The organism is Janthinobacterium sp. ROICE36, assembly GCF_002869965.1.
Classification (GTDB): domain Bacteria; phylum Pseudomonadota; class Gammaproteobacteria; order Burkholderiales; family Burkholderiaceae_D; genus Janthinobacterium.
Window position 1 is genome coordinate 1 of sequence record NZ_PEBS01000024.1, and the last position, 57671, is coordinate 57671.

Sequence of the window (57671 nt, forward strand, 5' to 3'; positions counted from 1 at the left end):
TCAAGCTCACCGCGCGTCAGGGCGGAGAGATCGGGAGGGGTACGTTTTTTTGCCATGACAGCATGATGAGCCGGTTTGAAAAGGTTTACAACTGTTTTTTGAAACACTGCTCATGCTGAACAGTTACATAATTATTTCACAATAGCGTTGTTTACTTGTTGACATGGTCCGAAAAAAAATGGATAGTAAAAAAGAGGTTTAAAAAGTAAAGGAGCCTAGTTCCTCGCTACTGTTTTTATAAAGGGCACGGCTATTTTTTTTGCGCACCCTTCGTTTAAACTAACTTGGCATGATTAATTCATGTGTAGCAGCGACACTGTCCCAGTGTCGCGTCCCTATATACGGTTCACACTGTATTTCATGTTGTATGCTGCACTTTACTACTTTACTATTTCTGGTCGGCTTATCCTGTTTCTTTGATTAAGATCAATGTCGGATATTGAAATTAGGAATTGAAAATGAAAACTAAGATCATGGCTGTTACCTTCGTTCTTGCCGCGTTGACAGTCGCTGGTTCGGCTCACGCTGACGACTACAAGAAAAATTATTGCAGTAACCAGGCTTATGTCGCCGGTGCCTCGAAATATCCGCACTTACATTGCGACAAGGACTTTTTCGTGTATTCATCGTCGTCCAGTAAGCACACGGACATGGCACGAGGCGATGTGCAGTATTGCAGCAACACGCGCGCTGTCCTTGATGAAATCAAGGCCCTGGGGCCGACCAAGATCATCGGCTATAACGATGTCTTGAACGACACGCTGGCATTTGCTCGTGTTTATTGCAAGAAAGAATAATTCCGCTGCCCGCCGCGGACATTCCGGGCCTCCCGCAGGCCGCATCATTCAACGGAGCGATATCATGACTAAACTGTTCAACGATTTAAGCAGCGACCAAAAAGCTAAATTCGAAGCGAAATGCCGTTCATTTGGCATCGACCCGGCCACCGTACCTAAGACGTTGACCACCGAGAATGGCGGTAAAGGCGTGGTGCTCGGACATCCAGCCGCCAATGCGGCGATCGCGCCAGCCAAAATCATCAATGTGGCAAATATCCAAGAATTGAGCAAATATGGCGGCTGCCAGGATGAGGAATATATTCAGGGGCGCGCAAGCGATGCTTTCGTCCGCTATCCGCAGCCGCTGGCGACGTTGTCAGCGCCTAGTCTGACGGAGTGTGGCGGCGATGTCTGCAAACTGAAGGACAGCATGACGCTGGAACACCATGAAGCCGTAAATCAGGCAATGCACGCTTATATGATGGGAAATTCCAGCAAGGTCAAGGATTATGAAGAGCATATCAATGCGATTCATTTCCCTATGCAGATGGCAGTCTATGCGGCGGAAGACAAGATTATCACCAACAATAATCCATTAATTATCGATACGAAAAATGGCGGCCCGACCACGCTGGTTTACGGCACGGTGACAGTGGAAGAGGGCGGCTATATTTTGGTGAAAACACCCCTGTCGCTGGACGCCCAGGCATTCACCAGCCAAAACACATAAGGAGCTGGTATGGCTATTCCGACTATTCAAATCGCCGGCGCCAACGGCGCGGCCGGCACCAATGGCGTCGCCGGTACGCCCGGCAACGCGGGCAATGCCGCCCAGCAGGGCTCGAGTAGTGGCGGCAAGAATCCCACCTGCGTCAATGCGGTCGCCGCCACCGATGGCACCAAAGGTTCGGACGGTGGCACGGGCTCGGCCGGGGCAGACGGCACGATCACGCAAAGCGGTGTGTTTCACCTCGGCGCCGTCAGCGGCGTGGTGCAAGTCGTCTATGGCGGCGGCACTGGCGGCAATGGCGGCAACGGTGCGGCCGGCGGCAATGGCGGCAATGGCGGCGCAGGGGCGGCTGCCGCCAGTCCCTGCGGCGTGCTTCCGGCGGGCACCGGCGGGGCCGGCAGCAATGGCAGCGATGGCCAGAATGGCGGTAAGGGCGGGAACGGCCCGAATATCGTCGTGTATTACACGTCCATGGCTCCCGGCACCACCTTTTCGATGGATACCTCGGTGCTGAGCGGCGGCACCGGTGGCGTGGCGGGCGCCGGCGGCACCGGCGGCACCGGCACCACACCCGGCGCAACCGGCTCGCCAGGCAAGGCTGGCCAGGCGGGCGCCAGCGGCCTGGCCGGCAATCTGTCGGTGCGTTCGGAAGCGGCGCCGCAGTAATCAGGCGCCGCCGTTGCGCCAGCCACTCTACAGGAGCGATCGTGGGAATTCCAGTTATCCAGATTTTCGGCACGAGTGGCGCCGCGGGCACGCATGCGGTTGCCGGCACGGCTGGCGCCACCGGCAGGGACGCGGTCCAGGGGTGCCTGAAAATGATCACGATCACGCTCCCGATTTCGCCGCAGCCCATCACTGTCTCTGCCAAACCGCCGACCTGCGTCAACCAGCAGGCCACCACGAACGGCACCGCCGGCAGCGCGGCGGGCATGGCTTCGGCCGGCCGGGACGGCACGATCACCAGCAGCTGCGTCCTGCACCTGGGGCATGTCAGCGGTTTGGTGCAGGTGAAGTTTTCCGGCGGCACGGGCGGCAATGGAGGTAACGGCGCCAACGGGGGGAACGGCGGCAATGGCGGCATTGGCGTCGCAGCCCTGCCCGACAGTCCCTGCGGCGCGCTGGCCGGCGGCAGCGGCGGCAACGGCGGCAATGGCAGTGACGGCATGAACGGCGGCAAGGGCGCCGACGGGCCGCAAGTCGTGCTCTATTACACGGCGATGGATCCGGGCACGACGTTCTCCATGGATAGCTCGGTCTTGTCTGGCGGCTTGGGCGGCAGCGCCGGCGGTGGCGGCCAGCCAGGTTCGGCAGGCCGGCCCGGCGCCAGCGGCGCACAGGGAAATCTTGCGGTACGGTCGGAAGCGCCGCAGTAGTCACGCGTCGCCGTTGCGCCAACCACTCTACAGGAGCGATCATGGGAATTCCAACTATCCAGATTATTGGCGCGAATGGCGCTGCGGGCATGAATGGGGCCGCCGGCATGGCCGGTGCCACCGGCACGAACGCAGTCCAGGGTTGCCAGAAAATGATCACGATCCCGCCTATTCCGCAGCCCATCTCTTCCCAACCGCCCACCTGCATCAACCAGCAGGCCGCCACGGACGGCAGCGCCGGCAGCCCGGCGGGCAAGGCGTTGCCCGGCTGGGACGGCGCCATCCTCAGCAACTGCGTGGTGCACCTGGGCGATGTCAGGGGTTTGGTGCAGGTGGCACTTTCCGGCGGAACGGGCGGCAACGGCGGTAGCGGCGCCAACGGCGGGAATGGCGGGAATGGCGGCAATGGCGCGGCCGCCATGCCCAACAGCCGCTGCGGCGCGCTGGCCGGCGGCAACGGCGGTAACGGCGGCAATGGCAGTGACGGCATGAGCGGCGGCAAGGGTGCCGATGGGCCGCAAGTTGTGCTGTATTACACGACGATGGCCCCGGGCACGACGTTCTCACTGGCTAACCCGGTCTTGTCCGGCGGCCTGGGCGGCAGCCCCGGCGGCGGTGGACAAGGGGGCGGCGGCGGTGGCGGCGGCGGGACGGCTGGCCAGCCGGGTTCGGCCGGCCAGCCCGGCCCGCCCGGCGCCAGCGGCGCACCGGCAAATCTTATAGTGCGGTCGGAAGGCCAGTGATAAAACTCAGTTTCCATATTCCGCATGTTGTGCAGGCGCGGCGCGGTTGCGCTTGCCCGGCGGCCTTTTATTGATACCAGCCCGCGCCTCCGTGCGCGGGACTTTGAGGGAGTGGTGTATGTCGATACTAGACAATGCAACGATACGTGTGGTCGGCAAGGATGGCGGCAGTCAACCAGCGGCGGCCAGCGGCGCGGCGGGCGCGGTGGGGATGGCCGGGACGCCAGGATCGCTGAAATCGGGCGGCAGCGGCGACTGCCCCAAATGCAATTGCTCCAGCAACGGCCAAAACGGGCAGACGGGCGGCAACGGCGCCAGCGCCTTGCCCGGCTTACCCGCCTATCCGGCACCGGCGGTGGCCCTTAACCTCAATACCATCATCGGCCCGCTGGTGATCGCGTCGCAAGGAGGCGCGGGTGGGACCGGTGGCGCCGGCGGTGCTGGTGGCCCCGGCGGGAATGGCGGCGCGGCGGGGCAGATGACCGGCAATGCCGAAAGCTCGTGCTTTTCCGGTTCTTCCGCACCGTGCCAGACGGCCACCGGCGGCACCGGCGGCGCGGGCGGCAATGGCGGCTTCGGCGGCAACGGGGCCAACGGCGGCGATGGCGGCAACATCACCGTGACCTACCAAAACATGAGCGCCGGCGAGGTGCAACCGCACTCGCTGGGCGGCAGCGGCGGCGCGGCCGGTGCGGGCGGCCTGGCGGGCGCGGGCGGCACCGGCGGCGCCAATGAAGTGGCGCCCCAGGGCGTCGGCAGCAATGCGCCGAACGGCAGCGCGGGCGCGGCCGGCACGCCCGGCAGTCCGGGCAATATCGGCCGCAACGGGGTGATCGTCGTACAGCAGGCGACCGCAACGGAGCCGACATGAGCGGGGCGGACGAAAGGGCCGCCGCGCCAGCCGGCGGCTATGACGCCGCGCTTGCCGCGCAACTGGTCGGCCTGGCGGCGCTGGCGAATCAATCGCTGGAGAATTTATACCTGCCCGGCGACTGGGAAGTGATTTACAGCCACTCGGCAGGCAGCGCGGCCGGCGGCAGCCAATATTATCTGGCCGCCTATCCCAGCTCGCAACCGACCGTCTGCGCCTTGATCGTCGGCGCGCCGTGGAGCGATTTCATTTCCTACTACACGCCCGACGACAATCATTTGCTGACCCAAGTCAGCGCCAATATCGTCGGCAACAACAGCGACGTCCTGCAGGTCGATGCGGGGTTCGTGCAAATGTATGGCGCGATACGTGCCCAGCTGTGCGCCGATATCGCGCGCATCAAGCAAAGCATCCCGGCCTTCGCGATCACCTTGCCGCTGGTCGTGACCGGCCTGGGGCCGGGCGCGCCGGTGGCGCAACTGGCCTCGCTGGATTTGCGGCCGGGTAAAACGGTGTCGCCGTCGCACGTGGCCACGCTGTCCTCGTATGTGTTTTCCTGCCCCCCCGCCGTGGACCCCGCTTTTGCGGCCTTCTTTGCCGCCAACGTGCCGGCCGCCTACCGCGTGCTGGCCGGCGCCGACCAATTCCCATCGCAGCCGCTGCCGGCCAGCGGCTATGTGAACGCCGGCGCGCAGCAAAACCTGCCCTTGCTCATCCCCGTCTACGACAGCCCGTGGGTGGAGCGCGACGGTCCGTATTATCAGCAGCTTTTGACGGGCCAGCCGCCGGCACCCGGCACGCCCGGCAGCGCCAGCGGCGCGGCGGGCTTCGATCCGGTGCTAGCGTTTACGTTGGCTAAACTGTCGGCCGTGGCTTACCAGATGTACCAGCATCCCGGCAGCATGCCGGCGTTTCAATACAGCCCCTATCTATTGAACCAAAACATCAGCATCGGCGGCGCGGTGTGGGCCAGCCTGTTTGAAAGCCCGGACAACCTGGTGGTGGCGCTGCGCGGCACGGTGACCTGGATGGAATTGATACAGCTGGTCAGCAACGCCTTCCCCTCGGCGCCGGCATGGCTCAGCGCGAATTACGGGCAGTATGCCAAGCCGCTGGTCGACCTGTATGCGGCTGGCCGCGACCAGCTCAGCGCGGCGCTGAACGCCGCCGGCAACAAGCCCGTGCTGCTGACGGGGCACGACGTCGGCGGTGCGCTGGCCAACCTTATGGCGGTCGACTTGCTGCAGCACCCGCTGCAGGGCAAGCGTGCCGTGGCGGGCGTGTACACCTTCGGCAGTCCGCCGGCGGCGAACACCGCCTTTGTTAACAGCTATGCCGCCAGCGCCCTGGCCGGCGTGAATTTTCAGGTGGCGCGCCCGATGGACATCGCGCCGGCGCTGCCCTTGCTGGGATTCCTGTCCACGCTGGGCACGCCGGTGACACTGTCGGGGGGCGCGCTCGATCCGTATAACGGCACGACCTGGCACGCGCTGTCGACCTACCTGTCCTTACTGAATCCGGGGGGAGGATGACTGCATTGAAGGGTAGCGCCAGCGCGTACTTCCTGCGCCAGCTGGACTATTACGGCGTGGAGCACGGCCAGCTGGCGCCGCCGGCGCCGCGCGCGCAGGCCGATCCCGACAGCCTGGTATTGGCCTGGGAAGCGCCGCTGTCGGATCTCGCCCCCTTGCGCGTCGAGCGCAACCACATCGCCGTGTTCGCGTTGCGCGAACTGACGCTGGCGCCGGGGCAGCAGTTGCGCGTGCAAGGGCCCTGGCAGGAGCGCGCGTTGCTGTTGATCGAAACGCTGACACTGGCGGCGGGCGCGCGCCTGACGCTGGCGATGCCGACCGAACTGGTGGTGGACAACTGCCTGTGCCAGGACGGCGAAGCGCATTTTCTGCTGGCCGGTCAGGCCGGTGCCCGCGGCCTTGATGGCGTGCCGGGCACCGACGGCGCCGCCGGCGACGGCCCAGGACAGCAAGGCGGCGCCGGCGGCTATGGCGGCAACGCCAACGCCGGCTCGAACGGCAGCGATAGCAGCAGCGCCAGGATTACCATCGCCTGCCTGCACGGCAACGCGCTGTTTGAAATCACGGCGGGCGCCGGCGGCGAGGGCGGCGAGGGCGGCCGCGGCGGCCGGGGCGGCCAGGGTTGGATGGACCCGGCGACCAAAAAAATGACGGTGGGCGGGCGCGGCGGCACGGGCGGCGCGGGCGGGCAGGGCGGCGCGGGCGGCAATGGCGGGCAGATGCAGGTGTGGATCGCCGCGCTGGCGCCTGGCGCTGGCTACAGCACCGTGCTGACAGCGGCGCGCGGCGGCGCCGGTGGCGCGGGCGGGCGCGGCGGCATACCCGGCCTCGGCCATCCCGACGGCGCGCTGGGCTTGCGCGGCATGGACGGCAGCGCGGGCGCGGACGGCGCCCTGGGGCGGGTGGAAGTCCACCTGGTATAGGCGGACAGGGGAACGACGGTCATGGACGCAGCGGCGGCGCGGGCGCAACCGCGCGATGAAGCGAAAGGGGTAGCGATGTCACCCAACAATTCACGCAGTGAGGCTCATCTTGGATAGCCCCGTCATCTTCGATGGAGCGCAACTGGCTCCGACCCTGGTGCAGCTGGGTTTAGCGATCGGCATCCTGCGCCCGGCCCCAGGCGGCGGCAACAGCTACGAACTTAACGCCGCCTGGTTTCAGAATCCGCTGACCGAGACGGGGGGTAACCTGTCCAGCAACGGCGCGCATATCGCGTCGCTGTTTTCCGCCTTGCTGGGCGAAGTCTCGGCCAGCGCGCTGGGCATGCCGGCGCAGGACCTGGGGGCGATGGGCGTCTGGTATCCGATTCCCAACCCCAGCAGCCTGAAGGCCACCGGCTTTTATCTGGTGAACTATCCGCAGGACGCGGCGCTGCCGGACGGCGACCAGATCTTCGGCATCGGCATCCTGCACCAGTGGGCGTTCACGGCCGATGGCGTGGCGGCCGGCGTCAGCGCGATAGACGTGCGGGTCTGGGGCTTGCTGCCGGTGTTGAAGATAGGCGCGGGCGGCATGTCGCTGGTGCTGGGCCAGGCCAATTATCCGCTGAACATGGGTGTGGAATTCGCCGGCGCCGATAAGGCCAGCATCATCGACACTAACGGCTTTTCCTTCAACGGCGTCAAGTTCAGCGCGCTGCTGGACGTGCTGGGCAGTCCCACGGTCGACCTGTCGGTGGTGATCCTGCAGTTGCAGCTGCCCACGGAAACCACGCCGTCCGACCGCAACCTGAGCCAGATCGCGCAAATCACGCCGCAGGAATGGTTGTCCACGGTGGCCACGCTGTTTGTCTCCGCGCTGGAGCAGGTGCTGGGCCAGGACAGCCGCGCCAGCAATCTGCTGCCCATCTTTGGCCTGTCGCCCATCGTGCCGAATTCGGTGGTGCGCCTGCCGCTGCTGGGCTGGGACCAGCTGCTGACCCAGGCGCGCGCAGGCGCGCCGCTCTACACGCCGTTCGTCAACTGGTTCAACAGCCTGCTGGCGCAGGACGATGCCTTCCCCGCGTGGATGGGCGCGATCGCCGCCTTGCTGGGCATCGGCTCGCCCGACGTCAGCGGCAGCGGCACGGCGGCCGCCCCCTACCTGAGCCCGATATTTGACGACCCCGGCTACGGCAAGCTGTCCTTTTCGATGGTCACCCAGGTCGACGAGGCGGGGGTGCGCTATTTGCTGCCGGGCTTGAATTTCAGCGGCGTGGGCATACGGCTGGGCAGCGCGCCGGCACAGATTCTGATGCAGGCCCAACTCGACCTGGCCCAGTTTTCGCTCGCCACGAGCGGGCAGGTCGGCGTCAGCACCCGCTTCCTGAACCTGAACATGGGCATCGCGCTGACCAATACCACCGCCGGCCAACCGCTGTTTGAAGGCCTCGTCGGCACGGCGCAATACGTGTTCGGCAGCGTCAGCGCCGGCGTCGCCGTATTCCAGAGCCCGACCCTGGCGCTGAAAGTCGTGCCGGCATTCCAGCTGACGGGCGTGAGCACGCCGACCGGGACCTACGCCACGATAGACTTGACGCAGCCGGGGCAGTTGGTCGACCAGCTGCTCGATGAATTGTACCAACTGGTGGACGCCGCGTTTGCCGCCGTGTTCGGGCTCAACGACGGCGCCTCCTACGGCCATCAGGCCGCCATCTTGCTGGGCGTGATAGCGCCGGACGTCGTCGCGCCGCTACAGTGGCCGGCGTCGCTGCCGCCGCCGTTCAGCGCCGGCCAGCTGGTGGCCACCTTCCAGAATCCGGTGGTGGCGCTAGCCAACTACTACCACGCGCTGGTGCAGCAAGCGAACCTGATCGGCGTACAGCTGCCGATCTACTACCTGCTGCAAGCGGCGGCGGCCCTGTTCGACAGCGCCGCCGGCGGTGGTGCCAGCGTGGCGGGCACCGGCACGGCGACCGATCCCTGGCTGTTCAGCCTGACCAAGGGCAGCCTGCCGGCGTCGCTGCTGGCCTATGTCGACGGCGACGACGGCGCCGCGAAGAATCTGACGCTGGGCTTGCAGCTGGCGCCGGACGTCAGCTTTGGCGATGCGGTCGAACTCGATATCACGATCAAGGTCTATGCCTTGAGCCTGCAATTGCCGGCCAGCGCGGGCGACACCGCGGTGCAGGCCTGCATCTTCCCCGGCATCGCCGTGGACCTGGGCCTGCCGCAGGATTTCACCACGCCGACCGTGGCCGGCGCCGCGGTGGCGATCGCAGGCGCCAGCTTCAGCGGCTATTGGTCGCCGAACGCCAGCTGGAACTGGAATATGACGGTGGGCCAGCCGGCCGTGATCGTCGACGGCACCCGCTTGCCGGTGGGCGAGTCCATGGTGTTCAGCGACAGCGATGCGCTGGCCCAGTTGGTCAGCAAGCAGGCCGCGACGTTCGCGCCCATCGTGCAGGCGCTGGCCGGGGTGGCGGTCTACCGCACGGGCAACCGGCCCGGCCTGGCGCTGAACGCGGTGCTGGGCCTGCTGCCCAACCTGGCGGCCTTCGTCCCGGCCGGCATGGACTGGCCCGCCAATATGCCGGTGCTGAAGCTGAACGGCTTTGCCGATCCGCTGGGCGACCTGCAGCGTCAATTGACGGCCTTGCTGGCGGACGCCGAGTATGCCCAGGCCGCGCTGGCCTTGCTGGGCTGGTCGGTGACCGGCGACGGCGCCGTGCCGGCGGTGAGCGGGCAGGGCGTGGCGGACGCGCCATGGGCGGTGCCGCTGGCGCTGCCGGGCGGCTTCGACCTGGCGGTGTGGACGGAAGGCGCCGGCGCCACGCTGGGCCTGGGGCTGCAGCGCAGCTTCGGCTGCAGCACGCCGGCGATCGCCGCGCAAACCCTGCTGCTGTTGCGCTGCGTGGACATCCCGCTGGTCGGGGCGACGCAGGCGGCGACGCTGCCGAGCTTCAGGCTGAGGACGCTGCTGATGCCGGCCAAGCCCTTGCCCATCATCATAGCCGGCGTGAATTCCGGCAGCCTGCTGTCGCTGCAGCTGGGATTGGAGGTGAGCGTGCTCAACGGCGCCCTGGTCCTGCAACCGCAGGTGCAGCTGATGATCGACGCGGGCGCCGGTCCGCAGAGCTACGATCTGCAGCAGTTGCAAACCCAAAGCAGCCAATGGATAGCCTCGTTCTACGCCATGCTGAACTTCGGCGTGGACCAGCTATTGACGCCGCTGCTGGCCAACAGCGCCATCAACAACGCCTACCAGGTACTGGCCATGATGAACCTGGTCATGCCGGTCGACGGCAACCAGCGCAGCGCGGCCGTGGACACGGCCGGCTGGACCGCGATGCTGGCCGCGCCGCTGGACTTCTTCCGCGACCGGGGCATCGCTCTGTTTGCCGACAACGCTACCCGCGCGCAAGCGGTGGCGCTGCTGCAGGCGGTCACGGGCATCACCCTGCCGACGGTGCCGCTGGCCTTGCTGCAAATCCTGAATGCGCTGGGCCTGGTCAAGGATCAGGCCCAGGGTTTCGCGCCGTGCGTGTACGACTGGGTGGACGTGCTGGCCCATCCGGCGACGCAGTTGCAAGACCGCTTCGGCGCGCTGATCGGCGACCCGGACAAGCTGGCCACGCTGGTCGACCAGCTCAGCCTGCAAATTGATCCCGTCGTGCTGGGCCCGCTGCAACTGACGGTCTCGCAGGGCGCCGTGTTCCGCCTCAGCCTGGTCAAACCCGTCATGCTGGGCGAACTGCTGCAAATCAATGGCGACCTCAGCGCGGATTTGCGAAGCCGCCAGCTCGCCGCCAACGCTTCGCTGTACTCGGCCGCCGTGCAGCTCGATGTGCGCGCCGGCTTGACGGTGGCCGTCACCGATACGGCGCGGGCCGCGCTGAAGGTGGGCCTGTGCTGGGGCGATGGCAGCCAGCCGATCCCGCAGGCGCTGAGCTTATACCCCTTCGATGCCCAGGTGTTCCTCCACCAGGTCACCGTGCTGGCGCCGTCGTTTGCGCTGGCGACCTTCCTGACGCAGGTGGTCGATGCGCGGCTGCTGAACCAATACCAACTGGCGCGCACCGCCATGAGCGCGCTGGGCCTGGCCTTCGAAGATCCGGGCAGCAAGCGGTGGTACACCAAATCGCCGCTGGGCCTGTTTGACGACCCGCTGGCCTGGTTGCTGGGCGACGCCGTGCTGGGCGCCAACGGCCACCTGAACATCGCCACGCTGGGACGCGTGCTGGCCACCGTCACAGCCCCCAGCACGGCGGCAAATGGCGTGGGCGTCATGCCGATCACCAATGGCATCAGGATCTTCGGCCTGCCGTACAGCCAGCAAATCGACCTGGTCGCCAATGTCGACGCGCAAACCTTCAGCATCACTCCCGGCTTGCCGGCCAAAACCAGCCTGCCGCTGGCCGACGGCGTCGCGCTGCAAGCGTTTTCTTTCTCGCTGTCGTTGGGCACGAACTTCCAGCCGGGGCTGTCCGGCGCGCTCGCGCTGAGCGGCAAGATCGGCGCGGACACCACCTTGCTGCTCAACGCCGGCTACGACCACGGCTTCCTGCTGTCGGCGGGGCAGGTCGAAAGCGGCCAGACCTTCCAAGTCCTGCCTTTCCCCGGCTGGCAAACGCTGGTGCTGAAAGCCGTGAAGCAGACGGCGCAAGCCCTGCTGAACAGCTTGACCGGCGTCTTGCTGGACCAGCTGGCGAAGGCCGGCGCCGAGGAATTCGTGTACAACCTGCGCAGCGCCGGCACCGCCTTGCAAGTGCCACAACTGGTGGCGGACTTGATCGCCAAGACCGACCAGGGTGCGGACGCGGTCGGCGCGGCCGCGCTGGCGTGGCTGACGGGCCGGCTGTCGGTGGCGAACGCGCCGGCCAGCGTGGGCGCCGCCGTGACCTTGTTGTCGCCGTATTTCATTGGTATCGCCGCGGTCGCCGGCCTGTTGAAATACCAGCCCTCCGCCACGCTGCCGGTGACGCTGGTGACGGGGCTGCAAACGCTGTCGGGCGTGCTGCAGGTGGGCTTGTGGGTGGAACTGAACCTGCCGGCCGGCGACAGCATCGTGCTGGCCATCGCGCCGACCGGCGTGGGCATCCCGGTCCATGACGACGGCACGCCGGTCTCCGGCTTTACGCCGCAGCTGAACTTCCAGTTGTCGGTCCTGGCGCCGCTGCAGGACGATTGCGGGCCGAAGCTGGCGATGCGCTTCTCGGTGGCCGATGCGCGCTTCATCCTCGGCTTCGACCCGGCCGGCGGCCCGGCGACGGACAGCGCGTACTACCGCGAGTTGCTGCCGACTTTCTTCAACGAACCGGACGCGTCGAAGTGGGGCGCGGCGATATTATCGTGGCTGGAATCGATTTTGCTCAATATCGTGCCGCGCTACGTCTCCATCCTCGTGTTGAACCAGGCGTCGGTGAAACAGTGGCTGGACGCGCCGCTGTTCCCCAACAATGCTGGGCCGTCGGCATCCCAGGTGCTGCTAGCCTCGCAGCTGGTGATACAGCAAAAGTCATTGTACATGCTGAACAGCTTCAGCGCGCTGGCCAGCCTGACGCTGGAGCAGTTTATCGCCGGTTTCTTCCGCGCGCTGCTGGCCAAGGAATTCCAGCTGATCAGCATCGGCAAGTCCGGCGGCATCTGGCTGGGGCCGCGCGACGGCATGGCCGATTATTTCGGCATCCGCGTGATGGTGCCGGACATGGAACTGGCGGCCGTTCCGTACGTTACCTTCCAGCTGGGCGACGAAGCCACCGACTGGATCAAGAACGCCGGTGGCGACGCCTCGCTGAAGGGCGGCGTGTCGCTGTACGTGCCGATTTCCACCAGCGCGCCCGATTTCAGCAAGCTGCTGCTGGAACTGGTGAACATCGGCCTGGATTTCCACGGCAAGGACAACCAGAACCTGGTGCAACTGAGCCGCTTCTCGATGAAGGCGGTGCAGCCGCGCGGCCTGATCACCTTCGATTTCGACCAGTCGTCGCCGGTGCAATCGTTCGGCGGCGGCGTGACGCTGTCGGAGATCGCGATCTCGCTGGCGCCGAACGCCGCCGTGTCGGGCGGCAAGGTCAATCCGGTCGCGCAGAATCTGCTGGGCTCGGGCAGCGCCAGTTCGCCGCAAAGCGACAACGCCGCCACCAATCCCGGCTTCTCCGTGCAGGCCGCGTACGTGAAGGATCTGTACGTGGACCTTTTCAGCGCCGACGGCAGCAGCGAAACCCAGATGTGGTTCGACGTCCAGCGCAGCTTCGGCCCGCTGTATGCGAACAAGATCGGCGTGGGCTGGGATCAGCGCGATTACCTGCTGGGCGTGCTGTTCGACGGCAGCGTCACGATGGCCGGGCTGTACATCGGCCTCGACACCTTGTCGATCGGCATGCCGGTCAAGACGCCGCTCGACTACAGCGCCTACACGCTGGACCTGGCCGGCATCGACGTCAGCTTCAGCGGCGGCTCGGTCGAGATTGCCGGCGGCTTCCTGAAACTCGACAATCCCTTGCAATACAACGGCAGCGCCACCGTTAAGATGGCCAAGTTCGGCCTGATGGCGGTCGGCTCCTACGCGCTGGTGCCGGTCGATCCGCAACAGCCGGACGGCGAAAAGGCCGCCTCGCTGTTCATCTTCGCCAACCTGAATATCCCGCTGGGGCCCGATCCGGCGTTCTTTATCAACGGCATCGCGGCGGGCTTCGCCTACAACCGCAATCTGAAAATTCCCGAGCCCAGCGGCATCAACCAATTCCCGCTGGTGCTGGGCGCGGTCGACAGCAGCCAGTTCGGCGGCGATGATCCGAACAACGCGCTGCGGGTCTTGTCCGACGTGGTGTTCCCGGAAATCGGCCAGTACTGGGTGGCGGGCGGCATTTCATTCTCGACCTATCAATTGCTCAATTCGTTTGCGCTGCTGATCGTGCGTTTCGGCCGCGAGTTCGCCATCGACCTGATCGGCATCAGTTCCGCCTCCTTCCCGCCGAACGCCAAGCCGCAGAACGCGCTGGCCTATGTGGAACTGGCGCTGCTGGTGTCCTTCCACCCCTCCGAGGGCGTGATTTCAGCGCGGGCGCAACTGACGCCGAATTCCTTCGTGCTGTCCAAGGATTGCAAGCTGACCGGGGGCTTTGCCGCGACGGTCTGGTACAACGGCGAGCACGCCGGCGATTTCGTCATCACGCTGGGCGGCTACAACCCCGCGTTCAGCGTGCCGGACTACTATCCCGTCGTGCCCCGGCTTGGCTTCAACTGGCCCATGGACATCGGCATCGGCTCGATGAGCATCAACGGCGGCGCGTATTTCGCGCTGACGCCGTCGGCGATCATGGCGGGCGGCTATCTGAACGTGCTGTTTGAGACGGGCCCGTTGCGCGCCTGGTTCAATGCCGGCGTGGACTTCCTGATCCAGTGGCAACCCTTCTATTTCCTGATGAACGGGCACGTCTCGGTGGGCGCCGGCTTCGAAACGGAAATCGCCGGCGTCAAGCTGTCGCTGACGGCGCAAATCGGCGCCCGCCTGATCCTCTGGGGACCGCCGATCGCCGGCGAAGTCTCGGTCGACTGGTATGTGATTTCGTTCACGATACCGTTCGGCGATACCGGCCAGGTCAAGCCGGGCACGCAGCCGCTGGCGTGGGACGCCTTCCAGCAAAGCTTTTTGCCGCCGGTGGACAGCGACCACAGCACGTCGCCCGCCAGCCTGGAAAAACGCGCCCATCCGCAATTGCTGATGCTGGCCGCCGCCGCGCCCACGCCGCAGGCGCCGCTCAGCCAGGCGTATGCCGTATTGAAAATGCAGGCCGGCCAGGGCTTGATCGAAGATTATCCCGGCCTGGGCTGGATCATCCAGACCCCGTTCGCACTGAATTTGACGACGGTGATCCCCGCCACGACCTTGCAATTCACCGGCAGCGCGCAGAGCTTCAGCGGTCCGGCCATCGGCATCGCGCCGATGGCGCAGCCATCCGTCACCAGCGCGCTGGTGGTGACCTTGCTGGGCTGGGATACGCAAACGCAAAAATGGACGGCGGTCAACCTGGACCAGCGGCAAATCCAGCTGGGCGTCACGCAAACGGGCGCGCCGGAAGCGCTGTGGTCGAAATCCGCGTTCGATCCCAACGGCGTACCAGCGGCGAAAACCATCCCCGGCAGCCTGCTGGGCGCGGCTTTGCTGGGCTCCCAGGTCTTGCTCTACGCGCCGGTCGGGCCGATAGCCTTGCTGACGTTGAAAAACGTGACCCTGGGGCCGTTGCCGCTGCCCTTCGCATGGACGCCGCAATACCCGGCGCAAGCCCCCGGCAGCCAGGCCGGGCGGGCGCAAGTCATTGCCGCGACCATCATGGACCCGGTGACGGTCGTGCCTTTGCGGGGCGCCATCTACGCCGCCTTGCGCGCCTTAGGCCAGCCGGCCATGGACACGCCGAATTTGTCCGTGTTGCAAAACAATGTGACGAATTTCTACCAATCCCCGCCCAGCCTGGCGCCCCTGGGCATGGACTTGCTGCCGCCGGGCAGCAGTCCGGCGGCGGCGACCGTGATCCCGGCGCCCGTCAAGGCGCTGCGCGCGGCGGCCGGCGCGCCCGTTACCGACAGCCGTATCATCGGCACCAGCCGCAGCTACCGCTCCAACACCGCCGGGCGGAGCCTGGGCAAGGCCGCGACGGCGCTGCCCGTGCTGCGCCAGCGCAGCCGCGGTACCTGGGTGAATGGGGCGGCGATGGCCGCCACGGCCAAGGCCGCGCCGCAGGGAAGGGGACCGGGCGCCACGCCAGCCGCGCCCCCGCAAGCCGGCGCCCCGGCGGTCGACCTGCGCCTGACGCCGGGCAGCACCGGCATCATCCGCCTGGGCAGCGAGGCGCCACGGCGCCTGACGATCAGCGGCGCGCTGCCGGTGCGCGTCTGCGCCTTCAACGCATACGAGGAACCGCTGCAGCAGCGCATCGCCGATCCGGACGCGGCCGAGCACCTGCTGCCGGAACTGACGCAGGAAGTGGTCGCCATCACGCGGCACCCCGGTGAGGCGCAGGTGGCGGGCTGGTACCACGACAGCCAGTGGACGCGCTTGAATCATTACTACTTCCAGGGCGATGGCTGCTTGGTGCGGCCGCAGGCGGCGCCGGTAGTGCCGCGGAAACTGAATTCGCCGGTGAGGCCTCCCAAACGCGGCCTGTTCGACAGCAGCACGGTGCTGGCCGGCAACCGGGTGGCGACGGCCGGCGGCGGCCTGGCGCCCGGCTGGATGGAAACCTTATTCTTCGACAAGGTCGCCACCATCGCCGTGCTGGCGACGGGCGCGGCGCCGGCCCGCGTGCAATGGTGCTGGACCGACGATCTGGCGCTGCCGGCCTACGGGGCCGACGCCCAGCCGCTGACGGTGCTCAATCTGGGCGGCATGCAAGCGTATCTGTATGCGGTGCCGCCAGGCGCCGACGCGCGGCGGGACTTGACGGTGCTGGTGCAGCCGGCCCCGCAGACGCAGCTGCAGGGCGTGCTGGGCTTTGCCGGCGACGTGGGCGCCGAACACGATCTGGCCGGCCTGATGCAATGCAACGCCGCGCCGCCGGCCGACGCCATGGCGGAGAGGGCGGCGCCGCCGGTTTGCCGAATTCAGGTCGCGTGAGCCGGCGCGGGGAGCGGTAAAGCAACAACAGCGGGCCGTATTGTTGGTGCGGCATACACATCGCAGTCGCAGTCAAAAGGATGATTCATGAGCAATCTCGCTATCGCCGACGAAGACAGCCCCCTGGCGCCGGGCCAAATGCGCCTGTATTGCGCCGCCGAGCCGCCCTTGCAGGCGGGCGGTTACTGGCTGCAGGCGCTGCAGACGGTGGATGGCCTGAAATCCCAGCCGGCCGATAACAGTTTCGGCGTCGAAAATCCCTTTGTCGTGACGGGGCCGCGCTTCCGGTTGCCGCCGCAGGATTTGCAATGCGTCTACCCGCCGGCCAATATGGTAGGCCAATACGAGGAAGTGCTGGCCCATGTGGTGCTGCGCACGCGCACACTGCCGTGGGTGCGCAGCATCGACGGCAACACGGCCGATGCCGGCGACGACACCGGCACGATCCCGCCGTGGCTGGCGCTGTTGATGATGTATCCGGACGAGCTGAACGGCGCCACGCCGAAAACCATCAGCGTCGCCCAGCTGATCAATCCCGGCGATCCGGCCATCCTGGCGCCGACGCTGGTCAATGCGGACCGGTTGACTGCCGACGAACTGGCCTCGCAGCTGCTGGCGATCGACCTGGACCTGGCCGTCTTCCGGACGATTTCGCCAACCCTGGCCGAGTTGCCGATGCTGGCCCATGTACGCGAAGTCAATACCGACCAAAAGGAAATCATGGGCATGGTCGACGATGGCTGGTTCTCGGTGGTGGTGGGCAATCGCCTGCCCCAGGCCGGCAAGGAAAACAGCTGTTTCCTCGTCTCGCTGGAAGGCCACCAGGACCATTTGCACGGCGGCGGCGCGATTGCGCCGCAATACACGACGATACGCCTGGTCAGCCTGGCCAGCTGGAAGTTCACAGCGGCCGCCGCGCGCGGCAGTTTTCTCGACTATATGCAAAACCTGTGCGGCAGGGGCGGCGTCGACTTGCTGCAGCCGACGCACGCGCCGTTTCCCGGCACGCTGAGCGCCGCCGAGGCCCTGGCCAGGGAAGCGCTGGAAATCGGCTATCTGCCCCTGCAAAACGTCACCCGCGGCGGCGAGGTCACCACCTCATGGTATCGCGGGCCGCTGACGCCGGTGCCGACTGCGCCCGACCCGCTGGGCCCGTATTTTTACAGCGACCGGGCGATACGCTACGACCAGACCAACGGCATCTTCAACATGGCGTTTGCCAGCGCCTGGCAAATCGGCCAGTTGCTGGCGCTGTCGGACGCGGCCTTTGCGAGCGCGCTGTTTGAATGGCGCATCCGTTCCTACCAGGCGATCCAGGGCACGGTGGCGTCCAGCCATCTGCAAGCCTTTGTCCATGAATGGAATTTGCAGACCGGCCAGGCGGGGGGCGCGGCCGTGCTGGCTCCGGCCCTGCTGCAACTATTCAGCCGCGCTACGCAGCCGGCGGCGGCCCCCGCGTACATCACCGCCCACCATTTGCGCGACACGGACAGCCTGCCCGGCATGGTGCCCGGCTTGAATGAAAGGATACAGGCGGGCGAAGACCCCTTGTACCTGTTGCGGCAGCACTTGCGGCAGGCGGCCAAGGTTTAATCATTCCAACAACCCAGGAGAACATCATGTCCTACGTTTTTACCCACGCCGCCAATGCGCTGAGCATTGCCGAACAACAATACGCAACGGCCGGCACGGTGCGCTTTTCCGCATTCACCTCGTGCATCGGCTTGCTGGCCCGGAATGGCACGAACGTCACCGGCGTGCACCTGGTGATGTTTTCCAATACCGACTCCCCCTTTGACAACGCCGCCGCCGAGGCGGCGATCGCCCTGCTGGGCGCGTATCAGCAAGTGGTGGTGATCGGCCAGACGGGGATGTGGGACGATAATTTTCACGGACCGTACCAGCACCTGCTGGCCGGCCTGGCCCACCCCATCGTCATCGACGTCAACGACGGCACCTATGGCGGCCGCGTGGCCAACAATGTCTTCCAGACCTACCAGAATGGCAACTATATCAATGTGTAGGCTGTGCATCGGGGCGGCTTGAACATTCGCAAACAACATACCGGCGGGCAGGCCCGTTCCGGGAATTGAAGGAAGACTCCATGTCCACAAATCATAGTGGCAAGACGAAGCAGCTGGAAGTGTATCGGCAATCGCTGCGGCAGCCCAAGCTGAGGATGGCCAATGTGGCGAATATGGCCAGGGCGGCCGCGCAGGCGGACGGCGCCGCCGGCCAGGACGACGAGCCCATCGTCATCCCTGACGGCATCGTCAAATGGCTGGCGCAGCTGACCTTGCTGTACGGCGTGCCCTTCGAATACCTGGTGCCGGACGCGGCGATGCTGCCGCCCGAGTCCATCCGGTTTTTCTATGTCGACCAGAACTGGACCAATCGCCTGGTCGACGGCGCGGTGAATATCGCCCTGGGGTCGACCCAGGATTATGTGCATATCCTGACCACCTTCGAGCAGACGGCGCAGGCGGCCGCCGTGGCGCAAGGCCTGGTGCGGGCGCAGTTGCGCGGCAAGCCGGCGCCCGCCACGCTGGCGGTGGGCGGCACGCTGACCGGCGTGCTGCTGCGCTCGGCGGTGGTGGCCGGCTGGCCGGGCATGGAGGTGAGTGCCTTCAGCGACCAGGCCGGCACGCAAGCCTTGCCGCTGCTGCGGATGGACCGCCTGTCGGACAATGTGCTGCTGTGCATATTCAACGGCGTTCCCGAACTGGTGAATTTTTCCGAGCCGCCGGAAGGCTTGCATTTCGGCGTCATCGGCAATCCGGCGTGGTCGCCGCCGCCGCCCACCACGCAAGCGCAATACCAGGTCGCGCTGCGCGGCGTCGGCGGCAAGTTCCCCGCAGGCCAGCAAATCAATGATGCGCACGGCAATGCCTACACCTCGCCGATCACTTTCCGCGCCAGCGTGGCCGGCGTGCTGGATATCGCGCAAATCCAGGCCGACCTGACCGCCAATCTCAACGCGCAGGGCGCGCTCAACGGCAGCCCGCCGCTGTTCACCGCCTCGCAGTTCGCGGTGCAGATGATCAAGGGCGCGGGTTTGCAGCAGTTCGAGCCCGGCACGGGAAAAACTTGCAATGGGAATGTCATATGAGCACGCCTATCAATAATCCGATCTGGGCCGGCCCCTGCCTGTTCACGCCGCTGTACCTGGAAGCGCTGATGACGGGGCAAAAGAACCAGACCGGCGACTGGGCCGCCGTCGCCGTCCAGTACGACCAGTTGGGGCTGCGCGGCGGGCAGGTCCAGCCGTCGGCCTTCCAGGTCGGCACGCCGCCGGCCACGGGCATCCAGCTGATCTGGACGCCGCCCAGCGCCTTGCGCCATGGACAAACCGACGAGCTGGGCGGGGTCAGCTATCCCTGGCTGCCCAACCGCTGGCTGGTGACGCGCAGCTTTATCGCCGAGCCCGGCGATGTGCCGGCCATCACCGCATGGGTGCTGGAATCCGATTACCTGGGGCCGCAGGGCGCGCGCAGCTTCCCCGATCCCAGCGGCGGCACGACCGCCTACCTGATCGGCCGGCGCTTCGATATCGGCGCCTGGGCCGGCACGACGTCGACCTACGACCAGCCCTTCCTGCAAGCGATGGGGCCGGGCGATCCCAGCTACGTGGCGATCTACGACAATATGAGTAATGTGCTGGCCTTCCACGACGACATGCAGGGCGCCGCGAACGGCTTGTACAGCTACAGCGTCTGCGGCTGGTTCGCCACGCCCTCGTGCGACCTGCTGTATGGAAAAACGCCCGCCACGCCGGACGGCTTTACCAGCGAAGCGCAGTGGCAAGACATCATGGCGCGCATGCGCTGGACGGTCGGCAACGATGCCGACCTGGCGGACGCCGAACAGAATTGGCAAGCCTGGCTGCTTGAGCATCCGGTCACGGGCGGCCCGGCGCTGACGCCGGCGCAGCAAGCCTGGCCGGCGCAAAACCTTTGCCACGGCATGGTGTACAACCTGCAGTGGCACGGCCCCGCCGCGTTTTATCCCATCAATCCGATTTTGCAGGGCACCACGCCGCCCACCGTCGCCGTGGGCGCGAATTCGGCCGAGTCCCTGTCGGCCTGGCTGGCCAGCGCCATCGGCAGCGCCGACGCCGAGGATTTGCTGCTGGCCTTCCAGCAAGACATGATTTTCGACTATGTGCGCAATCCCAGCGCCTTCTATATGCAGGCGCAGGCGGCGCGCTTCGCCTCCAGCGATGGCGGCCGGCAGTGGATCGCCTACCAGTCCGGGCAAACCTCGTCGTCGGGGACCATCCCCTCGGGCAGCTATTCGGTGCCGCTGGATGCGTCCGCCACCGATGCGCTGACCGCCCTGAACAGCCAGCAAGCCGCGCTGGACAGCAATACCGACCTGCTGGCCGCGCTGCAGTGGCAGTTGTACGCGGCCTACTGGAAAAAGGAAAACTGCCCGCGCGCCGACCCCGACTACCAGACCATCATGCAGCTGGTGCAGCAGCAGATCGCCAGCCTGACGCCGCAAATCGATGCGCTGTCCAGCCAGATCGCCGGCCAGGCCGCGCAGCTCGAACAAAGCAAGGCGCAGCTGCTGGCGCGGATCGCGCCGCTGCAACTGGCGCTCGATACCGTCAATCAGGCGCGCTTCGACTATCGCCAGGATCCGGTGATCTTGCTGGCCGGCGCCAACCAGGACACCAAGTTCGCGCCACCCGGCATCTATGACGACGACTCGGCATTGTTCACGCGCTTCACCGGGCAGACGATACGCGCGATCCATGTGGTCTACAGCAGCGACGCGGTGAATGTGAATGTAACGCTGAACACGGCCGACTTTGCCGACATCGCCTGGCCGACCGGCGTGCTGATTCCCAAGGAAATGGGCGACTACTGGTTCGAGACCTTTTTGCTCGACACCAATAGCGCGCGCCTGATCGCCCAGCGCGCGTTCGCCAAGGCCGGCGTGACGCCGACGCCCGCGCAATTGGCCGCGTTGACGCAGCAAATCCAGGCGCAGCAAACGCTGCTGTGGAACCCGACGCAATATGTCGATGCGCGCACGCTGGCCGAGACGGCCGGCATGCTGGGCGTGCCGCCGATGAAATCGTCGGTGGCGCTGTGGACGCCGCCATGGTCGCCGATCTTCCTGGACTGGGAAATCGAGTGGCACCCCAGCGCGCTGACGCCGCAGCACATGCTGGACGACTGGGTGCTGGGCGAAATCGATTTTGAATGGCTGGGCACGCAAGTGGCGGCGATGGCGGGGCTGTATTCGGGGCGCAGCCTGGTCAACGGCGAGGGCGCGCAGGGCTTGAAGGACAAGCTGAACGATTTCCTGGACAGCGACCCCAACGCTGCGTCGCTGCCGCAGTACCAGCTCGACCAGCTGCGCCAGATGGCCGCCACCATCGGCCGCTTCGATGTGCTCACGCAATCGATGTCGGGCGTCGTCCAGCAGCTGATCATGCAGCAGCTGAAGATGAGCAAGCTGAACGCGATCCAGCAAGCGGCGGTGGCGAAATACCTCTTGAGCGCCGCCAGCTATCTGCCGGCCACCGCCGGCCCGTTCTTCCCCATCCACGCCGGCCACTTCCGCTTCACCCGGCTGCAAGTGGTCGACGCCTACGGGCAGATCCTGCGCGGCTCGCAACTGTCCGACAACCTGGTGCCGATACGCAGCAAGAGCCTGACGACGCCCGGCGCCGGCACCAGCAATCAACAATATATGCAGCTGGCGCCGCGCGTCACGCAAGGCCAGCGGCTGGACTTCCGCATGGTACAGTTCGACAACGACGCAGTGCGCAGCAACAGTTCCGACCAGACCAGCCCCATCTGCGGCTGGGTCATCCCCAACCATATCGACCACAGCATGGTGGTGTTCGACGCGGAGGGCAACAACCTGGGCGAGGTGCTGATGATCGACAACAGCGACGACGGCGCCTCGGATGGCACGGGCTTGCGCTGGGATGCCGTGCCGGGTAGTAATTCCGTGCTGGGCGGCGCGCCCGAGTTCGGCACGTCGCTGCGGCACCTGAACGGTTTCGTCAACGGCTTGCTGCTGTCGGCCGCGCAGGGCAGTTCGGCGATGCAGAGCCTGCTCGACGTGATCGATGCCAGCTTGTGGAAGGTCGATCCGCTCGGCCAGCCCATGCAGGGCAACCTGGCGATCCTGCTGGGGCGGCCGCTGGCGATGGTGCGCGCGCTGGTCACGCTGGGCGTCGACGGCACGCCGGCCTGCGACCAGTCCTATCTGAACACGGGGAAAAATGTCACGAATGGTTTCACCAGCGTGCCATTGCCGCTGCGGATAGGCGATATCGGCCTGTCCAACAACGGCGTGATGGGCTATTTCCTGGACGACGACTTCAGCCATTTCTATCCCTACCACGGCTACGATCCGACGCTGGCCGTGCCGCGCCGCGTGATCGCCAGCGGCATCGCGCCGGCGCAGATGCTGGACCAGATCGACGGCCTGCTGGCGGCGCCGGCCGCGGCGGCATATGCCGACGCCGGCGCCAACCCCTATGTGGTCGCCAATCCCGGCTTCAGCCTGCCGCCCGACTGCAGCACCACCCATACGCTGACCATCCTGGTCGACCCGCGCGGCTGGATACCGGCAATCAGCGGCTATCTGCCCGTGCAATGGCTGTCGCTGCCGGCCGGGCCCGTCAACAAGGCGCTGTCGACTATGTTCGTGACCTTCCGCACCGGTCCGGTGCTGCTGGAAACGGCGCAGCAATCCGCGCAGATTGCGTTGCCGCTGCCGGCCGCCATCAACGGCAAATGGACGTGGGTGGAGCGTTCCGGCGTGACCACATGGAGCGAAAGCGCGCCGCTGGCCAGCAGCGATTCGGTGGCCGGCCTGCCGGCATCGCGGCCGGTGCTGAGCGAAGGCTGGCTGAAACTGAGCGGCGCGGAGGGCAGTCCCTAGCGCCGGCCCGGCCTGGTTGAAACACACGCCATCCGTCCATTATTGAAGGAACCAACATGACCTCCTGCGTCTTTGCCTATGTGCTCAACCCCGGCAGCGTGCAAGCCAATACCCGCGCCAATTTCACGCTGGTGGCCAGCAATGGCGCCAGCGCGCTGAACCTGACGACCGACGATGAAATCTATCTGGGACTGCCGGTCGGCACCGGCGCGACCGACCTGACGCCGGACCTGAACGACATCAATACCCAGGCGCCGCCGGGCTGGCGCTTCAGCAAATATGCCTCGCCCGGACCATATAATTTCGTGATATCGCCGACGCGAAACCTCACCGTGGCCGCGAACGCCGCGCTGGTGTTCCAGTTGAATAATGTGATCATCAACGCCACCCAGGGCAGCAGCCAAGTGGCGCTGCAGGAGTATATCGGCAGCGGCGACGCCGGCACGGCATTCCCCGTGCTCAAGAGCGAGGCCGTGCTGAGCATCATTGCGCAGGCTATCCCCACGACCGTGGGAAGGAAGCAGACCACCACGCTCAAATGGACGGCCGCCAAAGCCGCCTACGTGACGATTTCGCCGCTGAACGTGCAGGTCGACACGGTGGGCCAGCTGGTCACCACGCCGTCGTCCGACATCAGTCCCGAGGCGCCGCAAGTGACGTATTCGCTGACCGCGTGGACACCGGACCAGCAGTTCGCCCGCGACAGCGTCACCGTCACGATCAGCCAGCCGGTGATCAATCGCTTCGATCCGCAAAACAGCCCGCCCATCAACTACAACGATTCCGTGACCTTGCAGTGGGACGTCGCGTATGCGGAAAAGACCACCTTGAGCCTGCCGCAGGGCCAGGTGCAAAAGCCCGCAACCGGCACGCAGACGGTGCAGCCGAAGACCATGTTGCAAGGCAATAGCAATATCGCCACCTATACCTTGTGGGCCAGCGGCGCCGGCAATCCGGCCACGAAGACCGTGCAAATTCCCTTCAATCCGGTGGCCATCGATTATTTCCGCTATCCGGCGGTGGGCGTCACCAACAGCTACGAATTCTACGTGACCAATGGCGTGGGACGGGTCGACCAATTCGCCGGGTATTTCCAATTGACGGCCACCGGTCCCAACGGCCCGCTGGTGCAATACCTGGGCAATTATCCGGCGCTGCAGATCCAGGTGTTTGTCGCCAGCGCTTCCCCGGTCAGCGCCGGTACGCCGGTCACGCTGACGTGGCAGACCGTGCACGCGCAGGCGTGGACGCTGACGGCGAACGGCCAGGGCGTGCCCATCGACGCGGTGGCCAGCGGCACGGTGGTGGTGACGCCGGCGGTGACCACCACCTACATCCTGAGCGCGGGCGAGGGCGCGGGCAATACCCTGACGAGTTCGCTGCAGGTGGCGATCTCCGCCTGACGGGCGGCGACTACATTCATTCAACATTCAAGGAGCGATTCCATGCCCAGCATCGAAGACGTCATTTATGTCGCAGTCCGCAAAGTCAAACCGTCGTTGACGGAAACCGAACTCACGCCGGCCACCCGCTTTGACCAATACAATATTTCGTCACTGGAAATGGCGATGATCGTCTTCGAGATCAACGACTATTTCGACATTGAAATCGAGCCCTACACCTTGATGACGCTGGCGTGCATAGACGACGCCGTCCAGCTGATCGAAGGCTTGCTGACGCCCCGCGTCCAGGTGCAGGGCAGCCATGGTTGACGCCAAGCTTAGCAGCGCGCGGCTCGGCACGTTGGCCGGTGCGCCGCCCGACGACGAGCGCGTCGTGATTACCGGCCTGGGCTGTGTCTCCGCGCTTGGCGTTGGCGTGGCGCCGTTCTGGCACGCGGTGTCGCGCGGCGAATCGGCGCTGCGCATGGTCAAGCGAGCGCAGGCGAATCACGAAGTCAGCGCGATGGCGGCGCCCGTCGACGATTTCCAGTTGCACCAGTATATCGTCACGGCACAACAGCCGCTGCTCGATCCCTTCGCACAATATGCCCTGGTTGCCGCGCAAGAAGCGCTGCGCGACGCCAGTTGGCATCCGCAGGCGCTCGATCCCCGGCAGGTGGCGGTGATCCTGGGCACGACCAGCGGCGGCGAAGCCAGCCGTGAGCAGGAGGCGGTGCGGTTCTTTCATTTGGGAAAACGGCGCTGTAATCCTGCGTTGGTGCCGCGCACCAACCACCAGGCTTCGGTGGCTGCCATCTCGATGGAGTTCGGCTTCACCGGACCAGCCTTCGTGGTGCACAGCGGCTGCGCGTCGGCGACGCACGCGATCGCCCAGGCCTACCTGATGCTCAGGCACGGCCAGGCCGCTTTCGCGCTGACGGGCGGCAGCGAAGCCAATGTGATCTTTTCCACACTAGTGGCGTTTGAAGCTATGGGCGTGATGGCAACGGATACCTGTCGGCCGTTTTCGCTGCACCGTAGCGGCATGGCGCTGGGCGAGGGCGCCGGCGTTCTGGCGCTGGAAACGCTGGCTTCGGCTAGGCGGCGCGGCGTGCGCATCTATGCCGAACTGGCCGGCGTGGGTATGAGCTCGGATGCGCGGGATGCCGTCAATCCCAGCGCCAGCGGCTCGGCGGACGCCATGCGTAAAGCCTTGCGCATGGCCGACTTGGACGCCGGACAGGTCAGCTACATCAATGCCCACGGCACCGGTACGCAAGCCAACGACCAGGTGGAAAGCGCGGCGATCCGCGACGTGTTTGGCGCGAGGCCGCCGTGCGTATCATCCACCAAGGCGGTGCACGGCCACGCGCTGGGCGCGTCGGGCGGCTTCGAGCTGATCGCGACCACGCTGGCCATGCACCATGGCTTTATCCCGCCGACGGCGAATTTCCTAGAGGTGGACCCATTGTGCGGACTGGACGTGGTGCCCAACCGGGGCCGCGAGCAACGGATACAGGCTGCCCTGTCGAATTCCTTCGCGCTGGGTGGCTTGAACGCGGTGGTGGCGGTCACACGATATGACTGACGCCATGACGGACAGCCTGACCGGCCGGCGCCGCGTAGTCGTCACCGGCATGGGCGTGATCTCGGCCGCCGGAAATACCCTGGCGGATTTTTGGGACCATCTGTGCGCCGGGCGTAGCGGCATCGCCGAGGTCCAGCGCGGCGGAGAGCAATGGGGGGGCGGCGAAGCCGTTGCACACCTTGCGGCCCAAGTACGGCTACCCGGCCACTACCGGCTGCCGCCGCATATATCGCCGGAATCGCTGGACGATTTTTCCGTGTTCGCGCTGCACGCCGCCGAACAGGCGCTGCAACAGGCCGGCATGGCGCAATTGCTTGCGCGGCGGCAATCCATCGGCGTGGTGCTGGGCAGCGCCGTCGGCGGCGACGAGGCGCGCAACCTGGCCACTTATAGGGTGTATATCAAGCAGCGTCCGCCGGCGCCACAAACTATCATCCGCGCCATGGCGAATTCCGCCGTGGGCGCGGTGTCGCTGGCGTATGGTTTGCAGGGGCCGTCGCATGCGGTGTCGTCCGCCTGCGCCTCGGGTACGCATGCGATCGGCCAGGCCTATCATTTGATTGCCAGCGGCCTTGCCGATGTCATGCTGGCCGGCGGCAGCGAACAACTGCCTTCGTACAGCCTATACCGCTCGTGGCGCCAGATGCGCGTGCTGTCGCCGGACGGCTGCCGGCCGTTTTGCGCCGATCGCAACGGCATGGTGCTGGGCGAGGGCGCCGCTGTGCTGGTGCTGGAATCACTGGCTTCCGCGCAGGCGCGCGGTGCGCCGATTTTGGGCGAGATATGCGGTTTCGCGATGAATGCGTCGGCCACGGACTGGACGATCCCGGATAGTCAGACTATGGCGCGCTGCATGACGCAAGCGCTGGGGTCGGCCGGCTGGGACGCGGCACAAGTGGGCTTCATCAACGCCCACGGCACCGGCACGCTATTGAACGATGCCGCCGAGGCGCAGGCCATCCATAGCGTCTTCGGCGCGCATGCGCGAGATTTGCCGGTGTCCTCGTCCAAGGCGATGCACGGTCACGCGCTGGGCGCCAGCGGCGCGCTGGAATGCGTGGCTGCCTTACTGGCGCTGCGCGAAGGAAAAATTCCACCGAACGGCGACAGCCATCAAGCCGATCCCGGCTGCCCGTTGAACATCATCCACGGCGCCCCCCGCGCCCATGGCGGCGCGTATGCCTTGAGCAATTCATTCGCCTTTGGCGGCTTGAACGGGGTGCTGGCGCTAGGGCGCCAAGACTGCCATGACCACCCTCATGACTTACACGGAAGCCATCATGAACTTTAAGAAAATCTATTACCAGGCCAAGGACAAGCTGATCACCTACAAGATTGTCAGCGTGTTGAATCCCGTATTCAATCTATTCATCGGCGGCGACAAACGTCCCATCTTTTTCGATATCGACCAGGTGTATCCAGCCTTGCGCCTGCTGGAACAGCATTACGCCGAGATCAGGGCGGAGCTGGACCAAGTGCTGCCGATGCAGCACCGGATGCCACGCTACCATGACATCGACGACGATTTGCTGTATGCGTCCGGGCGCTACAACCGGGACAAGCACTGGAATGTGTTCATGCTGTATTGCTATGGCGAAAAGCCCAAATTCAACCGCGAGCAATGTCCCAGGACCTGCGAGTTGCTGGCGGCGATACCGTATCTGTGCCAGGGCTTTTTTTCGATACTCGATCCCGGGAAATCCATCCCCCGCCACACCAGCCCGTCGCGCTACTACCTGCGCTACCACCTGGGCATGAAGGTGCCAGAGCAAAATCCCCCCTTCATCCTGCTGACCGACAAGAAATACACATGGAAGGAGGGCGAGGCGGTGTTGTTCGACGATAGCTGGGACCATGAAATTATCAATCATGCCAGCCAGTTGCGCGCCGTGCTGATCGTCGATGTGTTGCGTCCCATGGCCTGGCCGGCGCATCTACTCGGTAGGTTGGTGATGTTGCTGGCGCGCTGGATCTATGCGGTGGAAACGCACCGCCGGGCCAGCAATTTTGTCTGGAAAGTCGATTAAGCGCGCCGCCCGGTGTCCCGCAACCTGAGTAAGAGAGGCATACATGCAGCAGTCCAGTGCGATCATCATCACCGGCGGCAGCCGTGGAATCGGCCAGGCGCTGGTCCGCGACGCCCTGGCGCAAGGGAGGCGCGTCGCCACCTGCAGCCGCCACGAAAGTGCCTTCATCCGCGAATTGCGCGCGGACGATCCCGGCGGAGAGCATTTTTTCTGGCGCGCGCTGGACGTCGCCGACGCCGACGCATCGAAAAAATTCGTCAAGGATGTGGCCCGTCATTTTGGCTCAATCGGCGGCCTGGTGAATAACGCCGGCATCAGCGACGGCCAGTTTTTGTCGCTGACGCCGGATGACATGCTGCACCGGCTGTTGAGCATCAACCTGGAGGCGGTGATACGCATGACCCGCCAGGTCGTGCCCTATCTGCTCAGGGAAAACGGTGGCTCCATCATCAGCATCGGTTCCATCTCGGGCAAGCGCGGCTTTTCCGGCTTGTCTGTCTATGGCGCGACCAAGAGCGCGCTGGAAGGCTTCAGCCGCTGCCTCGCGCGGGAACTCGGTCCCCGCGCGGTGCGCGTGAACATGGTCGCGCCCGGTTTGTTGAGCACCGATATGCTGGCGGCAACTAGCCAGGCCGAACAGCAGCAAATCATCGCGCTGACGCCGATGGGACGGCTGGGCTCGGTCGATGATGTAACCGGCATCGTGCGCTTCCTCTTGTCCGACGATGCGCGCTTCATCACGGGTCAAAGCATCGTTGTCGACGGCGGCTTCATTTGCTGACCATTTCATTGTTCGCCTATCAGGCACGGAAGGAAGCGCATGGCCACACTCTGGTTTTCCCGGGATGGCGGGGAATTTGACGGCAGCGAGCCGTGTTATTCTGAACCGTCCGACTTCCCGTGGGTGGACCGCCTCGAATCGCAATGGACCATCATCCGCGATGAGTTGGCGGCGCTGCTGGCGCATGAGATCATACACTTGATACCCTATCCGAACGATGAACTAACTTCGTCGCCGCTGCGGTGGAAAACCTTCGCGCTGATGTTCTGGCTGCACGAGCTGAAGCATAACTGCGCACAATGTCCCAAGACCTGGGCCTTGCTGAAGGACATACCCGGCATCAGCAGCGCTTCATTCAGCTTGTTGGAACCGCATACGGCGATCAATCCGCACCGCGGTGACACCAATGCGACGATACGCTGCCATATGGGCATAGCGATTCCCGCTCAGGCCCCCGATTGCGCATTTCAGGTGTCCGATGAAGTCCGCAGCTGGCAGGAAGGGAAGTTGATGATGTTCTGCGACGCTTATGCGCATGCGGCCTGGAACAACACAGATTGCCAGCGCTATATCCTGATCATCGATATCTTCCGGCCGGAATTCCTAGCGAAAAAACGTTTTGTCGCGAGACGGGTTCTAGCGTCGATACTATCCGACATGTGCTACCAGCGCCTGGCGTGGCTGCAACGATTCTTCACGTTCAAACTTGCCGAGGCCATGTTGTTCCGGATGCTGCATATCCGCCTGCTTACGCGGTTTTTACTAGATAAACTCAGCCGCTGAGTCCCTGGTATTTCTGCTGCAGCCCGGTGGCGAACAGGCCGAACTGCGAAATCCGGCAAAACCATATCATGTTGACCCTGTGCTGTAGCCACATGCCCAGCCTACGCCGACTGACACCAACGGCGTCAGCACCAGGCTGGTGCCAGGTTGTCCGGCGAGAACTGGTTCAGCCACGCGTCGAGATCAGCTTGACGGGGCTTTGTTGCATAAATCAGCTGAGGTCGTAATTCCCCAAACCCCAGGCGCAATTACGGCATGGTCACCGCCACAGTCGTGGGCGTGCCCAACCGGGTAAACCGATTAAGGTTGGCGGCACGGACCTGCAGTTCGGCGACCTGTCGGTCGAAGTCACGTGCCATGACACGCTCACCAAGCAGCTTGAAGCAACGCATCTTAGTCTCGACAAGGCTGCGCCGATTATAGCCGCTCCACTTCTTCCAGATTTTCCTGCCCAGCAGGCGCGTGGTGGCAAGGATGGCGTTGCGGGCTGTGGCGCCAGGACGCTGGTCCTTCCATGGCTTGGCATTCTTGCGAGTTGGGATGACCGCCTGTGCCCCACGTTGCGCGATCGCTTCATGTCAACCTTTGGTGTCGTAGGCACCATCACCGCTGACGCTTGAGACGGTCTCGTCGGCGGGAATCTGGTCAAGCAGGCATGGCAGTATCGGCGCATCGCCTGTGGCGTTGTCGGTCACTTCAATAGCCCGGATTTCCAGCGTGGCCGCATCAATGCCAAGGTGGACCTTACGCCACTGACGACGGTAGTCGGCCCCATGTTTTTTGGCATCCACTCGCCTTCGCCCAGTATCTTGATGGGGAGAACAGGGGAAACGGGAAAAATCGTACGCTAAGGTTTTTCCCGGGTTGCTCAGCTAATTTGTGAGTTTGTTGCGGGCCAGCAGTCGCGCCACCGTAGACGGATGGACATTGAACAGGCGCGCGGATTCGGCGGCCGTTTTCTGGCCAGAATTGACCAGGTGGACAATTTCCTTTTGTTGCGTTGGCGTGAGCTTGGGACGGCGACCGCCGATACGGCCTTCTTCGCGGGCGGCCAACAAGCCACTGTGGGTGCGCTCGCGCAACATGGCGCGTTCGAACTCGGCGAACGATCCCACAATTTGCATCATCATGCGCCCGGCCGGTGAGGTGGTGTCGACGGCTTCGGTAAGGCTGAGGAATCCAGCACCGGTTTTCTCGACCCTATCCATGAGGGTCAATACGTCCTTGAGCGAGCGTGACAGGCGGTCGAGCTTCCAGACAACCAGCACATCATCCTTGCGCAAATGATCGAGCAGGCGGCTCAGTTCCGGACAATTCCAACGGCCAGCCGACACCTTCTCTTCAAATATCCGTCCGCACCCCGCCGCGTTCAACGCCGCGATCTGTGCCGTGTTGTCCTGGTCTTGGGTGGAGACACGGGCATAACCGATTCGCATGAGTTTGCCCTCTCTTACTTGACTTCGGATGCAGTTGGATCGAGCCGATCCGGGCTGGGACGATTCTCCAGCCGCGCCTTCGATAGCGCCACCGCCTCGTGCAGCTTTTGCTCCAGCAATTGCCGGGACGGCAAGCCGGTCAGGTATTCGGCGACATGAATGCCGCTTTGATCCAGCTCCAGCAATTCGATCTGTTCACGGTTCTTGCCCGTGCAGAGGATGATTCCTAGTGGTGGCGCTTCGCCAGGTTCTTGTTCATATTTGGCCAGCCAGCGCAGGTAGAGCTCCATCTGGCCTTTGTCAGCGGCCTTGAATTCGCCGAGCTTGAGTTCGATGGCGACCAGGCGCCGCAAGCGGCGGTTGTAGAACAGCAAGTCAATGTAAAAATCGTTGTTGTCGATTTGCAGCCGTTTTTGACGGGCGACAAAGCTGAAGCCGGCCCCCAGCTCCAACAAGAAATTTTCCAGTTCGCGCAGGATAGCGTCTTCGAGATCTTTTTCAAGGTAGCGATCGCGCAGCCCCAGGAAGTCCAGCACGTAGGGATCCTTCAGCACGAGGTTCGGGCCGAGCACCCCTTGATCGCGCAGGGTCGCCAGTTCGCTTGCCAGCAATTCGTCGGGCTTGCGCGAGAGCGCCGTGCGCTCGAACAACATGGAATCGAGCCGGCCCTGCAAGGTGCGGGTGCTCCAACCCTCGTCGCGGCACATTTCCAGATAGAACGCCCGCTTGAGGGGATCGTCGATGTAGATCAGGCTGCGCAAATGGGTCCAGCTCAATTGTCTACTCAGTGCGTAGACAATTTCCTCGGCCTCGAACACCTCGCCAAAGCGCAGCATGTGGCGCAGGTTCTTGGCGCCGAAGCCGCGCCCGTGCTCGGCTTCCAATTGTCGCGCCAGCGAAGCGACGATCTGTTCGCCGTAGCCGGCCCGCTCCCCTTGGAGCACCTCGGCGCGTATGCGCCGGCCAATGCGCCAGTACAGCATGGTCAAGGCCGAATTGACCGTGGCGGCCAGTCCGGCCCGCGCTTCGTCGATCAGGACGCGGATGTCGCCGGCCAGGCCGGTTGTTGTCACTGCTGCAGCTTGCACGTCTTGCGGTTCCACCAGCTAGCTCCTCGATACGGTTCGTTCAGCACAAACCTGTTGCCAATGACAATCATTATGCAATACATTTACGCACCATGTAAACGCCATAGGAATCGTGTGCGGCCATTTGATTGCGCAAACGAACGTTTGCGCAATCATCCATCGTTCAGGAGCCCGTATGCCCCGCCGTTCCATTCTGTCCGCCACTGAGCGGGACAACCTGATGGCCTTGCCCGAAGGGGAAGACGATCTGATTCGGCACTACAGCTTTACCGAGTCCGATTTATCCCTGATCCGGCAGCGTCGCGGCGACGCCAACCGGCTTGGCTTCGCTGTTCAGCTTTGCCTGCTGCGTTATCCGGGATACGCTATGGCTAGCGACATGGCGGTGCCGGACCCGGTAATCGACTGGATCGCTCGGCAGATACGCAGCGACGCCGCCGCATGGTCTCAGTATGGTGCGCGCGATGAAACGCGACGCGAACACTTTCAGGAACTCCGCGTCTACCTCAGCCTGTCCGCATTTGGTCTGCCTGACTTCCGCACGCTGGTGCATAGCCTTGCCGACCTCGCCATGCAGACCGACAAAGGGCTGGTACTCGCGGCGCAAGCTTTGGACACATTACGGCAGCGGCGCATCATTCTGCCGGCGCTGTCGGTCATTGAGCGGGCCTGCGCGGAAGCGGTGACGCGCGCCAACCGGCGCATTTACCGGATACTGCTGGAACCGCTGCAGCCGCACCATCTGCGCGGATTGGACAACCTGCTCAACGTTGCGCCAGATATCAATCTCACCTGGCTGGTATGGCTGCGTCAGTCGCCGTTGAGACCAAATTCCCGCTACGTGCGGGAGCACATCGAACGCCTCAAGATATTCCAGTCGCTCGCTTTGCCGGACGGGATTGGCCGCCAGATCCACCAGAACCGACTCCTGAAGATGGCGCGGGAAGGCGCGCAGATGACGCCGCGTGATCTGGGCGATTTCGAGGACGAGCGACGTTACGCGACCCTGATCGCGCTCGTGATCGAGGGCATGGCCACCGTCATCGACGAGCTGATCGATTTGCACGACCGGATCATGGTCAAACTTTTCAGCTCCGCCAAGAACAAGCATCAGCAGGAGTTCCAAAAGCAGGGCAAGGCGTTTAACGACAAGGTGCGGCTGTATTCGCGCATTGGCCGGGCGCTGGTCGCGGCGAAGGAATCGGGCGGCGATCCGTATGCCGCCATCGAAACTGTGCTGCCGTGGAGTGAGTTCGAACAAAGCGTGACCGAAGCGGCCCAGCTGGCCCAGCCGCAAACATTCGACCATTTGCACCTGGTAAGGGAGCAATACGGCACGTTGCGCCGGTATACGCCCGAGCTCCTGGACGTGCTCAAACTGAAGGCGGCGCCGGCGGCGCAAACGGTCTTGGACGCCATTGACGTGGTGCGCGAGATGAACGCGACCGGATCGCGCAAAGTGCCGGAAGATGCCCCAACCTCTTTCATCAAGGCGCGGTGGAAGCCGCTGGTCTTCACCGGCGAGGGTATCGATCGCCGCTTCTACGAAATTTGCGCGCTCTCGGAACTGAAAAATGCCCTGCGCTCTGGCGATATCTCTGTTCTGGGCTCGCGCCAGTTCCGGGATTTCGAAGACTATTTACTGCCGCCGGACAAATTCAGCGCACTCCAAAAGGCGCACGCACTGCCCATTGCGATCAATCCCGACCTCGACCAGTACCTGCTTGAGCGCGTGCTGCTGCTGAACCAGCAACTGAGTACGGTCAACCGGCTCGCGCTGGCCAACGAGTTGCCCGATGCGATCATCAGCGCCACAGGCTTGAAAATCACGCCGCAGGATCCGATCGTGCCAGAATCGGCGCAGGCGCTGATCGACCAAAGCAGCAATCTTCTGCCGCGCATCAAAATCACCGAGTTACTGATGGATGTGGACGACTGGACCGGGTTCACCCGCCACTTCGTGCACCTGAAAAGCGGCGCGCAGGTCCAAGACCGGACGTTACTGCTTTCGGCGATCCTGGCCGACGCGATCACCCTCGGCCTGACCAAGATGGCGGAATCGAGCCCGGGAGCGAATTACTCGAAGCTGTCGTGGTTGCAGGCATGGCATATCCGCGACGAGACGTATTCAGCCGGTCTGGCCGATCTCGTCAATACCCAGTTTCGCCACCCATTCGCCGCGAACTGGGGCGACGGCAGCACCTCATCGTCGGATGGCCAGCGCTTCCGCGCCGGCGGCCGGGCCGAAAGCACGGGCCACATCAATCCGAAGTACGGCGCCGAGCCGGGAAAGATGGTCTACACCCATATTTCGGACACGTACGCGCCGTTCAGCACCAAAATGGTCAACGTCGGCATGCGCGATTCGACCTATGTGCTCGACGGGCTGCTTTACCATGAGTCGGATTTGCGCATCGAGGAGCACTACACGGACACGGCAGGCTTCACTGACCACGTGTTTGCGCTGATGCACATGCTCGGATTTCGCTTCGCACCGCGGATACGCGACCTGGGCGACACGAAACTGTACATTCCGGGAACCGTCCAGGAATACCCGGGTTTGAAGGCGATGATCGGCGGCCCCCTGAACATCAAGCATGTGCGCACGCACTGGGACGACATCTTGCGCCTGGCGTCGTCGATCAAGCACGGCACCGTGACGGCGTCGCTCATGCTGCGCAAGCTCGGCAGCTACCCACGCCAGAACGGCCTGGCGCTCGCACTGCGCGAGCTGGGCCGCATCGAGCGGACGCTGTTCATCTTGGACTGGCTGCAGAACATCGAATTGCGCCGGCGCGTGCACGCCGGGCTAAACAAGGGGGAGGCGCGCAACGCCTTGGCCAGGGCGGTCTTCATTCACCGGCTCGGCGAAATCCGGGACCGGACGTTCGAGCAGCAGCGGTACCGCGCCAGCGGCCTGAACTTGGTAACGGCGGCGATCGTGCTATGGAATACCGTTTACTTGGAGCGTGCTGCTCAGTCGCTGCGCGACGCCGGCAGTTTGAAAGACGACTCCCTACAGCAGTATATGTCACCGCTCGGCTGGGAGCACATCAACCTGACCGGTGATTACGTTTGGCGCCAGAACCGGAAAGTCGACGAGGGACAATTTCGACCGCTACGGACGCGGGAAAATCCTTAACGTACTATTTTTTCCGTTTCCCCTGTTCTCCCCGAGTAAGCAAAAGACAGCCGCTCGCACAGGCGTCGGATCACCGGCGGAAAATTCCTGTTCGATGCGGGAAAGCTGCATCGGCTCGGCTACAAATTTCAGGATCGATTGTTGGAGCGAGGGTGGGATTTCCGTTCGAGAGCAGGTGATTGCCACCAGCATGCGCTGCCAGTTGTCGGTCCACATTTTGCTCGCTGAAAGTTCGGCTGGCGGTACGATGCGGACTGCCATTTCGACGCCATCGATTATCGTGCTGCGCGCCTCGCAGGCATCGTCCATGACGAGCAACATTTCGCGATCGCCTTGGCGTACCCAGAAGTCAACTCGGAGTACCCCATCCGCGAAATTCAAGTCGAGTGGGCGCTCACAAAATGTCTGGATTGTTGGATCAACTTCGAGACGTATCCACTGTTCAAAAACGGCTTCGCCAAAGCACTGCAGTCGCCGACCCAGCTTCAGGCTGTACGCCTCGATGATGCGAGAGCCGGCAGGCCTTGCGCGTGGAACAGCAGAGTGGAATCGTGCGGTTTTGTTCATGATTTCAGCAGCTTATCGCTGCTGCCGCATCTTCAAAGCTACGAGTTGACGGATTTTCTTTCCGATGCTACGAGTTGACACAATTGCTTTCTTGGACGTGCCGGTAAATGTGTCACTGTCCGGCCCTGGTCAAGAGGGGGAGTCGCGTTGAAACCGGTGACACAATTGCTTTCCTCTACGCCAGCAGACGAACTGCTCTATCTGCCCAACGGTATGAGATTTTCTTCACGGCGTTTTCCCTAATTTAGTCGCTTCAATTCAGTATAGAAATTCTCATGCGATCCCAAGCTCAGGAGTATCACGGAGACCGGCTGGAACTTTGTCGGGTGTAGCTGATACGCCAGCAAAATCTCTTGCTTGTTAATCTTAAACTTGTGCACAAAAATTCCAGCCAGATCGCCTTTCTTCTCTTCCCCGATTGTTGGGTCGTTAGCGACAGCCTTCACAGCCTTATCTACAGCAGTCTTATCTTTAGCGTGAAGCTTTTTGACTGCTTTCGCGAAAGTTGGGGTGACAAGCACTTCAAGCACTGTCATGCCCCGAACTGGTAGGGCGTCAGCATCCCAGCCTTGGCTTCTTGAGCGGCGAGCAGCGTATCCTTGATGAACTGGAGGGGTAAGCCTGGATTGTCATCCACCGCCTTACCCAAGCGCGCCCAGTATTCAATCTGCTTCGGCACAGAGCGGTGCTCAGCCGCTGCGTGGGGCTTGGCCATCTCAACCAAGTCGTCCGACAATTTCAATGCAATCGCCATAATTTCACCTCAATGTTTGAGGTTTTAGTATGCCACTTTTTGCAACCTTTTGCAACCAATTTCAAATTAAATTGCCTCCGCAAATGCTCGCCGCAAAATGTCTTTTGAGACTTCCAAATATGGGTCAAGATGGTCGAACTCAGTTCTTTCGAGTAAAAACCATCATAAATGCTGTAAATCAATAACTTACATCTATGATCATCACAATTGAAGGCGTCGCTAAGCGATGTGTGACTTTCTCAAATAACTGCGACATTTTCGAAATAAATGCGATAATAATTCCACAGACCAACATTTCTACGTCGTTAACGCGAACCTGTTAATGCACAGGTGTTGACGCCGATGCTGAATTGAACCACCGCGCCGACTTTGATTGACCCATGTACGTTGGGCCGTAAGCCGCATGGGGCCCAGGTTTTCCAGCATCAACGTGGAGCAGCTCTTCTCGGCCGCCTGGGTCAATTTGGCATCGGCATCAACACTCGCCCTTATACGGCGCTGCTAAGCATACAGCGGCGCCAGGCCGGCGCCACCCCAGCTGTCCCATCTCATCTATTCGCTCACTGGCCTTCGGCCAGTGTCCCAGGCCGATTTTGCTCCCAGGCGCGGATCTGGTCGAGCGCATCCTGCTCGGTATAGGTCATGGTGGTATCAAGGCTGGTGTGTCCCAGGGCCGTGGCGACCTGGCGCAAGTCATGCCCTTGCAAGAGGGCGCCCTTCGCAAAGGTATGGCGCATCCAGTGCGGCGAAGTCTTGCGCAACTGGATCGCCTCGTCGAACTGGCCCTGGTCCTGCAGATAATCCACCGCGCTTTGCACGCACCCTTTAACAATTTTAAAAATCGCTTGTCGGGTCGTCACCGCGCCCCAGGCACCGAAATAGCGCCGGTCGGCAGTCGCTTTAACCTGGCCGGCGCCGATCGCCACGGCGACCGTCTTGGTCGACAGCACCAGGGCGTACTGCTCCCCCAGCGCCGGCAAGGCGGCGAGCCCAAACGCGGTGCGATACGCCATCAAGGCATCGAGCGCCTCTTTGGTCAGCGGGATGGTGCGCGCGCGGGCGCCTTTGCCGTGCGCTTCGTCGACCCGCATCATCCAGTAGGTGCGCAGGGTTTTCGGATCACTCAGGCGGTACACAGCATCCATCCTGGCGCCGGCCAACTCCGAGGCGCGGATGCCCGTTTCGCGCAGCCAGACCAGTACAAACCGGTCGCGCAGGTAGCGCTGGTAACGGCCCTGGTTGGCGTGCAGTTGCGCTGCCATGCAGTCCAGGATGAGGGCATACATATCTTCCGGTACCGAGCGCGTGACGTCGACCCGGCGCGGCTTGGCCGACCGCGTCAGCGCCATCGGGTGAATCCGGATATAGCCCGCTGCATGGAAGGCGCTGAGCATGGCGCGCACGAAGCGGATGATATCGGCCTGGCTGCTTGCTGCTGGTCTGACACGGAAGGGGGTGTAGCCGTCCTCGCCCAGGCGCGCCCCTTTTCGGCTCAGTGCGTACGCTGGCAGATCGGCTAAAAAGTCGCGGAAGGCCTTCACATCCTCGATGGTCCACTGCGACGGCATGCGGCCCCCGGCCTGATCGAGATACCAGCGCAACTTGGCCAGATGGAAGCGATAGGTGGCGACCGTTTCCTGCGAGGCGTTGCGGCTATTATCGGCCACCTCTGCCAGCCAGATCTCGGCCGCGGCCCAGTCGTCGGCGACGTTGCCGAACAGGTGGGGTTCGACCCGGGCGGGGGCACGTGCGGCAGCCTGAACGATCATGGCGTGCTCACTCATGCTGCCGGTCCTCCCTTGCGCTGGCCAGGGATCGGTGCCCCGTGGCTGTAGGCGATCTGCCTAAAACTTTCCAGCAGCGATTCACGTTCCTTCAAGGTTTCCTCCAAATACGTACAGCGTTCTTTGACGGCCCGCGTTTCACCGCGCACCTCGTCGATGGCCCGCAGCGCGAACTGGCGCATGTCCTGCAGTGCCTGGGGCAGGGCGCCCAGTAACGCCGCCTGCGCTGCTGCTGCCGCTTGCGCCGTCCCGAGCTGCTCGTGGTACAGGCTGGCGGTGTTGACGGCCTCCTGCAGGTCCGCGGCCAGGCGCGCGGCACTGGCGCGGGTGGCGGCCAGTTCGCTTTCAGCTTTGTCGAGCCGTTCACGCAAATAGTCAGCGTGGGCGCGCTGTTGTTGGGCCAGTTCGGCGTCGCCAGCGCCGGCACGCGCCAGGGCCGCTTCGACGACCCGCTGCAGCATCGCACTGACCGGTTCGGCGCTGTCGGGTGTCGACAGCACGGGCGCTGCTCCCGCCAGCGCCGGCAGCTGCTGTTCAAACAGGTTTTTTTCTGCCGCCAGCGTGGTCGTCGAGGGCCGCCGTTCGGGTGCGTACGCGCCCAGCAAGCGCCGATAGATGTCGGCGCTGTAGGTTTTGCCGGTGGCGTGGTGCACGGCGGCGATGAAGTCGCGCACGAAAGGGCGGTGATTGCGCACGTCGTGGGCGTGGCGCGTGATGATGGCCCCCATCTGCTCGACCAGCAGGCGCGCCTCGTCGTCCCGCAAGGTAAATGGCGGCCGGCTCATTGGACACTGCCCATTGCACGCTCGGCAATGCGCAAGGCCTCGGCCGTCCGGCCGCTCTCCCGCAGGCGCTGCGCCAGCTTGGTGCAGGCGGCCCAGCCGGGCCGCAAGTCGAAGATGAGCGTCACATCGCGCGCACAGGCGCCCCACAACGCCGGGCCATCGGGGTGCGCCAGCAGATCGGCCAACGACGTCATCCATTGCGCGGGCAGCTGCGCGGCCAGCTCCGGCGTCGCGGTCACCCAATCGACGTCGCTCAGCGCGAGCGGCGCATCAAACCCCAGAGCAATCCAGGCAGCGGCGCCATCCCGCAGTGGCGCCTGGCCAATGGCCAGTTCGCCGCTGACGACCTGCAGCGTCAGGCGGCCGATGCCATGGCGCTGGGCGGCGCTGACGATGCGCGCCAGCATGGCGCAGTCGAGCCCGCTGTCGTGCTGGCGCAGTACCAGCTGATCCATGCTGAGGTGCAGCACTGGTTTGCCGCGCAGGCGGGTCAGCTGCAATGTCACTTCGGCGCTGCTGGCCAGGGCGGGATGCGTCACGTGCAGGGTGACACACTCGGACTCGTGCACCAGATGCACGCTGGCGCCGTCGAGGGCGCCGCTGAGGGCGGCGACGGTGGGCGCGTCGAGGATGATGGCACCGAAGGTGGCGGCGACACCGGACGCCGGTGTGAGCGTGATGGCGCCGGTGAAGGACGGCAGGACAAACGATGGCGAGGGCTGCATGGTCAAAACGCTTTCAGGAAAATCGTGCGCAGGCGCGCTGTGCTGGGTCAAAAGAGTCGCCAGGGCACGCTGCCAGGCTGCAGATAGGAGCATGGTAGCGGTGCTGGAGGCCGGTTGTCGAGGTATTTTAATCGGTATAAACCTACCTGCAAGTATGGTCTAGTTTACTTAGCAGCGATTAAGTTAACTAATCCAAACAGATCACTTTCGACGCTCGTCCATGCACTTTATTCCCAAAAAAGGCAAAATATGCCGTCCATTTCCATAAGCCATCTGACCCGACATCACGCAACACGGTACGCCATCGGCCTTTGAAGGCAATGTGCGAGGTTCTGTCGCGTTGTTCAGCCCAGTACGGATTTTTTCATGCTGAGCATGACCCCGGCTTACACTGGACGGACTTGTCCTGCCAACGCATAGAACTGGTCGGCGAACGACATTGCATCGGTGCCGACGATTGCGAACTGGCCCTTGCGGATCATGTGCATGAACTCGACGCCGGCGAGGACGGAACCGGCGGATCGGAATGATTTGAAGTTGAGCATCGGCCTGGTCACCCGCTTGATGGCGCGATGATCCTGCTCGACGATGTTGTTGAGATATTTGACTTGACGCACTAGGATCGGCACGTCGCGGCCAGCGTTGATCGCATCGATCGCCGCCTTGTTCGCGCCACTTTTGTCCATCGCGACCTTGTGTGGATCGCCATTCGCTCCCATAGCCTTGTCGAAGAAGCGCTTCGCCGCAGCCATGTCACGCTTCGCTGTCAGCAGGAAGTCGACAGTCTTGCCCTGCTTGTCGACGGCGCGGTAGAGGTATTTCCAGACGCCCTTGACCTTGATGTACGTCTCATCCATACGCCAGCTACCACCGACCGGGCGCTTGTGTTTCCGGGCCATCTTCTCGATGAGCGGCAAGAAACGAATCGCCCAACGGTTGATCGACGAATGATCGACCGACACGCCGCGCTCTTCCATTATCTCCTCGAGATGCCGGTAGCTCAGCGGGTAGGCAACATACCATCGGATGCAGACGAGAATGACGTCGATCGGAAAACGCATTCCTTTGAAGTTGAACATGTCGAGTTGTCCTGGGTTCGGGCGCCGCAGTTTACCCGACTACCCCGTCGACGTTCGCTAATGCGACAGAACCCGCGACAGCGTTGGGAGTAGCTTTTAAGTCCTTTTAGCGTTGAAGTAGCCTTACAGCCTGTAAGGCTACTTTTTTGAACTATGAGACTTTTACAGTCAACTATGAGATTTTTACAGTCAACTATGTGCTGTTTGACAAACTCATTTTAATGAATTACTATGTGCTGCATATTACTAACATAAAAAGCTATAAGAATGAAAAAAGCTGAGTTGGTCGTGAAATCAAATCGTCTCATTGAGGCCAGCTATCGGCTGGGCATGAACGAACAACGCATAATTCTGTACTCGATATGCCGATGCCGCGAGGAGCAGAAGACGCTTTTTCCCGATCTTCCCGTAACCATCACAGCTGATGCTTTCTCCAAACAGTTCCCCAGCATCAACAGCATCGACAAGACGAACGTTTATCGGCAGCTTAAGGACGCCATGGACACACTGTATGACCGCAGCGTTACGATCCACGACACCGACCCGGCCAGCGGCCATGCTAGGGTAACGAAGACCCGCTGGATCAGCGCCGCCAGTTACGTTGATGGCGCTGGTCACATTCAAGTGATCTTCACACCGGAAGTCATCAAGTACATCACGCGCCTAGAGGCTGAGTTTACATCCTATCAACTGGAGAAGGTAGGCAACATGACCAGCGCTCACGCTGTACGCATCTACGAGCTACTGGCTCAGCACCGGGATATTGGCATGCGTACGCTCAACCTGACGTGGCTACGCGAGACGCTCCAGATCGGTCCTGACGAATACAAGTTGACGGCCGACTTTAAGAAATGGGTGATCGAGTCGGCCATAGACCAGATCAACAAACACAGCGACCTCACGGTGAGCTACAAGCCAAAGAAGACGGGTCGCGCCATTACCGACTTTGTGTTTAAGATTAAGGATAGGGAGCGCAAGTCCAAGGCTGCCAGTACAGCCAGCGATCAGGCCGCACGCGAGAAACTAGAAGTGCTTGGCCAACAGCGCTTCGATACCGAAAATGATGAGCAGTTTTGATAAAATTTAGCTATGAAATCAAACCGCAATTTATTGGGGTTCAAGGTGCAACGAAACGTAAAAAGAGTTAAGGGATGGGCTTGTCAGGTTGGTCAAGTTGAGGTCATAGGTGCTGACGCGCGGGCGTCAGCAAATGACTGAATCGACCCTATATTGACGCCGTTCGAGTCGCCTACTTTACGTCATAGCGTTATACATATCTTTTTGTGATGAGCACCGATTTGGCAAAAATCGACATTTTTCCAGAGGATTTGCCAAAAAAATTAGCCAAACTTCCAGTGATTTGACTCAAAAAGTCGCCGCTTGGTTGTCTGAACTTGCGCCAGAATCAGCGGAGGAGCAGCGCCAAGCTATTGATTTTATTGATGAAAAAAGATGTGTATAACGATATGACTTTACGTCAGGTTGAAAATGATTTCAACCGTACAGTACGAACGCATCAAGGATTTTTTCTTTGACGAGTCTCGTTCCGTTGCACTTGAAACTCTAACTTACTTCTTAAACTGCGTTCAAGCCTTGGAAAAATTTTGAAGTAATGTTTTAAAACAGTCATTTTATGAGAGATCATAAAATTTTCCATTAATTTTAAATTACAATTATGAAAATCATAAAAATTCCCATCTTATTTATATTTATTTTACTGGCTAAGCAAGCATCTGCGAGCACACTCACAACACCTTCTTTTGTCGTCAAAATTAAGGTGAATTGCGAGGAAGGAAATGTTACATGTGACAACGTAACCTATTTTGGAACTAGCAGGAAAAGTGGAAAAAGCATTACGCTACGTGGTAAAACTAAACACAGTATGTGTCCTGATGGTGTCAGCCCTTGTCAGTTCCAAGGTTATGAATTTAAAAACGGAAATTCATATTATGAAGTGTTGGAACAAGGAAATTTGATAGTTAAAAAGGGAAGAAAAATTATCGTAAACGAGAAAGGAACGTGGGAATGGTAATTACTAATTTTCCATTTTCTTCCCCAATTCGCCGCAGTGATAACACGAACGGCGAACAGGACTGCCACCTGTGAATTCACTACGCAGTCCGATATTTTAAAAAACCATGAATGAAAGAAAAATACTATGAATAATTCCTATCCACGCCTTGACAAAGACCTGGCTGCCGTACTACTAGTGGACCACCAGGCCGGTTTGTTGTCCTTGGTGCGCGACATCGACCCGGACAAATTCAAAAATAACGTATTGGCGCTCGCCGACCTAGCGAAATATTTTAAATTACCAACCATTCTGACAACTAGTTTCGAAGATGGCCCTAACGGTCCGCTAGTACCTGAGTTGAGGGAAATTTTCCCGGATGCCCCTTATATTGCTCGCCCTGGCCAGATCAATGCTTGGGATAACGAAGATTTCGTCAACGCAGTCAAAGCCACCGGTAAGAAACAACTGATTATTGCCGGTGTGGTCACTGAAGTCTGTGTAGCATTTCCTGTTCTTTCAGCACTGGCGGAGGGATATGACGTATTTGTGGTGGCCGATGCTTCCGGCACGTTCAATGACATTACCCGCCAAGCCGCCTGGGACAGAATGTCTGCGGCAGGGGCGCAGTTAACGACATGGTTTGGCCTGGCCGGAGAGTTGCATCGCGACTGGCGTAATGATGTTGATGGACTGGGGGCCTTGTTTTCCAAGCATATCCCAGACTACCGCAATTTGATTTCCAGTTATACCGCAGCCAAGGCAAGCAAATAGAAAACAGTCGCCAGTTTGGGGAGAAGAGGAAAAGAGGAAAAAATTGCACGCTAAGCGATGTGATTGCAGCCTAGCATCGCGCCCAGTGACGGAAATGGTCTATAGTCGAGTTTCCGTTTAGGAAACAATCCGACATGGCTTTACGTGCACGAGCTTGTTGGCGCCGACCTAAAATGGTTCTGTCGCGTTGTTGATCCGAAGGCGAAATTTTCCCGGAATGGCGCTGGGCCCTCAAACTGGACGGACCATTCCCGCCAGAGCGTAAAATTGGTCGGCGAATGAGATTTCATCCGCGCCGTCGATCACGAACTGCCCTTTGCGGATCATGTGCATGAGCTCCACGCCGGCGAGCACGGAGCCGGCGGAGCGAAACGATTTGAAGTTGAGCATCGGCCTGGTCACCCGCTTGATCGCACGATGGTCCTGTTCGACGATGTTGTTGAGGTACTTGACCTGGCGTACCAGGATCGGCTTGTCCCGGCCGGCATTGATCGCATCGATGGCCGCCTTGTTGGCGCCGCTCTTGTCCATCACGACCTTGTCCGGATCGCCGTTCGCGCCCATGGCCTTGTCGAAGAAGCGCTTTGCCGCGGCCATGTCGCGCTTGGCCGTCAGCAGAAAATCGACTGTCTTGCCCTGCTTGTCGACAGCGCGGTAAAGATATTTCCAGACGCCTTTGACCCTGATATATGTCTCATCCATGCGCCAGCTGCCGCCGACCGGGCGCTTGTGTTGGCGGGCCATCTTCTCAATGAGCGGCAGGAAACGGACCGCCCAGCGGTTGATCGATGAATGGTCAACCGACACACCGCGCTCCTGCATCATTTCTTCCAAGTGTCGATAGCTCAGCGGATACGCCGCATACCAACGGACGCACACCAGGATCACATCGATCGGAAAACGCATTCCTTTGAAGTTGAGCATGTCGATTCGTCCTGGGCCGGGCGCCGCAGTCTACCTGATCGGCCCCGCCGCACTCGCTAATGCGACAGAACCTACCAGATGATCTTACTGGCTCAGGCGATCGCCGAGCGTTGCCAGTCGGCCATCCGCCCAATGAGCCAGATGAATGGCTCGGCCTGGCCGTTCACGACACACGCGCCCTTGATGATGGTGTCGAGCAACCCCTGGACGTCGGTCGAGCACAAGGCAGCGATCGCGTCGCTGTCGGTGAGTCTGATCGAGCAGCGCGGCGCCGCGCTTGCCTGCTCAGTTGTGTGCGCATCTTCCCAGCCGATGTGTCGCCCATTGATCACAATAGTGATCGGTGTTCCATCGTCCGGAAATCCGATTGAAACAGCCAACTGAGGCGCCGGGCCGGCAGTCACGGCCAGCGCGCCCTTGAGGTAGGCGCAAAACGCTTCGGCCCACTCTTTTACGCCGGCGCGTCCTGCCCCCGTGCCGCGCGCCGCATTTGCTGCTCGACCGGCCGGCATACCTTCCAATGCGCGCGCGGCCGGCACCTGCCCCTCAACTTCGCGTTCGGCCTCGATCAGGGCCTCGAGGGTCCGGTCAACGTCATCGCGGGTGTGCGAAGCCGAGCAGATGAACCTCAGGCGCCCGCGCTCGCGTTCCACGATCGGGTACGTGACCGCCGCCGTGTGAATGCCACGCGCATTCAAGCCGCGTGCAATCGCATAGAGCTTGTCGCTGTCGGGAAAATGCGGGGTGACGATGGGGCCGTCTCCGGTCCCGAGATCGTAGCCTGCTTCGGCAAAGCGCTGCCGCATGTAGGTGGTGGTATCCCACAGCCGCTCCCGCAGCGTGTCGTCCTCGCTCACTCGGCGCAAGGCCGCGAGCGCTGCGGCGATATCGGCAGGTGTGGATGCAGCCTGATATATATAGGCCCTGGAGGACGACTTGAGCAGGGCGATGTGCTCCTCGCTGGCGGCAATGACGCCCCCAAGGCTCCCGAGCGCCTTACTCAGTGTCGTCATGATGAAATCCACCTGACTGGTCACTTCCTGGGCGGCGCATAGGCCGGCGCCCCGCGTGCCGTAAAAGCCGAACGAGTGCGCCTCGTCCACGAGGACCAGCGCACCGTATTTTTTCGCCGTGTGCACGATGTCGCGCACCGGCGCCGCGCCCTCCCCCATGCTGTAGACGCCTTCGAGCACCACCAGGGTGGTGCGGTACGGTGACGCTTCTGCCTTGAGGATCGATTCCAGGTCGGCGGGATCGTTGTGCCGAAACGTTCGTATCGTCGCACCGCACAGGCGGGCACCGTCCACGATGGAAGCGTGACAGAGCTGATCCATCACGATCAGATCCTTGTCGCCTAGAATGCCCGCAATAACCCCGAGATTGGCGGTATAGCCTGTGGGGAACAAGCACGCGGCAGGCTTTCCCACCGCCTCGGCAAAAGCTTTTTCGAAATGCAGGTGCAGATCGGTTTGGCCGGAGGCCGTTGCCGATGTTCCCATCCCGGTCCCGAAGCGCTCGAGCGCCGCCCGGGCGGCCTCCATGACTGTCCGGTCACGGTTCAGGCCGAGGTACAGGTTCGTGGTCCAGATGATGGAGTCGCGGGCTTGACCGGAATGCGTATCGGCGACAGTACCCTTGTGCGCGCTGCCGGTGCGCATGAACTTGCTGTAAGGGTCGCGGCCCTGGCGGCCCAGCAGGCGCTTGAACTCGCGCACCAGCGTCCCCTTGTCGGTGGCGGACCAGGAAGGTGCTTTTGCTGCCAGGAACGGCGGGTGGCCGGACTGGATTTGCGCCTGAAAACGGGCCAGTGTGTCCGCGGCTGCGGCGCTCGCCTTCTCTGTCGATGCCGGCCCTGCGGCGCCGCTGCCCATCGAATCGAGTAGGTAATCGGCAACCGCACTGGCAGTCGGATGCTCGTTGAGCACCGATGCCGGCAGCTTTTGGCCCAGCACCGTGGCCAGCCGGTGGCTCAGTTCCACCGTGTCGAGCGAGTCCAGGCCGAGGGAGTCGAATGATTGATGCGGCGGCACATGCCCGGGATCGGGAAAACGCAGGAGCAGGGCAATTTCGCCCTGGATCATCGACAGCAGGGCCGCATGCCGCCCTGGCGCCGCCAAGCCCGCCAGGCGGGGCCCCAGGCCGGCGGCACCGGCATGCAGGGCGCAGTAGTCGCCTGCCTCATGATGGCGACCCAGCTCGGGCAGCGGGAGTTGCTTGCGGTCGAGCTTGCCATTGGGCAGCAGGGGCAGCGCCTCAAGGTGCATCACGACCTGGGGCACCATATACCTGGGCAGGCGCTGCGCCACGTGCGCTCGCGCCGCTTCACTTGCCGCCGCCTCGTCCAGGCCAGCGCGCCGGCCCACCACATACCCCACGAGCATCTTTTTGCCGCCGCCCGCGTCCACCACCGCCGCAGCTGCGCCGTCCACCCCAGGCATCGACTCGAGCGTGGACTCGATCTCTTCGAGCTCTATCCGGAAGCCCCGGATCTTTACCTGCTGGTCAACCCGGCCCAGGAACTCGATGTCGCCGTCTTCGCTCCACCGGCACAGATCGCCGGTGCGGTACATCCGCCGCTCCCGGATCGGCCCGTTCGGATCGGCCCCGACAAACCGCTGGAAGGTCAGCTCCTCGTCGTGCAGGTATCCCCGCGCCAGCTGGTCTCCCGCCAGATAAAGCTCTCCTGAAACCCCAACCGGCACCGGCTGCATGTCATCGTCCAGGATGTACGAGCGCGAGTTCGCCACCGGCTTGCCGATCGTGATGGCCGCCCCACCTGGCGCGACCTCGCTCGCGGTCGCATACACCGTGTCCTCGGTCGGCCCGTATACGTTCACCACCCGCAGCCCCGGCTGCAGTGCGTGCAGTTGCTGCACCAGCGAGCGTTTGAGCACTTCGCCGCCAAACACAACGCAGCCGATTGCCTCAGGCTGCCATCCGGCCGCGAGCAAGCCCTGCATTGCCGACGGCACCATGATGGCGGTCCTTACCCGATGCGCCGACTGCAGTTCCAGCAGCGCCAGCACGTTTTCCGCCAACACCACCGTCCCGCCCAGGGACAAGGTGCCAAGAATTTCCATGACGGAGGGGTCGAAACAGACCGAGGCGGCCGCCAGGACACCGGCCAGTTCCTCGTCATCGAGTAACTGGCGCATCGAATGGATCATCGCGACCACGCTTCGATGCTCGACGGCGACCCCCTTCGGTCGCCCGGTCGAACCCGAGGTGTAAATGACATAGGCCAGCTCGCGCGCCATCGGCCCGGCCACCGTGGCCGGGCTCCGCTCCTCCACCTCCGCGAGCCGCAGGAGCTTGGGCACCCCGGAGCAGAGCGCTGCCCGCACCTCGCTGTCCACGATGGCCACCGCAGCGCGCGCGTGCTCGAGCATGTAGCGCACCCGCTCGGGCGGGTACTCCGGGTCCAGCGGCACGTACGCACAGCCCGCCCGCAATACCCCGGCCAGCGTGGCCACGAGCTCCCACGTGCGGCTCATGCACACTCCGACCAGCGAGCCCGGCGCCACACCGCGCATCGCCAGCTCGCCCGCGATCGCACCCGCGCGGGCCACCAGTCGTTCGTAGTCGATCTCGGTGACGCCATCGATGATTGCGGTGCGCTTCGGATGCGCCTGCGCTTGCTTCTCGATGAGCCCCCATACCGTTTCCGTCTGGTCGTAAGCTTGCCCGGTCCGGTTCCACTCGATGAGAATACGGTGTGCCTCCCCTTCGTTCAGAAAGGCGGCTCCCGCGGTAGACATGTTCGTATCCTGCATAACATCCTTAAAAAAAGTACTGCCTAAGCCACTGCATGGCCGGCTCGGCGATGAAAGAGAAGGGGGGAAATCGACTGTGCCGGATCATGGCATGCGTTCACTTACCAACTTCGTGTGATACTGGCTGGAATTTTCCATTTATATCAGTTTACGAACTTGATCATTTTTTCAAATGGCTCTGTCTCAAGTGATTCCTTAGCTAACGCGCACATCTGTTTAAAGGCCTCAGCAGGCATGGCTTTCTTCATTTCTGAATAAATAGCCACCAATTCTTGATGATTTATTTTTGAAAGCATACCTTTTGTGACAGCTATCATGCGATGCGCTGACATATTTCTCAGCATCAATGAATTTGCGTTGACAAGTCTATCGTCTTTGAAATTACGATATAGTTCTGGAGTTATCTTTGTTTCCTCATCATCCAGATGATTAAAATATAATGATTGAAATTGGATAAGTTTCAAATAGAAATTATCCACATCTTCCTCATTGATGGTCGTTGAATTTAATAGACAATCCAAATTGTTCTTCAAATCCAAAAATAGCGCTTCCAAAATCCCATGTTGCTTCATGACACCGGGTAATTGGTCACTTTTAATTTCTTCCAATAAAGGATGGATATATTTATCTTCATTTTCTGCATGAGAAGACAGGAGTTCAAATAAATTATCAAAACCGGTTTTTAACAGGGTTGATTCCCTCTCATCCAGGAAATCAGTTTTCCCACACAATTCAGCAAGACAATTTATTTCACTTCTAATATATTTATGCATGATTTTATAAAGATTGAATCTTTTATTAGCCACGTATAAAGCAGTATTCTTTGGTTCAGCTTCGCTTGTTATGGATGTCATAGTAAAATTTTTCTTTATGTTAAGTAATGTTTATATCTGTACCAACCAGACGATCATTTTGTTGAGAACGCGATAAAGGGAAAGCCAAAAAAGTCTATTAATGTTGCACAGGTTGCACAGGTTGCGCAGCCGTCAACCATTGAGCGTCTACACGGATTCCCCGATTACACATCAGGAAATCTGCCAGGTAGCGGCGTTGTTGAATTAATCGACGCCAGCCCGGTGGAGTCCACGATGACGACGCTGCCTGGGTCCAGGGCTTTGCTCAAGGCATGTCTTGGCAAGCCGATGCTTCGCTTGGAAATCCAGCTGAAATCCGGGATGCTGATCTCGACTTTGAGGGCACGGGCAAGCAAGTTCATGAAGCCTTCGGTCTGTCGTAATGCCAGATGAAAAAACTGGCGTATGAACAGTGCGGTCTCGATTGCCACATTGGAATACTTTGTTGGCCGACCGCGTGCTCCGGTCTGGGCTGGGCACCACTCGGCAATCGCCTCCTCGGTAAACCATATCGTAAAGTCGCCGCGCCGCTTGAGCGCGGCGTTGTACTCGGGCCAGTTCGCCACCTTGTAATGCGGCTTCTCGAATTTGTGGCGACGGTCTTCGTTGTGCTTGTAGGGCAAGGGGTTACCTGGGAAAAAATGATGCCAAATTGTACACTCCTATGGCGACAAGTCGAATTATTCAACAACGCCGTGCCTACGCCGTCATCATCAAGCACTCGTCTTTCAGGCGGCGCTGGCGCACTCCCATGGCCAGACCTTCCAGCACGCCCACGCTCGCGGCCCAGTCGATGCAGCCGTCGGTAACCGACTGGCCGTAGACCAATTGCCTGCCCGCTTGCAAGTCCTGGCGTCCCGCCACCAGGTGCGACTCGATCATCACGCCGACGATGCGCCCGTCGCCGCCGGCCACCTGGCCGGCGATATCGGCGCACACCGGCACCTGGTTTTCCGGCTTCTTCGAGCTGTTGGCGTGGGACGCGTCGATCATCAGACGCGGCGCCAAGCCGAGCCCGGCGATCTGCTGGCAGGCTTGCTCAACGCTGGCGGCGTCGTAGTTCGGCGCCCTGCCGCCGCGCAGGATGACGTGGCAGTCCTCATTGCCGTTGGTGCAGGCGATGGCCGAGTGGCCGCCCTTGGTCACCGACAGGAAATGGTGTGCCTGGGTGGCGGCCTTGATCGCCTCGACGGCGATCTTGATGTTGCCGTCGGTGCCGTTCTTGAAGCCGACCGGACAGGACAGTCCCGACGCTAGCTCGCGGTGCACCTGCGACTCGGTGGTGCGGGCCCCGATCGCGCCCCAGCTGATCAGGTCGGCGAGGTATTGCGGGCTGATCAGGTCGAGGAACTCGGTGCCGGCCGGCAGGCCCAGCTCGTTGATGTCGCACAGCAGCTCGCGCGCCATGCGCAGGCCGTCGTTGATGCGGAAGCTGTTGTCCATGTAGGGGTCGTTGATCAGGCCCTTCCAGCCCACCGTCGTGCGGGGTTTTTCAAAGTACACCCGCATCACGATTTCAAGCTCGTCGGCAAAGCGCAGGCGCTGGGCCGCCAGTCGGCGCGCATACTCCATTGCCGCCTTGGTGTCGTGGATCGAGCAGGGACCGATCACCACCATCAGGCGGTCGTCCTTGCCGTGCAAAATGCGCTGCAGCGCCTTGCGCGCGTTGGCGGTGGTCTGCCTGGCCCGCTCGCCAACGGCGAATTCACGGATCAGGTGCGAGGGCGGCGCGATTTCTTTCATTTCGCGCAAGCCAAAATCGATGGTACTTGGCCGTAATCACTCATATAGACACTCCTTTTAACATCGCTACGTCGGGGAAACGCTGAAAGAAAATGAATCCAACATGCTTGCTGACATGCACCTTGCCTAGCCGGCTGCCGTGGCGGCCAACCATTGGGCGTTCACGCGTACGCCTCGGTTGCACATTAAAAAATCAGCCAAATATCCATCGTGCGGTACGCGGTAGTCCATCCAAGTAGTGGGAATATCGCCCACATAAACATTGCTTATTGAAGCGTCCGCCAGCACCCTCTCGATGAGATATTTTTGCCGCGACAGCACGGTAACGACGAGCGAACCGGACAAGGCGGCGTAATCTTCCCGCAGGTCAAAAGGAGCGACCGTCACGCAAGGAAAGGGAAGCTCCCTCTGGACTTTAGGGTCCGCCGCGCTACGAACCAAGGCAACATGGGGCCTCAAGGGGGCGCCGCAAGCGGAGGCCCGATCATGGACCCACGGCACATCATCCGATTTCAACAGGTTTTCATACGCGGCGGCCTCCTGCTCCCTCGCAAAAGGAAGAGATTGGCGTGGCGTGGCGTGCGCCAACGCCTTCCTCAGCTTGTTGGCGAATCCCTCGGGATCGTCCTCGACCAGTACCGCGCTGGCAGAGACGCAGGCCGCGCCCCCGCGTCCCAACACCGACTGGGCAACCACGCTGACGGCCTCGTCATGGCTGACATCCCGGCCAACGATGAGCTTTGAACGGCCAGGACCTTGTACCAGGACACTTGCATTGCCCGCGTAGCGAGCGGCCATATCCGGCCCGCCGTAGACGATCGCCAAATCACTTTGCGCAATCAACGTCTCTGCGCCACTGTGATCGGTAGGTACGAGCGCGACATAGTCGGACAAGCCGGCCAACTCGAGCGCGCCCACCAGGCGCTGGGCGGTGAAGGGTTCCCGGGAAGACGGCCTGACCAAGGTGCGGTATCCCATTGCAATTGCCTGCGGCCAAAGTCCGTGCACGCCCGGACCATTGCCTGCGGCAATGACCGAGAGCACCTCCGCCCGTCTTGAAAACAAACTACAACCCAATTCCGCCGCGGGATCGCCGATCTCCCAGACAGCACCGGCCGGGGTTGCCGCCCGCAGGATCTCCCGCATACTGCTGAGACCATGGGAAATGCTTTCCACTGAAGCTTCAACGATTGCTCGTGGCAAACCGGTGGTGCCAGTAACCAGGGCGATGTACTCTTGCGGCCCCAGTCCCGCCAGCGTCGCCTCCATGTACAGTTGGGCAGCTTTGTCCAAGCGCTGATACCGTTGTTGTAGCGTCAGCGACGGCGCCTCGCGCATCTGCGCGATTTTGTCCTGGATATAAACGCCCGGCATGATCGAACAATCGCCGACAACGCGACCGGCGACATCAAGAACTTCTTCCCGCCGGCGGGAGTTGTGGGAGACGCCGAGGCAGCGCGCTTCTACCGTTTGAATTCCAGGGTATCGGCAAGCCACTGCGGCGCCCACGTCGGCCGCCGCCATCAATACACCCCTTCAATCACAACCGTACCCGCCACCTCCGCAACCGGCTTCACCTCGGACACGGCCACGCCCGGATGCTCGCCCAACGAAGGAAGGCGCACCGCCGTATCGCGCTCCAGAATATTCGGGAACAGCGCGAACTTGCTCAAGTGGTTCATGACCACCCTTCCCCGCTCATAGAATGGCACGGGTACGCCGCTGTCCGGCGCCACAACCTCAAGCAGCACATAGGGCGCAAAACTGTCGAAAATTGGCGAACCGTTGTGGTCTTGGCCGGCCCGCGCCTTGGTTTCGGACAGGATCATTGTGCTGCCGTAACTGGCGGTCATATCGACATCTGGAAACACCGAAGTCTTCAAATAATCCAGCGTGTCCGCGTTCATTTGCGTGCCGCCCCAAGTGATCATATCGAGGTTCTTATTCAGATATTCAGCCAAGGGACGGCGACGCGCTATGGCCTCCAGCAACGGCGGCGTCGCGATCAGATAGGCGATAGATTGGCTTTCAATAATCGCTTCCGCCTGATCGATCAAATGATCCGAGTAAGACTTCACCGTGGCCATATCATCCGCCTGAATCCGCTTCTTCACCCAGCGCGGATCAAGATCCACGGTGAAGCAATGTCCGCCCAGTGCCCTGGCACGGCGGAGGTTGATCGCGCCAACGATGTGGGGGCCACTCGGGATGATCGCCAAAGTGTTCTTCCGCCCCCCTCCAGGCGTCACATTGAAACCTGTCAAACGCCAATCGACGAGTTGCTTAAGCCACTCCTCGTAGGCGACGACGCGCTTCGCCCTGCCCGTCGTCCCGCCGCTTTCAAACACCCCGGCAAGGGCCGCATCCGCCAGTCCCTTGGGCTGCAAGTCCTCGACCGCGACATCGCGCAATGCGTCGCTAATATCCGGAAACAGTGACAGATCCGAAAATGAATGCACATCCTTCACTGGATCGAAGCCCAACTGGCCGCGCATTTCCAGCCAAAACGGGGAACCGCTATCGGGCGAAAAATGCCAATTCATCACATCGCGCAAATGCTTTTCGAAATCGATTTTGCTCATGTATGTACGCCTAAAATAGTAAGTAAATCTAAGGCTGGAGTCTTTCGCTCATCCATCCTGTCTCGGTCCGTTCGCAGTGCAGTCTTTTGTGAATCCGATTGGAGCTCGACGCCCAAAACTCAATGCTCTTCGGCTCAAGAACATAGACGAGGAAGCGATCCGGACATGGCAACGCGCCAATACCGTCGAGTTTTTGCGCGTCCGCGAGCAACTGCTCGTAAGACTCCAAAGGTTCGCTTTGGTGAGATGCCGTTGACATCGAGTGCAAGGGGATGGGCCGTTTGTTCCATTCCTTGACAGCCCGTTCCCGGCTAAGCTGCTTAACTTCCCCGCTCACCGACAGCTGGCGGCCGAGCTCACGCCAGTAGAAATGCCCGCACGCAAAAGGAGACTCCGCCACATCCCGAATTTTCCGGCTGCAGCTGTGCGTGGCAAAAACGACGCCGTTCGACGCAAACTCCAAAATAGCCATGACGCGAGACGACATCGCCCCGGAGCTGTTCGCCGTCGCCATCACCATGGCCCGCGGTTCGCGGACCTTTTCGTCTATCGCCTCCTGCAACCATTTTTGGGCCACGGCGATCGGATCGGCAGGATCGCTGTCGTACTCGCCAAAGGAGTGGTCCACTTTTCCCGTCATACTTTCGAAAGCACTGCTCATATCCTAGCCCTAGATGAAATATTGACCAGTTGCAACTTGATAAGCATAGCCCCCCGCTTCGAGACGCGGCTTGCCTTCCACCATGTTGGCGATGGAATCCATGCGCGACGGCCTTTCCATCTCCACGCCCTGCATGATCTTTACCTTCCGCCCAAACTCCGCCATTCCATATGTTGCAAGATGGAGCGCCAGCGGGCCAGCGGCAGAGCCGGTCGCCGCATCTTCCGAAACGCCATAGGCCGGGGAAAACATGCGCAGTCGCCAGCCGCCCTCGTCGTCCGGGCTAAAACAAAGCGCCGCCATATTGGGCAACTTGGCCAGTTTCTTTAAGTCCGGGCTGATTTTTGACAGGACGGCGATATTCTCGACACCGACAAACACATGTCGGGGGCCGACATCGTACATGTCGACCGGCAACGTGCTTTGCGCCAAGCCCAGCGCATCAAGCAACTCTTGTTCATGCTCATAACGGGAAACGACCGGGCTGGGTTGCTCCATTTGGACATAAGCGGTGAAAGGTTGCTCTTTCACGGCGTCGATTGAAAACCGGAAAAGTCCCTTTCCCGTTTCAATTTTCACCTCCGAAACATCTCGTTCCTTCGCCAATGCCAAGGCGGTGCCCAGCAGGGGGTGGCCGGCAAAGGCCAACTCGTTCACCGGAGTAAAAATTCTAACCTTCGCATCGCCCCCGTTCAATGGCGAGGAAATGAATGTCGTTTCGGAGAGGTTCAGTTCCACGGCGATCTTCTGCATGCTCTCGGCGTCCAAGTCATCGCATCCAAAGAAGACTGCGACCGGGTTGCCGGTGAATCGTTCTCGACCAAAAGAATTTACAATAGTATATCTATGCATATTTCACCAATATATCAATATTCAATTGAGCCTCCTGCAAAACTATTTCTTAGAAAAACATTAATTAAAATACACTAAATTTATCGATTTAGATGCATTAATGAGAATTTTTTTGTCCGCTACAGCGCTCCCGTATAAATCTTAAAATTCGCACATGCCTCCAGTCGCATCAAATGACCCTCAGGGCGTTTTCCCGCTGTTCTGGTGCGGACAGGCCAAAATCCCAATCCGAAGACAGCAAGGCATTTTTAAAGCGGTCGAGTTACTTTTGCAAGAGGCTCAATTATCAATAGTATTCTCACGCAGTGGCGCAACACTCCAACCGTCCAGACAAGCTTCGTTCAGCACGTCAAACGCGGTGCGATGATCGGGCGGCCGGCCGATTATTTCCGCCGAAATGTTGGGCGGCATTGCTGAAATATCCGGCTTTTCTCCGTGCCAAATCATCAACGCCCCCCAACGCGGCGTATTTCGCGACACCAGCCAAAGCTTCGCCGTCATGTTATGGACGCCTTCCCATTGCCGCAAAACCTGGCTGTTCAATCTCGCTGCCAGGAAGTCGATATCCGGATCATTCGCGTTGAGGTCCCACCATGCCAGTTCTACGAACATACCGCCCTCATGGAAAACACCGCGTCAGAGAGTATCCTGAATCCATCCTTCGTCAGTACTGATTCCGGATGGAATTGCATTGAGCAGAAATTGGTGCCTTTTAGCCCGTGTACCTGCTTTGTTTCCGGATCGCGGTACACCTGAATCTCGCCGAACCGGCTACGAATACTATCCACCTCACAGACCGCGGCGAATGTGTTGTAAAACCCAACCGTTTCGGTTTGGCCGAAGATCGATATTTCCTTTTGCAATCCTTGGTTGGGTGAAACCAGCCGTTCAATTTTTAGTCCGAGTAAGGAACATAATATTTGGTGGCCGAAACAAACCGAAATGAAGGGCTGATTTTGTTCCAACGCCGCCAGCATCAGTCGTCGGCTGGTGGCGACACGCGGATCGTCCAGCTTGCGTGGATCACCTGGCCCGGGTCCGACAATCAGCACTTCCCGGTCGCCTATCGTGCCTATCGACGGATAGGATTTAACCTCGACCGCCAAGCCACTCTGCCGAAGTTGATACTCCATCATCGAAGTAAATGCGTCTTCATTGTCCAGGATAACGATTGCGGGGCCGTCATCTTGAAACGGAGTGGAAAAATCCTGGTTCAGCCAAAATTTCGACAGTCTTTCATTCCGCTCCGTCAGCGATTTTTGAACCGGCGCCGACCAGCAAGAACTGCTGTGTTGCGCCGGAAGGGGGCCCGGCGCCAGCGCATTTGCGGCGCCCGCGGAATTGGCCGTCGTTCCATTCGCGTTGGATGCTTCGCCCGAACCGATTCCCATGGCATTCCGCATCGCCGACACTTTTGCTGCGGTCTCTTTCATTTCCAAAATGGGATGCGAGTCGCGCACCAGAGTGGCGCCAACACCGACCTCCATTCTTCCACTGTTTGAAATTTCAGCGGTCCGGATAATTATCGCGGAATCCAGCATCGGGCCGTTTCCGCCCGATTCAACCACTGCGGCGAAACCACTATAATAGGAACGGCCCCGCGTTTCGTAGCGGGCAATTACCCTGGTGGCATTTTCCAATGGACTGCCGACCACGGTCGGGGCGAACATCGAGCGCTTCAAAATGTCGGATAAGGAGCGTTCCGACTCACCGGTGATGCGGTAGCCGATATGGGCGAGCCGCGACATTTCAACGAAATAGGGGCCGTGGACTCGGATGGCCGACGAACAAATGTCGGTCATCATTTTCAGTTCCTCGTCTAGAACCATGGACAACTCGTCCTCCTCTTTACTGTCATCAAGGAAAGACAACAGCCCGTCCTGGGTCGGACCGGTACTCGGAAACCTATATGTGCCGCTGATTGGCGTCATGGACACCGATTTGCCATCCACCTTGATATGTTTTTCCGGAGACGCGCCGACCAGGGTGATGTCCCCCAAGCGGATAAAGAACGTCCAGTACGCCCCCTTTTCCTGGCGCAGCAGATTGCGGAAAATCGTCAGCCCAACCTGGTCCTCGTAGTCGGCGATATTGCCGGCA

44 protein-coding genes and 1 pseudogene (1 of these 45 running past the window's edge) are annotated in these 57671 nt (G+C 61.5%); 24 read left to right on the forward strand and 21 right to left on the reverse strand.

What is annotated here, in order from left to right; translation table 11 throughout:
- Positions 1-458 precede the first annotated feature (458 nt).
- The 20 genes from CSZ94_RS12070 to CSZ94_RS12180 all read left to right on the forward strand — a co-directional run bounded on the left by CSZ94_RS12070 (position 459) and on the right by CSZ94_RS12180 (position 30037).
- On the forward strand, positions 459-797 hold the full coding sequence (locus CSZ94_RS12070) for a hypothetical protein (RefSeq protein ID WP_102121729.1): 339 nt from the start codon (positions 459-461) through the stop codon (positions 795-797).
- Between the two features lie 64 nt (positions 798-861).
- A complete protein-coding gene (locus CSZ94_RS12075) occupies positions 862-1509 on the forward strand; it encodes a hypothetical protein (protein ID WP_102121730.1) in 648 nt (215 codons plus the stop codon).
- 9 nt (positions 1510-1518) lie between these two features.
- Positions 1519-2175, forward strand: a complete 657-nt coding sequence (locus CSZ94_RS27605) for a hypothetical protein (protein WP_146009791.1) — start codon at positions 1519-1521, stop codon at positions 2173-2175.
- 41 nt (positions 2176-2216) lie between these two features.
- Positions 2217-2885: a hypothetical protein gene (locus tag CSZ94_RS27610; protein WP_146009792.1), complete on the forward strand. Its 669-nt coding sequence runs from the start codon at positions 2217-2219 to the stop codon at positions 2883-2885.
- 41 nt (positions 2886-2926) lie between these two features.
- Positions 2927-3628 (forward strand): hypothetical protein, encoded by a 702-nt coding sequence (locus CSZ94_RS27990; protein ID WP_180977444.1) that lies wholly within the window; start codon positions 2927-2929, stop codon positions 3626-3628.
- Between the two features lie 118 nt (positions 3629-3746).
- Complete coding sequence (locus CSZ94_RS29175; RefSeq protein WP_180977445.1) at positions 3747-4499, forward strand: PE-PGRS family protein; 753 nt, start codon at positions 3747-3749, stop codon at positions 4497-4499.
- Positions 4496-6031, forward strand: coding sequence for a lipase family protein (locus tag CSZ94_RS12105; RefSeq protein ID WP_102121734.1), 1536 nt, complete (start codon positions 4496-4498; stop codon positions 6029-6031). Before CSZ94_RS29175 ends, CSZ94_RS12105 begins: the two co-directional genes overlap by 4 nt.
- A complete protein-coding gene (locus tag CSZ94_RS29180) occupies positions 6028-6954 on the forward strand; it encodes a hypothetical protein (RefSeq protein ID WP_180977446.1) in 927 nt (308 codons plus the stop codon). The genes CSZ94_RS12105 and CSZ94_RS29180 overlap by 4 nt, the downstream gene beginning before the upstream one ends.
- Positions 6955-7063: 109 nt before the next feature.
- Positions 7064-16567, forward strand: a complete 9504-nt coding sequence (locus CSZ94_RS12125; RefSeq protein ID WP_102121738.1) for a DUF6603 domain-containing protein — start codon at positions 7064-7066, stop codon at positions 16565-16567.
- Positions 16568-16654: 87 nt separating this feature from the next.
- A complete protein-coding gene (locus tag CSZ94_RS12130; RefSeq protein ID WP_102121739.1) occupies positions 16655-18160 on the forward strand; it encodes a hypothetical protein in 1506 nt (501 codons plus the stop codon).
- Positions 18161-18186: 26 nt separating this feature from the next.
- Positions 18187-18591: a hypothetical protein gene (locus tag CSZ94_RS12135; protein ID WP_102121740.1), complete on the forward strand. Its 405-nt coding sequence runs from the start codon at positions 18187-18189 to the stop codon at positions 18589-18591.
- An 80-nt stretch (positions 18592-18671) separates the two neighbouring features.
- On the forward strand, positions 18672-19676 hold the full coding sequence (locus tag CSZ94_RS12140; protein ID WP_102121741.1) for a hypothetical protein: 1005 nt from the start codon (positions 18672-18674) through the stop codon (positions 19674-19676).
- Complete coding sequence (locus CSZ94_RS12145) at positions 19673-23476, forward strand: hypothetical protein (RefSeq protein ID WP_102121742.1); 3804 nt, start codon at positions 19673-19675, stop codon at positions 23474-23476. Before CSZ94_RS12140 ends, CSZ94_RS12145 begins: the two co-directional genes overlap by 4 nt.
- A 56-nt stretch (positions 23477-23532) precedes the next feature.
- The gene (locus CSZ94_RS12150) at positions 23533-24879 is read left to right on the forward strand and encodes a hypothetical protein (RefSeq protein ID WP_102121743.1); all 1347 of its coding nucleotides are present in this window, start codon (positions 23533-23535) and stop codon (positions 24877-24879) included.
- A 42-nt stretch (positions 24880-24921) separates the two neighbouring features.
- Positions 24922-25188: an acyl carrier protein gene (locus CSZ94_RS12155; protein WP_102121744.1), complete on the forward strand. Its 267-nt coding sequence runs from the start codon at positions 24922-24924 to the stop codon at positions 25186-25188.
- Complete coding sequence (locus tag CSZ94_RS12160; RefSeq protein ID WP_102121745.1) at positions 25181-26446, forward strand: beta-ketoacyl-[acyl-carrier-protein] synthase family protein; 1266 nt, start codon at positions 25181-25183, stop codon at positions 26444-26446. The genes CSZ94_RS12155 and CSZ94_RS12160 overlap by 8 nt, the downstream gene beginning before the upstream one ends.
- Positions 26439-27737, forward strand: a complete 1299-nt coding sequence (locus CSZ94_RS12165) for a beta-ketoacyl-[acyl-carrier-protein] synthase family protein (protein ID WP_102121746.1) — start codon at positions 26439-26441, stop codon at positions 27735-27737. Before CSZ94_RS12160 ends, CSZ94_RS12165 begins: the two co-directional genes overlap by 8 nt.
- Entirely contained in the window at positions 27727-28473 is a 747-nt protein-coding gene (locus tag CSZ94_RS12170; protein WP_102121781.1) for an aspartyl/asparaginyl beta-hydroxylase domain-containing protein, read from the forward strand. The genes CSZ94_RS12165 and CSZ94_RS12170 overlap by 11 nt, the downstream gene beginning before the upstream one ends.
- Before the next feature lie 43 nt (positions 28474-28516).
- Positions 28517-29254 carry an SDR family NAD(P)-dependent oxidoreductase gene (locus CSZ94_RS12175; RefSeq protein WP_102121747.1) on the forward strand — a complete coding sequence of 246 codons (738 nt, stop codon included), beginning with the start codon at positions 28517-28519 and terminating at the stop codon, positions 29252-29254.
- A 39-nt stretch (positions 29255-29293) separates the two neighbouring features.
- The gene (locus CSZ94_RS12180) at positions 29294-30037 is read left to right on the forward strand and encodes an aspartyl/asparaginyl beta-hydroxylase domain-containing protein (RefSeq protein ID WP_102121748.1); all 744 of its coding nucleotides are present in this window, start codon (positions 29294-29296) and stop codon (positions 30035-30037) included.
- Between the two features lie 248 nt (positions 30038-30285).
- Here CSZ94_RS12180 and CSZ94_RS28660 read toward each other — a convergent pair.
- The 3 genes and pseudogenes from CSZ94_RS28660 to CSZ94_RS12195 all read right to left on the reverse strand — a co-directional run bounded on the left by CSZ94_RS28660 (position 30286) and on the right by CSZ94_RS12195 (position 32579).
- A pseudogene (locus CSZ94_RS28660) lies at positions 30286-30909 on the reverse strand (IS5 family transposase).
- Positions 30910-31473, reverse strand: coding sequence for a recombinase family protein (locus CSZ94_RS12190; RefSeq protein ID WP_102121750.1), 564 nt, complete (start codon positions 31471-31473; stop codon positions 30910-30912).
- 14 nt (positions 31474-31487) lie between these two features.
- Positions 31488-32579 carry a PDDEXK nuclease domain-containing protein gene (locus tag CSZ94_RS12195; RefSeq protein WP_219726002.1) on the reverse strand — a complete coding sequence of 364 codons (1092 nt, stop codon included), beginning with the start codon at positions 32577-32579 and terminating at the stop codon, positions 31488-31490.
- A gap of 157 nt (positions 32580-32736) precedes the next feature.
- On the opposite strand from CSZ94_RS12195, the gene CSZ94_RS12200 reads away from it, so the two are divergent.
- A complete protein-coding gene (locus CSZ94_RS12200) occupies positions 32737-35703 on the forward strand; it encodes a Tn3 family transposase (protein ID WP_102121751.1) in 2967 nt (988 codons plus the stop codon).
- On the opposite strand, the gene CSZ94_RS12205 is transcribed toward CSZ94_RS12200, so the two are convergent.
- From CSZ94_RS12205 to CSZ94_RS12235, 7 genes are all read right to left on the reverse strand, one after another.
- Positions 35680-36270: a hypothetical protein gene (locus CSZ94_RS12205; RefSeq protein ID WP_102121752.1), complete on the reverse strand. Its 591-nt coding sequence runs from the start codon at positions 36268-36270 to the stop codon at positions 35680-35682. The genes CSZ94_RS12200 and CSZ94_RS12205 overlap by 24 nt on opposite strands.
- A gap of 239 nt (positions 36271-36509) precedes the next feature.
- Positions 36510-36806, reverse strand: coding sequence for a type II toxin-antitoxin system RelE/ParE family toxin (locus CSZ94_RS12210; protein ID WP_102121753.1), 297 nt, complete (start codon positions 36804-36806; stop codon positions 36510-36512).
- Complete coding sequence (locus tag CSZ94_RS12215; RefSeq protein ID WP_102121754.1) at positions 36803-37024, reverse strand: TA system antitoxin ParD family protein; 222 nt, start codon at positions 37022-37024, stop codon at positions 36803-36805. The genes CSZ94_RS12210 and CSZ94_RS12215 overlap by 4 nt, the downstream gene beginning before the upstream one ends.
- Positions 37025-37584: 560 nt before the next feature.
- The gene (locus CSZ94_RS12220; protein WP_102121755.1) at positions 37585-38808 is read right to left on the reverse strand and encodes a tyrosine-type recombinase/integrase; all 1224 of its coding nucleotides are present in this window, start codon (positions 38806-38808) and stop codon (positions 37585-37587) included.
- Positions 38805-39593 carry a hypothetical protein gene (locus CSZ94_RS12225; RefSeq protein ID WP_102121756.1) on the reverse strand — a complete coding sequence of 263 codons (789 nt, stop codon included), beginning with the start codon at positions 39591-39593 and terminating at the stop codon, positions 38805-38807. Before CSZ94_RS12225 ends, CSZ94_RS12220 begins: the two co-directional genes overlap by 4 nt.
- On the reverse strand, positions 39590-40318 hold the full coding sequence (locus CSZ94_RS12230; RefSeq protein ID WP_146009794.1) for a hypothetical protein: 729 nt from the start codon (positions 40316-40318) through the stop codon (positions 39590-39592). The genes CSZ94_RS12225 and CSZ94_RS12230 overlap by 4 nt, the downstream gene beginning before the upstream one ends.
- Before the next feature lie 386 nt (positions 40319-40704).
- Positions 40705-41397 carry an IS6 family transposase gene (locus tag CSZ94_RS12235; protein ID WP_102121758.1) on the reverse strand — a complete coding sequence of 231 codons (693 nt, stop codon included), beginning with the start codon at positions 41395-41397 and terminating at the stop codon, positions 40705-40707.
- A 267-nt stretch (positions 41398-41664) separates the two neighbouring features.
- Between CSZ94_RS12235 and CSZ94_RS12240 the strand changes: the two genes are divergently transcribed.
- From CSZ94_RS12240 to ycaC, 3 genes are all read left to right on the forward strand, one after another.
- The gene (locus CSZ94_RS12240; protein WP_102121759.1) at positions 41665-42474 is read left to right on the forward strand and encodes a RepB family plasmid replication initiator protein; all 810 of its coding nucleotides are present in this window, start codon (positions 41665-41667) and stop codon (positions 42472-42474) included.
- Positions 42475-43072: 598 nt separating this feature from the next.
- Positions 43073-43429 carry a hypothetical protein gene (locus CSZ94_RS12245; protein ID WP_180977447.1) on the forward strand — a complete coding sequence of 119 codons (357 nt, stop codon included), beginning with the start codon at positions 43073-43075 and terminating at the stop codon, positions 43427-43429.
- 126 nt (positions 43430-43555) lie between these two features.
- Positions 43556-44182, forward strand: a complete 627-nt coding sequence (gene ycaC / locus CSZ94_RS12250) for an isochorismate family cysteine hydrolase YcaC (protein ID WP_102121760.1) — start codon at positions 43556-43558, stop codon at positions 44180-44182.
- A gap of 231 nt (positions 44183-44413) precedes the next feature.
- On the opposite strand, the gene CSZ94_RS12255 is transcribed toward ycaC, so the two are convergent.
- From CSZ94_RS12255 to CSZ94_RS12305, 11 genes are all read right to left on the reverse strand, one after another.
- A complete protein-coding gene (locus CSZ94_RS12255; protein ID WP_102121761.1) occupies positions 44414-45106 on the reverse strand; it encodes an IS6 family transposase in 693 nt (230 codons plus the stop codon).
- A 92-nt stretch (positions 45107-45198) separates the two neighbouring features.
- Entirely contained in the window at positions 45199-48864 is a 3666-nt protein-coding gene (locus CSZ94_RS12260) for an amino acid adenylation domain-containing protein (protein WP_219725999.1), read from the reverse strand.
- Between the two features lie 158 nt (positions 48865-49022).
- The gene (locus CSZ94_RS12265) at positions 49023-49733 is read right to left on the reverse strand and encodes a hemerythrin domain-containing protein (RefSeq protein WP_102121763.1); all 711 of its coding nucleotides are present in this window, start codon (positions 49731-49733) and stop codon (positions 49023-49025) included.
- Between the two features lie 164 nt (positions 49734-49897).
- Entirely contained in the window at positions 49898-50356 is a 459-nt protein-coding gene (locus tag CSZ94_RS12270) for a transposase (protein WP_180977448.1), read from the reverse strand.
- A 76-nt stretch (positions 50357-50432) separates the two neighbouring features.
- Positions 50433-51476, reverse strand: a complete 1044-nt coding sequence (locus tag CSZ94_RS12275; RefSeq protein ID WP_102121784.1) for a 3-deoxy-7-phosphoheptulonate synthase — start codon at positions 51474-51476, stop codon at positions 50433-50435.
- Between the two features lie 126 nt (positions 51477-51602).
- Positions 51603-53000, reverse strand: coding sequence for an aldehyde dehydrogenase family protein (locus CSZ94_RS12280; protein ID WP_102121765.1), 1398 nt, complete (start codon positions 52998-53000; stop codon positions 51603-51605).
- Entirely contained in the window at positions 53000-54058 is a 1059-nt protein-coding gene (locus CSZ94_RS12285; protein WP_102121766.1) for a phenazine antibiotic biosynthesis protein, read from the reverse strand. The genes CSZ94_RS12280 and CSZ94_RS12285 overlap by 1 nt, the downstream gene beginning before the upstream one ends.
- Before the next feature lie 28 nt (positions 54059-54086).
- Positions 54087-54719, reverse strand: coding sequence for a pyridoxal 5'-phosphate synthase (locus tag CSZ94_RS12290; RefSeq protein ID WP_102121767.1), 633 nt, complete (start codon positions 54717-54719; stop codon positions 54087-54089).
- Between the two features lie 9 nt (positions 54720-54728).
- A complete protein-coding gene (locus CSZ94_RS12295; RefSeq protein WP_102121768.1) occupies positions 54729-55571 on the reverse strand; it encodes a PhzF family phenazine biosynthesis protein in 843 nt (280 codons plus the stop codon).
- A 279-nt stretch (positions 55572-55850) separates the two neighbouring features.
- Complete coding sequence (locus tag CSZ94_RS12300) at positions 55851-56183, reverse strand: hypothetical protein (protein ID WP_102121769.1); 333 nt, start codon at positions 56181-56183, stop codon at positions 55851-55853.
- Positions 56174-57671 carry the 3' portion of an anthranilate synthase family protein gene (locus CSZ94_RS12305; RefSeq protein WP_102121770.1) on the reverse strand. 467 nt of this gene lie beyond the right edge of the window, so only the last 1498 of its 1965 coding nucleotides appear in the window; its start codon lies off the right edge, out of view; it ends in the stop codon at positions 56174-56176. The genes CSZ94_RS12300 and CSZ94_RS12305 overlap by 10 nt, the downstream gene beginning before the upstream one ends.

Bases quoted from the DNA above. Each gene is read 5' to 3' on its own strand.
- CSZ94_RS12070 (WP_102121729.1), top strand. From the start codon at position 459: ATGAAAACTAAGATCATGGCTGTTACCTTCGTTCTTGCCGCGTTGACA.
- CSZ94_RS12075 (WP_102121730.1), top strand. From the start codon at position 862: ATGACTAAACTGTTCAACGATTTAAGCAGCGACCAAAAAGCTAAATTC.
- CSZ94_RS27605 (WP_146009791.1), top strand. From the start codon at position 1,519: ATGGCTATTCCGACTATTCAAATCGCCGGCGCCAACGGCGCGGCCGGC.
- CSZ94_RS27990 (WP_180977444.1), top strand. From the start codon at position 2,927: ATGGGAATTCCAACTATCCAGATTATTGGCGCGAATGGCGCTGCGGGC.
- CSZ94_RS29175 (WP_180977445.1), top strand. From the start codon at position 3,747: ATGTCGATACTAGACAATGCAACGATACGTGTGGTCGGCAAGGATGGC.
- CSZ94_RS12105 (WP_102121734.1), top strand. From the start codon at position 4,496: ATGAGCGGGGCGGACGAAAGGGCCGCCGCGCCAGCCGGCGGCTATGAC.
- CSZ94_RS29180 (WP_180977446.1), top strand. From the start codon at position 6,028: ATGACTGCATTGAAGGGTAGCGCCAGCGCGTACTTCCTGCGCCAGCTG.
- CSZ94_RS12130 (WP_102121739.1), top strand. From the start codon at position 16,655: ATGAGCAATCTCGCTATCGCCGACGAAGACAGCCCCCTGGCGCCGGGC.
- CSZ94_RS12135 (WP_102121740.1), top strand. From the start codon at position 18,187: ATGTCCTACGTTTTTACCCACGCCGCCAATGCGCTGAGCATTGCCGAA.
- CSZ94_RS12140 (WP_102121741.1), top strand. From the start codon at position 18,672: ATGTCCACAAATCATAGTGGCAAGACGAAGCAGCTGGAAGTGTATCGG.
- CSZ94_RS12145 (WP_102121742.1), top strand. From the start codon at position 19,673: ATGAGCACGCCTATCAATAATCCGATCTGGGCCGGCCCCTGCCTGTTC.
- CSZ94_RS12150 (WP_102121743.1), top strand. From the start codon at position 23,533: ATGACCTCCTGCGTCTTTGCCTATGTGCTCAACCCCGGCAGCGTGCAA.
- CSZ94_RS12155 (WP_102121744.1), top strand. From the start codon at position 24,922: ATGCCCAGCATCGAAGACGTCATTTATGTCGCAGTCCGCAAAGTCAAA.
- CSZ94_RS12160 (WP_102121745.1), top strand. From the start codon at position 25,181: ATGGTTGACGCCAAGCTTAGCAGCGCGCGGCTCGGCACGTTGGCCGGT.
- CSZ94_RS12165 (WP_102121746.1), top strand. From the start codon at position 26,439: ATGACTGACGCCATGACGGACAGCCTGACCGGCCGGCGCCGCGTAGTC.
- CSZ94_RS12170 (WP_102121781.1), top strand. From the start codon at position 27,727: ATGAACTTTAAGAAAATCTATTACCAGGCCAAGGACAAGCTGATCACC.
- CSZ94_RS12175 (WP_102121747.1), top strand. From the start codon at position 28,517: ATGCAGCAGTCCAGTGCGATCATCATCACCGGCGGCAGCCGTGGAATC.
- CSZ94_RS12180 (WP_102121748.1), top strand. From the start codon at position 29,294: ATGGCCACACTCTGGTTTTCCCGGGATGGCGGGGAATTTGACGGCAGC.
- CSZ94_RS12190 (WP_102121750.1), bottom strand. From the start codon at position 31,473: ATGCGAATCGGTTATGCCCGTGTCTCCACCCAAGACCAGGACAACACG.
- CSZ94_RS12200 (WP_102121751.1), top strand. From the start codon at position 32,737: ATGCCCCGCCGTTCCATTCTGTCCGCCACTGAGCGGGACAACCTGATG.
- CSZ94_RS12205 (WP_102121752.1), bottom strand. From the start codon at position 36,270: ATGAACAAAACCGCACGATTCCACTCTGCTGTTCCACGCGCAAGGCCT.
- CSZ94_RS12210 (WP_102121753.1), bottom strand. From the start codon at position 36,806: ATGACAGTGCTTGAAGTGCTTGTCACCCCAACTTTCGCGAAAGCAGTC.
- CSZ94_RS12215 (WP_102121754.1), bottom strand. From the start codon at position 37,024: ATGGCGATTGCATTGAAATTGTCGGACGACTTGGTTGAGATGGCCAAG.
- CSZ94_RS12220 (WP_102121755.1), bottom strand. From the start codon at position 38,808: ATGAGTGAGCACGCCATGATCGTTCAGGCTGCCGCACGTGCCCCCGCC.
- CSZ94_RS12225 (WP_102121756.1), bottom strand. From the start codon at position 39,593: ATGAGCCGGCCGCCATTTACCTTGCGGGACGACGAGGCGCGCCTGCTG.
- CSZ94_RS12230 (WP_146009794.1), bottom strand. From the start codon at position 40,318: ATGCAGCCCTCGCCATCGTTTGTCCTGCCGTCCTTCACCGGCGCCATC.
- CSZ94_RS12235 (WP_102121758.1), bottom strand. From the start codon at position 41,397: ATGTTCAACTTCAAAGGAATGCGTTTTCCGATCGACGTCATTCTCGTC.
- CSZ94_RS12240 (WP_102121759.1), top strand. From the start codon at position 41,665: ATGAAAAAAGCTGAGTTGGTCGTGAAATCAAATCGTCTCATTGAGGCC.
- CSZ94_RS12245 (WP_180977447.1), top strand. From the start codon at position 43,073: ATGAAAATCATAAAAATTCCCATCTTATTTATATTTATTTTACTGGCT.
- ycaC (WP_102121760.1), top strand. From the start codon at position 43,556: ATGAATAATTCCTATCCACGCCTTGACAAAGACCTGGCTGCCGTACTA.
- CSZ94_RS12255 (WP_102121761.1), bottom strand. From the start codon at position 45,106: ATGCTCAACTTCAAAGGAATGCGTTTTCCGATCGATGTGATCCTGGTG.
- CSZ94_RS12260 (WP_219725999.1), bottom strand. From the start codon at position 48,864: ATGTCTACCGCGGGAGCCGCCTTTCTGAACGAAGGGGAGGCACACCGT.
- CSZ94_RS12265 (WP_102121763.1), bottom strand. From the start codon at position 49,733: ATGACATCCATAACAAGCGAAGCTGAACCAAAGAATACTGCTTTATAC.
- CSZ94_RS12275 (WP_102121784.1), bottom strand. From the start codon at position 51,476: ATGAAAGAAATCGCGCCGCCCTCGCACCTGATCCGTGAATTCGCCGTT.
- CSZ94_RS12280 (WP_102121765.1), bottom strand. From the start codon at position 53,000: ATGGCGGCGGCCGACGTGGGCGCCGCAGTGGCTTGCCGATACCCTGGA.
- CSZ94_RS12285 (WP_102121766.1), bottom strand. From the start codon at position 54,058: ATGAGCAAAATCGATTTCGAAAAGCATTTGCGCGATGTGATGAATTGG.
- CSZ94_RS12290 (WP_102121767.1), bottom strand. From the start codon at position 54,719: ATGAGCAGTGCTTTCGAAAGTATGACGGGAAAAGTGGACCACTCCTTT.
- CSZ94_RS12295 (WP_102121768.1), bottom strand. From the start codon at position 55,571: ATGCATAGATATACTATTGTAAATTCTTTTGGTCGAGAACGATTCACC.
- CSZ94_RS12300 (WP_102121769.1), bottom strand. From the start codon at position 56,183: ATGTTCGTAGAACTGGCATGGTGGGACCTCAACGCGAATGATCCGGAT.